At 61.3% G+C, this 46,634-nt stretch carries 48 protein-coding genes and 2 tRNA genes; 29 read left to right on the forward strand and 21 right to left on the reverse strand.

All coding sequences use genetic code 11. From position 1 onward, the window contains the following. Positions 1 to 114: 114 nt before the first annotated feature. Together QP915_RS10215 and betT are read right to left on the reverse strand one after the other, a co-directional pair. Complete coding sequence (locus QP915_RS10215) at positions 115 to 1,692, reverse strand: aldehyde dehydrogenase family protein (RefSeq protein WP_284769259.1); 1,578 nt, start codon at positions 1,690 to 1,692, stop codon at positions 115 to 117. Between the two features lie 45 nt (positions 1,693 to 1,737). Beyond that, entirely contained in the window at positions 1,738 to 3,987 is a 2,250-nt protein-coding gene (gene betT / locus QP915_RS10220) for a choline BCCT transporter BetT (protein ID WP_284769260.1), read from the reverse strand. A gap of 333 nt (positions 3,988 to 4,320) precedes the next feature. Between betT and betA the strand changes: the two genes are divergently transcribed. The 7 genes from betA (at position 4,321) to QP915_RS10255 (ending at position 11,469) form a co-directional block, all read left to right on the forward strand. Continuing rightward, complete coding sequence (gene betA, locus QP915_RS10225; protein WP_225746137.1) at positions 4,321 to 6,096, forward strand: choline dehydrogenase; 1,776 nt, start codon at positions 4,321 to 4,323, stop codon at positions 6,094 to 6,096. A gap of 178 nt (positions 6,097 to 6,274) precedes the next feature. After that, positions 6,275 to 6,403, forward strand: a complete 129-nt coding sequence (locus QP915_RS10230; RefSeq protein WP_284769261.1) for a chemotaxis protein — start codon at positions 6,275 to 6,277, stop codon at positions 6,401 to 6,403. Positions 6,404 to 6,656: 253 nt separating this feature from the next. Continuing rightward, positions 6,657 to 6,866: a hypothetical protein gene (locus QP915_RS11775; RefSeq protein WP_023028085.1), complete on the forward strand. Its 210-nt coding sequence runs from the start codon at positions 6,657 to 6,659 to the stop codon at positions 6,864 to 6,866. A 113-nt stretch (positions 6,867 to 6,979) separates the two neighbouring features. Further along, positions 6,980 to 7,339 carry a Cd(II)/Pb(II)-sensing metalloregulatory transcriptional regulator CmtR gene (cmtR, locus tag QP915_RS10240; protein ID WP_023016478.1) on the forward strand — a complete coding sequence of 120 codons (360 nt, stop codon included), beginning with the start codon at positions 6,980 to 6,982 and terminating at the stop codon, positions 7,337 to 7,339. After that, positions 7,336 to 9,228, forward strand: a complete 1,893-nt coding sequence (locus QP915_RS10245; RefSeq protein ID WP_284769262.1) for a heavy metal translocating P-type ATPase — start codon at positions 7,336 to 7,338, stop codon at positions 9,226 to 9,228. The genes cmtR and QP915_RS10245 overlap by 4 nt, the downstream gene beginning before the upstream one ends. Positions 9,229 to 10,142: 914 nt before the next feature. Then, the gene (locus tag QP915_RS10250) at positions 10,143 to 10,730 is read left to right on the forward strand and encodes a Pycsar system effector family protein (protein ID WP_474898658.1); all 588 of its coding nucleotides are present in this window, start codon (positions 10,143 to 10,145) and stop codon (positions 10,728 to 10,730) included. A 151-nt stretch (positions 10,731 to 10,881) separates the two neighbouring features. Next, entirely contained in the window at positions 10,882 to 11,469 is a 588-nt protein-coding gene (locus QP915_RS10255) for an adenylate/guanylate cyclase domain-containing protein (RefSeq protein WP_237792314.1), read from the forward strand. Between the two features lie 9 nt (positions 11,470 to 11,478). Here the strand turns inward: QP915_RS10255 and QP915_RS10260 are convergent, their stop codons facing one another. Next, positions 11,479 to 12,174, reverse strand: a complete 696-nt coding sequence (locus QP915_RS10260) for an adenylate/guanylate cyclase domain-containing protein (protein ID WP_035108229.1) — start codon at positions 12,172 to 12,174, stop codon at positions 11,479 to 11,481. A 293-nt stretch (positions 12,175 to 12,467) separates the two neighbouring features. Beyond that, positions 12,468 to 13,442, reverse strand: coding sequence for an NAD-dependent epimerase/dehydratase family protein (locus QP915_RS10265; protein WP_250409641.1), 975 nt, complete (start codon positions 13,440 to 13,442; stop codon positions 12,468 to 12,470). A 247-nt stretch (positions 13,443 to 13,689) separates the two neighbouring features. On the opposite strand from QP915_RS10265, the gene QP915_RS10270 reads away from it, so the two are divergent. The 9 genes from QP915_RS10270 (at position 13,690) to QP915_RS10310 (ending at position 18,407) form a co-directional block, all read left to right on the forward strand. Next, on the forward strand, positions 13,690 to 14,193 hold the full coding sequence (locus QP915_RS10270; protein ID WP_284769263.1) for a LysE family translocator: 504 nt from the start codon (positions 13,690 to 13,692) through the stop codon (positions 14,191 to 14,193). Positions 14,194 to 14,330: 137 nt separating this feature from the next. After that, positions 14,331 to 15,005: a LysE family translocator gene (locus QP915_RS10275; protein WP_284769264.1), complete on the forward strand. Its 675-nt coding sequence runs from the start codon at positions 14,331 to 14,333 to the stop codon at positions 15,003 to 15,005. A gap of 9 nt (positions 15,006 to 15,014) precedes the next feature. Then, a complete protein-coding gene (locus tag QP915_RS10280; RefSeq protein WP_005323228.1) occupies positions 15,015 to 15,344 on the forward strand; it encodes a YbjQ family protein in 330 nt (109 codons plus the stop codon). Continuing rightward, positions 15,337 to 16,272, forward strand: a complete 936-nt coding sequence (locus QP915_RS10285) for a CE1 family esterase (RefSeq protein WP_284769265.1) — start codon at positions 15,337 to 15,339, stop codon at positions 16,270 to 16,272. The genes QP915_RS10280 and QP915_RS10285 overlap by 8 nt, the downstream gene beginning before the upstream one ends. Positions 16,273 to 16,307: 35 nt before the next feature. Beyond that, positions 16,308 to 16,592 (forward strand): RNA-binding S4 domain-containing protein, encoded by a 285-nt coding sequence (locus tag QP915_RS10290; protein WP_005323225.1) that lies wholly within the window; start codon positions 16,308 to 16,310, stop codon positions 16,590 to 16,592. After that, on the forward strand, positions 16,593 to 17,420 hold the full coding sequence (locus QP915_RS10295; RefSeq protein ID WP_284769266.1) for a VOC family protein: 828 nt from the start codon (positions 16,593 to 16,595) through the stop codon (positions 17,418 to 17,420). A gap of 5 nt (positions 17,421 to 17,425) precedes the next feature. Continuing rightward, a complete protein-coding gene (locus tag QP915_RS10300; RefSeq protein WP_049377080.1) occupies positions 17,426 to 17,737 on the forward strand; it encodes an MGMT family protein in 312 nt (103 codons plus the stop codon). After that, a complete protein-coding gene (locus tag QP915_RS10305) occupies positions 17,734 to 18,093 on the forward strand; it encodes a DMT family transporter (RefSeq protein WP_049377079.1) in 360 nt (119 codons plus the stop codon). Before QP915_RS10300 ends, QP915_RS10305 begins: the two co-directional genes overlap by 4 nt. Beyond that, positions 18,090 to 18,407: a DMT family transporter gene (locus QP915_RS10310; RefSeq protein WP_005323220.1), complete on the forward strand. Its 318-nt coding sequence runs from the start codon at positions 18,090 to 18,092 to the stop codon at positions 18,405 to 18,407. Before QP915_RS10305 ends, QP915_RS10310 begins: the two co-directional genes overlap by 4 nt. Before the next feature lie 82 nt (positions 18,408 to 18,489). On the opposite strand, the gene QP915_RS10315 is transcribed toward QP915_RS10310, so the two are convergent. Beyond that, positions 18,490 to 19,341 (reverse strand): PrsW family intramembrane metalloprotease, encoded by an 852-nt coding sequence (locus QP915_RS10315; protein WP_284769267.1) that lies wholly within the window; start codon positions 19,339 to 19,341, stop codon positions 18,490 to 18,492. Beyond that, positions 19,342 to 19,923 (reverse strand): hypothetical protein, encoded by a 582-nt coding sequence (locus QP915_RS10320; RefSeq protein WP_284769268.1) that lies wholly within the window; start codon positions 19,921 to 19,923, stop codon positions 19,342 to 19,344. 42 nt (positions 19,924 to 19,965) lie between these two features. Between QP915_RS10320 and QP915_RS10325 the strand changes: the two genes are divergently transcribed. From QP915_RS10325 to QP915_RS10335, 3 genes are all read left to right on the forward strand, one after another. Beyond that, complete coding sequence (locus tag QP915_RS10325; protein WP_284769269.1) at positions 19,966 to 21,900, forward strand: M13 family metallopeptidase; 1,935 nt, start codon at positions 19,966 to 19,968, stop codon at positions 21,898 to 21,900. Positions 21,901 to 21,939: 39 nt separating this feature from the next. After that, the gene (locus tag QP915_RS10330; protein ID WP_284769270.1) at positions 21,940 to 22,833 is read left to right on the forward strand and encodes an alpha/beta hydrolase; all 894 of its coding nucleotides are present in this window, start codon (positions 21,940 to 21,942) and stop codon (positions 22,831 to 22,833) included. Positions 22,834 to 22,896: 63 nt separating this feature from the next. Continuing rightward, on the forward strand, positions 22,897 to 24,282 hold the full coding sequence (locus QP915_RS10335) for a PepSY-associated TM helix domain-containing protein (protein WP_284769271.1): 1,386 nt from the start codon (positions 22,897 to 22,899) through the stop codon (positions 24,280 to 24,282). Here QP915_RS10335 and QP915_RS10340 read toward each other — a convergent pair. The 5 genes from QP915_RS10340 to QP915_RS10360 all read right to left on the reverse strand — a co-directional run bounded on the left by QP915_RS10340 (position 24,221) and on the right by QP915_RS10360 (position 32,537). Continuing rightward, positions 24,221 to 27,679: an arabinosyltransferase domain-containing protein gene (locus tag QP915_RS10340; RefSeq protein WP_284769272.1), complete on the reverse strand. Its 3,459-nt coding sequence runs from the start codon at positions 27,677 to 27,679 to the stop codon at positions 24,221 to 24,223. The two genes, QP915_RS10335 and QP915_RS10340, sit on opposite strands and share 62 nt — an antisense overlap. A 74-nt stretch (positions 27,680 to 27,753) precedes the next feature. Further along, positions 27,754 to 29,730 carry a galactan 5-O-arabinofuranosyltransferase gene (locus tag QP915_RS10345; protein WP_284769273.1) on the reverse strand — a complete coding sequence of 659 codons (1,977 nt, stop codon included), beginning with the start codon at positions 29,728 to 29,730 and terminating at the stop codon, positions 27,754 to 27,756. A 193-nt stretch (positions 29,731 to 29,923) separates the two neighbouring features. Next, entirely contained in the window at positions 29,924 to 30,682 is a 759-nt protein-coding gene (gene dprE2, locus QP915_RS10350; protein WP_239273708.1) for a decaprenylphospho-beta-D-erythro-pentofuranosid-2-ulose 2-reductase, read from the reverse strand. A gap of 37 nt (positions 30,683 to 30,719) precedes the next feature. Continuing rightward, on the reverse strand, positions 30,720 to 32,135 hold the full coding sequence (gene dprE1, locus QP915_RS10355; RefSeq protein WP_005329755.1) for a decaprenylphosphoryl-beta-D-ribose oxidase: 1,416 nt from the start codon (positions 32,133 to 32,135) through the stop codon (positions 30,720 to 30,722). A 126-nt stretch (positions 32,136 to 32,261) separates the two neighbouring features. After that, on the reverse strand, positions 32,262 to 32,537 hold the full coding sequence (locus tag QP915_RS10360; RefSeq protein ID WP_198492349.1) for a hypothetical protein: 276 nt from the start codon (positions 32,535 to 32,537) through the stop codon (positions 32,262 to 32,264). Between the two features lie 34 nt (positions 32,538 to 32,571). Between QP915_RS10360 and QP915_RS10365 the strand changes: the two genes are divergently transcribed. Genes QP915_RS10365 through QP915_RS10380 form a run of 4 tightly spaced genes read left to right on the forward strand, consistent with a single transcriptional unit; the run spans position 32,572 to position 34,901 of the window. Next, complete coding sequence (locus tag QP915_RS10365) at positions 32,572 to 33,036, forward strand: hypothetical protein (RefSeq protein ID WP_284766417.1); 465 nt, start codon at positions 32,572 to 32,574, stop codon at positions 33,034 to 33,036. Between the two features lie 9 nt (positions 33,037 to 33,045). After that, positions 33,046 to 33,954: a plasmid pRiA4b ORF-3 family protein gene (locus QP915_RS10370; RefSeq protein ID WP_284769283.1), complete on the forward strand. Its 909-nt coding sequence runs from the start codon at positions 33,046 to 33,048 to the stop codon at positions 33,952 to 33,954. Positions 33,955 to 33,965: 11 nt separating this feature from the next. Beyond that, positions 33,966 to 34,406, forward strand: coding sequence for a GtrA family protein (locus QP915_RS10375; RefSeq protein ID WP_284769274.1), 441 nt, complete (start codon positions 33,966 to 33,968; stop codon positions 34,404 to 34,406). Continuing rightward, the gene (locus QP915_RS10380; RefSeq protein WP_284769275.1) at positions 34,407 to 34,901 is read left to right on the forward strand and encodes a GtrA family protein; all 495 of its coding nucleotides are present in this window, start codon (positions 34,407 to 34,409) and stop codon (positions 34,899 to 34,901) included. On the opposite strand, the gene glfT1 is transcribed toward QP915_RS10380, so the two are convergent. Further along, positions 34,898 to 35,821 carry a galactofuranosyltransferase GlfT1 gene (glfT1, locus tag QP915_RS10385; protein WP_284766415.1) on the reverse strand — a complete coding sequence of 308 codons (924 nt, stop codon included), beginning with the start codon at positions 35,819 to 35,821 and terminating at the stop codon, positions 34,898 to 34,900. The genes QP915_RS10380 and glfT1 overlap by 4 nt on opposite strands. A 94-nt stretch (positions 35,822 to 35,915) precedes the next feature. Between glfT1 and QP915_RS10390 the strand changes: the two genes are divergently transcribed. Further along, complete coding sequence (locus tag QP915_RS10390; RefSeq protein ID WP_284769276.1) at positions 35,916 to 36,584, forward strand: GNAT family N-acetyltransferase; 669 nt, start codon at positions 35,916 to 35,918, stop codon at positions 36,582 to 36,584. Here QP915_RS10390 and wzt read toward each other — a convergent pair. Together wzt and wzm are read right to left on the reverse strand one after the other, a co-directional pair. After that, on the reverse strand, positions 36,581 to 37,384 hold the full coding sequence (wzt, locus tag QP915_RS10395; RefSeq protein ID WP_005323203.1) for a galactan export ABC transporter ATP-binding subunit Wzt/RfbE: 804 nt from the start codon (positions 37,382 to 37,384) through the stop codon (positions 36,581 to 36,583). The genes QP915_RS10390 and wzt overlap by 4 nt on opposite strands. A gap of 46 nt (positions 37,385 to 37,430) precedes the next feature. Beyond that, the gene (gene wzm / locus QP915_RS10400) at positions 37,431 to 38,282 is read right to left on the reverse strand and encodes a galactan export ABC transporter permease subunit Wzm/RfbD (RefSeq protein ID WP_269953837.1); all 852 of its coding nucleotides are present in this window, start codon (positions 38,280 to 38,282) and stop codon (positions 37,431 to 37,433) included. A 213-nt stretch (positions 38,283 to 38,495) separates the two neighbouring features. Between wzm and QP915_RS10405 the strand changes: the two genes are divergently transcribed. Continuing rightward, complete coding sequence (locus QP915_RS10405; protein WP_284769277.1) at positions 38,496 to 39,752, forward strand: aminotransferase class V-fold PLP-dependent enzyme; 1,257 nt, start codon at positions 38,496 to 38,498, stop codon at positions 39,750 to 39,752. Here QP915_RS10405 and QP915_RS10410 read toward each other — a convergent pair. Then, positions 39,749 to 40,705 (reverse strand): NAD(P)H-quinone oxidoreductase, encoded by a 957-nt coding sequence (locus QP915_RS10410; RefSeq protein ID WP_269953836.1) that lies wholly within the window; start codon positions 40,703 to 40,705, stop codon positions 39,749 to 39,751. The two genes, QP915_RS10405 and QP915_RS10410, sit on opposite strands and share 4 nt — an antisense overlap. Positions 40,706 to 40,882: 177 nt before the next feature. Here QP915_RS10410 and QP915_RS10415 point away from each other — a divergent pair. Then, positions 40,883 to 40,966 (forward strand) — tRNA-Ser (locus QP915_RS10415). A gap of 228 nt (positions 40,967 to 41,194) precedes the next feature. Next, positions 41,195 to 41,455 carry a hypothetical protein gene (locus tag QP915_RS10420; RefSeq protein ID WP_284766412.1) on the forward strand — a complete coding sequence of 87 codons (261 nt, stop codon included), beginning with the start codon at positions 41,195 to 41,197 and terminating at the stop codon, positions 41,453 to 41,455. Positions 41,456 to 41,482: 27 nt separating this feature from the next. Here the strand turns inward: QP915_RS10420 and QP915_RS10425 are convergent, their stop codons facing one another. Genes QP915_RS10425 through QP915_RS10440 form a run of 4 tightly spaced genes read right to left on the reverse strand, consistent with a single transcriptional unit; the run spans position 41,483 to position 44,541 of the window. Next, the gene (locus QP915_RS10425; protein WP_284769278.1) at positions 41,483 to 42,481 is read right to left on the reverse strand and encodes a ThiF family adenylyltransferase; all 999 of its coding nucleotides are present in this window, start codon (positions 42,479 to 42,481) and stop codon (positions 41,483 to 41,485) included. Continuing rightward, positions 42,478 to 42,939, reverse strand: coding sequence for a molybdenum cofactor biosynthesis protein MoaE (locus tag QP915_RS10430; protein WP_284769279.1), 462 nt, complete (start codon positions 42,937 to 42,939; stop codon positions 42,478 to 42,480). The genes QP915_RS10425 and QP915_RS10430 overlap by 4 nt, the downstream gene beginning before the upstream one ends. Then, a complete protein-coding gene (locus tag QP915_RS10435; protein ID WP_284769280.1) occupies positions 42,929 to 43,408 on the reverse strand; it encodes a MogA/MoaB family molybdenum cofactor biosynthesis protein in 480 nt (159 codons plus the stop codon). The genes QP915_RS10430 and QP915_RS10435 overlap by 11 nt, the downstream gene beginning before the upstream one ends. Next, positions 43,405 to 44,541 (reverse strand): molybdopterin molybdotransferase MoeA, encoded by a 1,137-nt coding sequence (locus tag QP915_RS10440; protein ID WP_284769281.1) that lies wholly within the window; start codon positions 44,539 to 44,541, stop codon positions 43,405 to 43,407. Before QP915_RS10440 ends, QP915_RS10435 begins: the two co-directional genes overlap by 4 nt. A 59-nt stretch (positions 44,542 to 44,600) precedes the next feature. Between QP915_RS10440 and QP915_RS10445 the strand changes: the two genes are divergently transcribed. Then, positions 44,601 to 44,861 carry a MoaD/ThiS family protein gene (locus QP915_RS10445; RefSeq protein WP_239194003.1) on the forward strand — a complete coding sequence of 87 codons (261 nt, stop codon included), beginning with the start codon at positions 44,601 to 44,603 and terminating at the stop codon, positions 44,859 to 44,861. On the opposite strand, the gene QP915_RS10450 is transcribed toward QP915_RS10445, so the two are convergent. Continuing rightward, positions 44,858 to 45,250: a phage holin family protein gene (locus tag QP915_RS10450; protein WP_204610500.1), complete on the reverse strand. Its 393-nt coding sequence runs from the start codon at positions 45,248 to 45,250 to the stop codon at positions 44,858 to 44,860. The genes QP915_RS10445 and QP915_RS10450 overlap by 4 nt on opposite strands. Then, positions 45,251 to 46,303 (reverse strand): histidinol-phosphate transaminase, encoded by a 1,053-nt coding sequence (hisC, locus tag QP915_RS10455; protein WP_284769282.1) that lies wholly within the window; start codon positions 46,301 to 46,303, stop codon positions 45,251 to 45,253. It lies immediately after the preceding gene. A 108-nt stretch (positions 46,304 to 46,411) separates the two neighbouring features. Between hisC and QP915_RS10460 the strand changes: the two genes are divergently transcribed. Then, positions 46,412 to 46,500: transfer RNA gene (locus QP915_RS10460), tRNA-Ser, on the forward strand. The last annotated feature ends 134 nt before the right edge of the window (positions 46,501 to 46,634 follow it).

A 46,634-nucleotide genomic window follows, 5' to 3' on the forward strand; every position in this document is an offset into this window, starting at 1 on the left:
CTTCGAGCTCTCAATGAAAACTACTCCCCACTAATCGGAAACTGATTTCTCAGTCCAACTAATGGGGAGCAGTTCAGATGAGCGCGGGGGCTGAATGCTAGGTGGCCGGTTTAGTTACTGCAGGCCGAACTGATCCCAAGCGGCAGGGGAGAGGTTCTGGTACACGTGCTTGTGCTCCTGGTACTCGGCCAAGCCGGTGGGGCCAAGCTCGCGACCGTTGCCGGACTGCTTGTAGCCGCCCCACTCTGCCTGCGGCAGGTACGGGTGGAAGTCGTTGATCCAGATAGTGCCGTGGCGCAGGGCGCGGGCAACGCGCTCGGCGCGGCCGGCGTCGGAAGTGTAAACGGCGCCAGCCAGGCCGTACTCGGTGTCGTTGGCGATGGCGATGGCCTCCTCCTCGGTGGTGAAGGTCTCGATGGTCACGGTCGGGCCGAAGGCCTCGTCGTGCACGCAATCCATCTCGCGGGTAGCGCCATCAATGATGGTCGGCAGGTAGTAGACGCCGGTGCCCAGGTCGGTGGTGCCGGTGCCGTGCTGGCCGTTGGTGTCCTCGCTGGTGGCGGCGCGGCCACCGGTAAGGATCTTGGCGCCTTGCTCGCGTGCCTTGTCTACGTAAGCGGCGACCTTTTCGCGGTGCTCGGCGGAGATGAGCGGGCCGGTCTCGGCCTTCTCGTCGGTCGGGCCGCCGATCTTGATCTTATTGGCGCGCTCTACCAAGGCGTCGACGAACTTATCGTGCAGGGACTCTTCCACGACGATGCGGGAGCCTGCGGAGCAGACCTGGCCGGAGTGGAAGAAGGCGCCATTGAGGGCGTTGTCCACGGCGACGTCGAAGTCGGCATCGGCGAAGATGACGTTCGGGTTCTTGCCACCGAGCTCAAGCGCGGTGCGCTTGACGGTCTCGGCTGCATTCTTAGCGATGATCTTGCCGGTGACCAAGCCGCCGGTGAAGGAGACCATGTCCACGTCCGGGTGCTGGGACAGCGGGTTGCCGCAGTTAGCGCCAGCGCCGGTGATGAGGTTGCCCACGCCGTCCGGCAGACCGCATTCCTTGAGGGCGGCCATGAGCAGCATGGCGGTGTGCGGGGTGAGCTCCGCCTGCTTGAGGACGAAGGTATTGCCGGCGGCTAGGGCCGGGCCGACCTTCCAGGAGACCTGCAGCAGCGGGTAGTTCCACGGGGTAATCAGTCCGCAGACGCCGACAGGCTCGGCGTCGATGCGCGAGCGCAGGTTGGGATCCTGCGGGTCGACTACACGGCCGGCCTGGTGCTGGGCCAGGGTGCCGAAGAACTCGAAGGCGTTGGCGATGTCATCCATATCGCCCAGGGATTCCTCGTAGCGCTTGCCGGTATCGGCGGACTCGGCCTGAGCGAAAAGCTCCTTGTGCTCGCAGATGAAATCGGCCACGCGGATGACCAGCTTGCCGCGCTCGGCGGCCGGGGTATTGGCCCACTCGCCGTTATCAAAGGTTTCACGGGCAACCTTGATGGCGCGCTCGGTGTCCTCGTCGGAGGCCTCGGAAACGAGGCCGACGGTGGAGCCATCGGCCGGGCAGATGATGGTACGGGTTTCGCCGCTCTGGGCGGCTTCCCACTTACCGTTGATGAACAGGGACTTCGGGGCGCCGTCGGCATGCACGCCCTTCAGCAGCTCGGTCTGGGTGGGGTCGAACAAAGTGTTCTGGGTGCTCAAGTGAAAAGCAACCTTTCTCTCATAGAGGTAGTTGTACTGGCCAGCTTAGCTATCTTCGCGCCAGGTGCGCTCGGGCTCGGCGCCATCGGAGACATCGGAGTCGCCCGGCTGGGTCTGCTGCATGTAAAGGAAGGCCAGGTGACGCTCGTAAAGGTCCAGCACGTTATTGATGATCTGGTTCTCGGAATAGCCGTAGACGTCATAGCCCAGCGAACCGGTCATATCGTAGACCTCGAGGCGGTAGTACTCATCGCCCTCGCCTGTGCTGAAGTCGGGGCGCTCGGCCGCGACTGGGAAGAGCTGGTAGCGGAACATGCGCTCATTGTGCAGCTTAACTTCGAGGTCGAGCTGGGGAAGTTCGACGTCGGGAAGCTCGCTGGTGAGCAAGAGGGCATCGTAGCCGCGAGTGCGCATGTGCGTTGCCACCTGCTCGAGGGCGTAGGTAGCGGTTTCGCGCAGGTAGGTATCCATCTCCTGCTTGGAGGGGTAGGTATTGGCTCGGTCGAGGCGATTCTTCCATAGGTTGGAATCCGAAGGCTCGCGCTCGGTGCGGGAGGAAATCACGCCGTGCATGGCGGTGGTGCGGGCCTCGCGCTGGACGTTTTCCAGGCGCAGGGACTTCCACAGGGAGAACATGATGAGGTAGACCACGAACGCGAAGGGCAGGCCCATCACGACGGTCGCGGACTGCACGGTGGCGATGCCGTCGATCTGCAGCAGCGCCAGGGTCAGCGCGCCCACGGTGACGGACCAGAAGATGCGCAGCCAGCGCGCGCCATCCTGGCGGTTATCGGTGATGCGGGAGGTGAAGTTGGACATCACCAGCGCGCCGGAGTCGGCCGAGGTGATGTAGAGCAGCAGGCCGATGAAGGTGGTCAAGAAGATGACGATGCCGGAGCCTGGGAACTCGTGCAGCATGTCGTAGAAGCCCTGTTCCGGCACGTTGATCGCGTTTTCGGCGAACTCGGGGTAGTCACCGGAGCGGACCATGTCCAAGGCGGTGTTACCGAAGAAGGACATCCACATCAGGATAAACAGGAACGGGAAGGTCAGGGTGCCGAAGATGAACTGGCGCAGGGTGCGGCCGCGGGAGATACGGGCCAGGAAGAGGCCGACGAAGGTTGCCCAGGCAATCCACCATGCCCAGAAGAAGAGGGTCCAGGACTGCATCCAGGTATCAACGTTGGCCTGGTCATCAGCAAACGCGAAGGTCTCCATGGTCCAGGACGGGAACTTCGATACATAGTCACCGATATTGGTCACGATGGCATCGAAGAGGTAGGCGGTCTTGCCAAAGACCACGACGTAGACCATCAGCGCGATTGCCAGATAGACGTTGAGCTCGGAGAGGAAGCGAATGCCCTTATCGACGCCGGATACGGCCGACAGCGTGGCAATGGCCACCGCAATGATGATGAGGGCGGACTGCAGACCAAGACCCTGTTCGATGCCGAAGATGAGGTGGAAGCCATAGGACAGCTGCACCACGCCGATGCCCAGGGAGGCGGTCACGCCGAAGACGGTGCCCAGCATGGCGGCGATGTCCACCGCGGAGCCGATAGGGCCGTGCACGCGCTTGCCAATGAGCGGGTAGAGCGCGGAGCGAATAGCCAGCGGCATATTGAGGCGGTAGGCAAAGTAACCGAAGGCCATGCCCATGAGGGCATAGAGCGCCCAGCCGGTCAGGCCATAGTGGAACATCGCGTAAACCACGGCTTCCTTGGCGGCTTCCATGGTCTCGCCGTCACCCACCGGTGGCTGCATGTACATGGTCACCGGCTCGGCCACGGCGAAGAACATGAGGTCCACGCCGATGCCAGCGGCAAAGAGCATGGACGCCCAAGAGAAGGTATTGAATTTCGGCCGTGAGTGGTCTGGGCCTAAGCGGATATTGCCGGCATTGGAAAAGGCAATATAGAGCACGAAGACCACGGCGATGGTGGCGGTAAGGACATAGAACCAGCCGAGGTTGTGGCCGATCCAGCCGGTGACGCTAGCCAGGGTTTCCGCCGCGGAATCGCGGCCGAGCCCGGCATAGAGCGCCATGGCGATAATGAGGACGCCGGAGATGATAAATACCGGCCAGTTGGTCTTGGGGGCGGGGACCTGATCCGCGCCTACGGCATCGCCGGTTTCAGCCTTGTAGCTGCCGACGAGGGCGCGGACTTGGTAGCGCGGGCTGCGCTTTTTGGTATCCCCAGAGGGGGTTGCGAGAGAGGTGTTTTTACCCCCTTGTTGGGGGTCTTTACTTGAAGTGTGAGACTCCTCAGGATCGTGAGGGTCAAAGTTAGCCATCTACTTCTCCTATTGTTGGTTGGTTTGGGCCGAATCTTTCGCACGGGTGCCCCAAAATGCTCACAAGATCGCAGGGAGAGATAGGTGAGTGAAATGAATCATATTCGGGCGAACTATGCGCAAAGACTTCGGATTTCATCTCCAGAGACATCCATCCGGACAAGGTAAATATACATTAAGATGGGCAAACTTCTAGAGGGATGTGTACTCTGGAGATAGTGCCCGCACATAAGGCGATGTGAATAAATACAGACTTTTGTATAAATTACAATATTTTCACTTCCGGTGGGGCAATCTTGACGTGTGAAATATTTCACAGAAAGAAGGGGATTTATGGGTTTTATGGACAAGCTGACCAAGAAGCGTTCCGCTAAAAAGGTCACCGATGAAGTAAGCGACGTAGTCGTCGTTGGCGGCGGCTCCGCAGGCTCCGTCATCGCCGCACGCCTGACCGAAGACAAGAACACCCGCGTGCTGGTCCTTGAGGCCGGCCGCCCAGATTCCCTGTGGGATCTGTTCATCCACATGCCATCCGGCTTCTCTTTCCCGATTGGCGCAAAGAACTACGACTGGATGTACGAGTCCGATCCGGAGCCGGAGATGAACGGCCGCCGCGTCTACCACGCCCGCGGCAAGGTCCTCGGTGGTTCTTCCTCCATCAACGGCATGATCTACCAGCGCGGCAACCCGATGGACTACGAGAAGTGGGGCCAGAACCCAGGCATGGAAAACTGGGACTTTGCCCACTGCCTGCCGTACTTCAACCGCATGGAGACTGCCGCTGCGGCCGAGCCGAACGATCCGCGCCGTGGTCACGATGGCCCGCTGTACCTCTCCCGTGGCCCGGCTACCTCCGAGCTCTTCCAAGCCCTGTTCAAGTCCGTGCAGGAGGCTGGCTACAACCTGACCAATGACGTCAACGGTTACCGCCAGGAGGGCTTCGCACCGTTTGACCGCAATATTAAGAACGGCAAGCGTTGGTCCGCTGCCCGCGCTTACCTGTACCCCAACATGGATCGCGAGAACCTCGAGATCCGTACCCGCGCGTTCACCACCAAGATCCTCTTCGAAGGCCAGAAGGCCGTCGGCGTTGAGTATGAGTGGCAGGGTGGCGTTCACCGCGTTTACGCCGAGAAGATCGTCCTGTCCGCCGGCGCCATCAATACCCCGCAGCTGCTGGAGATCTCCGGCATTGGTGACCGTGAGATTCTGGAGAAGCACGGAATTGACGTCGTCAAGCACCTGCCGGGTGTAGGCGAGAACCTGCAGGACCACCTCGAGGTCTACATCCAGTATGAGACCACCAAGTCCACCGCTTCCTCCCAGCCTTACCTGGATAAGTGGCGCTGGCCGTTCATGGGCCTGCAGTGGCTGCTGACCCACAAGGGCCCGGTTGCTACCTCCCACTTCGAGGGCGGCGGCTTCGTGCGCTCCAATGAAAATGAGGATTACCCGAACCTCATGTTCCACTTCCTGCCGATGGCCGTGCGTTACGACGGCCAGAAGGCGGACGTCAAGCACGGCTTCCAGTGGCACGTGGGTCCGATGTTCTCCGATACTAAGGGCCACGTTCACATCAAGAGCGCCGATATCCACGACAAGCCGTCTATCCTCTTCAACTACCTGAAGACCGACCAGGACCGCCGCGAGTGGGTTGAGGCCGTGCGCGTTGCCCGCTCCCTGCTGGATACCAAGGCCATGGAAGAGGTCGGCGCCCGCGAGTTCAGCCCGGGCCCGGATGTCCAGACCGATGAAGAGATCTTGGAATGGGTCCGCAACGATGGCGAGACCGCACTGCACCCATCCTGCACCGCCAAGATGGGCGCGGAGTCCGATCCGATGGCCGTGGTTAACCCGGACACCATGGGCGTGTGGGGCGTTGAGGGCCTCTACATTGCGGATGCCTCCGTCTTCCCGTCCGTGACCAACGGCAATATCTACTCCCCAACCATGATGGTGGGCGAGAAGGCTGCCGACCTCATCGCCGGCCGCACCCCGCTCGAGCCGAACCACGCCGAGTGGTACAAGGCTAAGCAGGATATGCCGCTCTACGCTGAGGGCGAAGCAGTCCGCGATCACAAGCACTCCATCCAGGGCGCTGACCACTAAGCACCCTCCCGCTGGATTGCTCTAGCGCCGCGTTCCCAGTCTTGGGGCGCGGCGCTTTTGCTTGCCGACGTCCCCCTTCCCCACCGCGCACCCCTCCGCCTAGCCAGAACCATGGTTTAATTGCCTGGCAAGGAACCAGGCCCAATGGAATGGGACACCAGAGTAAAGGAAGGCATTGATGCTCAGCATTATCGCCGTAGTCATTAGTATCGTTTTCGCCGTTGCGGTTGTTAAAAAGCTCGATGACATCGATACGCACCTGAAGGAGCTGCTCGCCTCGCGCGAAGATGGCGAAACAGCGCGTTAATCGTGCGGGTGGCTAAGGAGACGGTGAACAAATTTCGAATTAACCAACTGCAAAAGGCCCATACCGACCGTGAAATGGAATTTTCCTGCGATGTAGCTTGAAGGCTATGGCTTCGTAGACCAAAGTGGTTTCCAAGCAGCAGTTCCAGTACTTCGTACGTGGGGTAGCCAACACCGCCGACTTCAAGGAAGTATCATTCCCGGATACCAGCGAAAAGAGTTAGTCATTTGGCTATTAGAAAGCTTCGCTACGTGTGGTTCGACCCGTACGCAATGTCCGTGAGTGTCTAGCCCTTGAGGGAGAACCTGGTGTCAGTGTCGCTGGCCGCACCTACGCCGCCGTCATGTCCGCCGACACCCTGTTCATCACCATCCCCACAGGGGTGGGTGTGGACATCCACGTGAAGATTCTGGAGAATTTCGCCGCCCACGTCGCCCCCTCGTTGTTGGCAGCCGAACCGTGAAGGACCAGTCATCGCCTATCCCATCGACTAATTCTTGCAGGTCGCAGGACTTTCGCGTGACTGTTAGTTCAGCCCATTTTAAATAGTTCACCGCACACTGTATAGTTCAGCATATGCTGACTATTGCTTCGCGCCTCGACGTCATGAACCGGCTCGGCCGGGCCATGGCTGATCCGACGCGCTCCCGAATCCTGATAACCCTACTAGACGGTCCGAGCTACCCAGCTGTGCTCTCGCAAAGCTTGGATCTGACCCGCTCGAACGTTTCGAACCACCTGTCTTGCCTGCGCGATTGTGGCATTGTCGTCGCTGAGCCGGAGGGCCGTAAGACCCGCTACGAAATCGCCGATCCGCACCTCGCGGCAGCGCTCGAAGCGCTAGTCAACGCGACACTGGCCGTCGACGAGAATGCCCCCTGCATCGACACTGAGTGCTCGGTGCCCGGCTGCGGCGAGAAAGGAGCGGACGTATGAGTTCAGCATGTGGATGCGAACACGAACCCGCCACGGAGATCGACGAGCTCGATCGGCCATGGTGGAAGGACCCTGAGCTACTGCTGCCGATCTTCTCCGGCGTAGCCCTCATAACAGGACTGGCGCTGGACTGGTCCGACTTGGAGACGCCCGCGACGGTACTGTATTGGGTTGGGCTGCTGTTGGGCGCTTACACGTTCGCGCCTGGAGCGATCCGGAACCTTGTCACGAAGCGCAAGCTCGGCATTGGCTTGCTAATGACGATCAGCGCGGTCGGTGCGGTGATCCTCGGATTCGTCGGAGAGGCCGCGGCGCTAGCGTTCCTGTATTCGATCGCCGAGGCACTGGAAGACAAGGCGATGGACCGGGCCCAAGGCGGACTGCGGGCGCTGTTGAAGCTGGTACCGCAGACCGCGACGGTGCTGCGCGACGGCACAGCGGCCGAGGTCGAAGCGAAGGACCTCGAGGTTGGCGAGCTAATGCTCGTGCGCCCCGGGGAGCGGATCGCCACGGACGGCATCATTCGGTCCGGGCGCTCCAGCCTTGACACCTCAGCGATCACCGGAGAATCCATTCCGGAGGAGGTTGCGCCCGGCGACGAAGTGCCTGCGGGAGCGATCAACTCCGCCGGGGTGCTGGAGGTCGAGACGACCGCAGCTGGAACGGACAACTCGCTGACCACACTCGTGGACCTAGTCGAGCAAGCGCAGGCGGAAAAGGGCGACCGCGCCCGGATCGCCGACCGGATTGCCCAACCCCTAGTGCCCGGGGTGATGATCCTGGCGGTGCTGGTCGGCGTTATCGGCTCACTGCTGGGCGACCCTGAGACGTGGATCACCCGTGCGCTGGTAGTCCTGGTCGCAGCGTCGCCGTGCGCGCTGGCAATCTCCGTGCCGCTGACGGTCGTGGCCGCGATCGGCGCGGCCAGCCAGTTCGGAGTGGTCATCAAGTCCGGCGCGGCGTTCGAGCGGCTCGGCGGCATCCGTCACCTGGCAGTGGACAAAACCGGAACCCTTACCCGCAACCAGCCTGAGGTTACCGGAGTGGTCCCGGCAGACGGATTCGATCGGCCGCAGGTGCTTTCCTTCGCGGCAGCAGTTGAGCAGCAATCGACACACCCCCTCGCCGCAGCGATCGCGGCAGCGGGGCCCGAAGCGCCCACCGCCTCGGACATCAGCGAGGAAGCTGGGCATGGCATCGGCGGCACCGTCGAAGGCCGACGGGTGCTGGTGGGCAGCCCCCGATGGATCGACGCCGGGCCACTGAAAGCAGACGTTGAGCGCATGGAGTCCGAGGGCCAGACCTGCGTCCTGGTCACCGTCGATGACGCTCTCGCCGGGGCGATCGGGGTCCGTGATGAGTTGCGGCCCGAGGTGCCCGAAGCCGTGCAGGCCCTGCACGCCAACGATGTGGAAGTAAGCATGCTCACCGGCGACAACACTCGCACCGCCCGGGCGCTGGCTGGAATCGCCGGAATCGACGACGTGCGCGCCGAGCTGCGCCCTGAGGACAAGGCAAGCATCGTCGCTGAATTCTCCTCCAAGACGCCGACGGCGATGATCGGCGACGGCATCAATGACGCGCCGGCACTGGCGGGTGCGACGGTGGGCATAGCGATGGGAGCGACCGGCTCTGACGCCGCGATCGAGTCTGCTGACGTCGCCTTCACCGGCCACGACCTCCGGCTAATCCCGAAGGCGCTGCAGCACGCCCGCCGAGGAAGCCGGATCATCAACCAGAACATCGTGCTGTCTCTGGCCATCATCATCGTGTTGATGCCACTGGCGATCAGCGGCGTGCTGGGTCTGGCCGCCGTCGTGTTGGTTCACGAGGTCGCCGAAGTGATCGTGATCTTGAACGGCCTGCGGGCTGCGCAAGCGAAGCGCTGAGGCTGTGACCGGCAAGTCTCATAGGGGTTAAACCACACGCCGAGCGGACACACCTTGGGCCAGGCACGTCATTCGAGTTCACGGTCCGTCTCCGTGGAATTGGGATCGTACCCGGTGGCCTGTCCGTTCTCGGTGCGTGTGGGCACGGGGGCTGTGGGCGAGCCACCACCCGGCACGTGCCCCAGCCGGTCAAGGGCCCCGAGCGCTTGGCGTCTCCAGTGCAGATCGTGGAAGGATCGAACTTGCTCAGGGACCAAGCGTCACTGCGAGACTCTTTTCGTCCCGCAACTTGAATAGTTCAGCGGCCTTGATACCACGGACATCCATTCGGAGTGCTGCCGAGTCTCATCGACACAGCCCGCGACTACCTGGGCAGTGTGTTTGACAAAGGACCCCACCCTCATCAGCGTTGCCGAGCCCTCGTCGTTCCAGTTGCCGTAACCGACTAGATGCAGATTCTTCACCGCGGTTTCGCGGCCGCGCATGAGGTGGCGGAATAGACCGAGAGCCGAACGAAAACCAGCGCACCAGATCAGATGGTCGTGCTCACTCAAGCTATCGAAGATGGGGGATGTCCCCGAGGTTCGGGCCGGAATCGCCGCCGAGAATCCGGCGGCGGCCGCGTCGGCGAACGAACAGACCGCGCTTCAACCTACCCCCAATAACGCGAAGCGTCATCAACGCCCCGCGTTACACGTTTAATTTGAACTCGACCACGTTTCAGTACAGGGTAACCTCCTAATCGATAGGTAGCGCTTCCGCCGCAGTCGCCCCGGCAGCTGCGGGGGCAGGAGCGTAAACCGTCTTCAAGCTCTACCCGTGACTGCCAGCTCGTGGGCCCATTTGAGACTCGCGTGTAATGGACGTTCCTGAAGTATCTATGTAAACCTTTGTACTCTAGAGCTATGTTTCGAATGCCGTTTCGGCGCGGTGGACGACGGACCACCGAGGGCCATCCGCACGACGCGACCACGCTCGCCAGCTCACCCGAACCTAACCCAGATCACGCATGGAAGACACTCGCATTGGTGAACGAGTGGATTCGCCACTCAGATGCGAAGGCCAGCGTGACACTTGCCTTCACCGGGGTGATGGCAACAATGACATACAACCTCGCAAAGGACGTTACTTCCCGGACTGTATTGTTCGACACTCTCGTTGGGTTGACCTGCTTGTTGCTTTTTATTACCGGCGCTTGGTGCGGATGGACACTGACACCGAGAGTCAAGGACAAGGATGCAGATCGAGACGCGATCAACAGACTGTTTTTTGGAAGCATCGATCGAAATTTCAGGGGCAAGAGGCATGAGTACAGCGAGGTGCTCCATGTACTGACCTCTAACCCTGTTGAGCTGACGAAAGATCTCGCTGACCAGATACATGTCAATGCTCGGATTGCCACGGTAAAAGCATCCGCCGCAAAGTGGGCCATCCGGTACGCTCTCGCTGCAGGAGCCGCTATCGCAGTCCTGTCCCTCGTTGTCGGTATCACGAACAGTTAGGACGCAAATGGACGGCAACTATAGACCGTATGACTGGAAGGCCAGCTCGGCACGGATCCAAGCGATCCTGGACCAGCCGGCAGGAGCGTATGAGGAGGTAGACGGACTCCCTGACCGAGACAAGCTCACGTTCTCTAACGGCTTCTACGGCATGTGCTCGGCGATCTTCATTGACATCCGAGATTCGTCCGGCCTGACATCGAAGCACAAGAGACCCGTTCTTGCGAAGATCTACCGGTCGTTTATCTCGGAAATGGTCGCAGTCCTAAACTCCAACTCTAATGTGCGCGAGGTCAATATCGTCGGCGACTGCGTGTGGGCCTCCTACAAGACGACGCAGGTCAACCACATCGACGATGTGTTCGCTACAGCAGCGCAGGCCAATACCCTCCTAGACCTCCTCAACCACCACTACGAGAAAGCAGGGATCACCCAGCTCAGCATCGGCATAGGCGTTGAGTACGGGCGGGTCCTCATGATCAAGGCGGGTTATAGCGGCAGCACGATCAACGACGTCGTATACATGGGCGACGTCGTCAACAGGGCAGCCCATCTAGCGCACCTAGCGGGGCGCGGTTGGGGATCGAGCCCGGTTGTCGTCGGAGGCGTCTTCTACTCGAACCTGAACGATCACAACCAAGGCCTACTCCGGCCGCAGGGGATGCCCGGCATCGGAACCGTGTACCAGGGAAATCCCATCATCCCGCAGATGGACGAGTGGATCAGCTCCCTCAGTTGACATCTCTCGTCAGACAGACCACCAGAACGTCGACCCATAGATCCGATAGCCCATGTCGGAGGTCCCCAGGTCAGTCCACATGTTCTGCTTCGGGTTACCCCCTAGCTTCGAGGTCTCATTCAGCCTGTTGTAGACGTCGGCGGTGATGTAGGTCGGGTAGCGAGGATCGAGCGCAGCCAGCTTCGCCGCATTGTTTGCTGCGTTCCCAACCCACACCAAGTCATTGCTGCCTCGGATGCCTGTTCGGGCGACGAAAAGCTTCGAGGTATCGATGCCGACCCGCTGCTTGAGCACGAAGGTGCTCTTCGGGTACTTCTCAGCGATTTTCGCTGCCACGATATTCTTCGACGCCCAGTTGATCTGGAGCCCACACTTCGCGGCAGCGGTGTTCTTCGAGTCCCCGATGAACACACCCATGACACGGTCCCCATCGTAGGCCGTGATGATACCACCCCGCGCTCGAATGATCTTAGCTGCACAATAGAGATAGCTCTTGTAGACCTCCGCAGCGAACCAGTCCTTGTACCCCTTGACCATCTTCGTCGACGACGCAAGATCCGCGTAGAGGACAGTTGCGTCGAGCTCGACAGCAAGGTTCTTCAGCGGAAGGTCATCGGCGTCGGGCACCTTCTGGCCTGCGCGACGTTCCCACTGTTCGTCGACGGTCTTCTGGACGTACTCCTCCAGGTCATCTTTCAGACTCATGCCGAGGCTCCTCCCCACGATCGCTCTAACCGTTTGCTCATTCAGCTTACCCATTGCGCGGTGTCAAGGGGTTGCTGCAATAGGTCTGCTCGCGACCTTTCACATACACCAGAGGTTATATGACGAAACAGAACTCCACGGAGGGGCGAAAGAAGACAAGATCGCTCCCCGTCACGAAGAGCTAGCACCGCCGAAGTTGCCCTCAGGCAGATTCGGACTCATTCTCACAGTCAGTCGCGGAACAAGAACAACTCAGCACGGTCCCGACTGCAACTAAAACTGTTCCTCCGAAGCTAAATACCATCTTCTAACCGCTGGCGAAGCACGACTTCCTCTTCATCGCTGAGTCCAGCGAGTCTTTCACCCTGCTGTTCTTCTTCGAATCGCAGCGCATCCGCCAATGTTTCTTTCAACGGGCGAATCCGCAGGCCAGCTTCGTAGGCTGCGGCGCAATCGAGTAGCGCGATGTTGCGAAACTGTACACCTGGCACCCACAACGGCAACGAATTTGAGCCCATCCACGGGGTTACATCACAAGCGAGAAGCAGTTCATCGGAAAAAGGTCGCGCTGCAGCCTTCGATGCGGTTAACTCACGTGAAATCTTGAACACATCGGACAAGGAAGTAGCAAAACCCGTGGCGTTAAAGGTTCCGAAAGTCCCAACTTCTGCAGACTCAACTATCCAGTTTGCAAGGTCTTTCACATCAATCATAGCGACGGGAAACGCTGGGTCTGGAACGATAACGTTCTCACCCGTGGGATGCGCGAAGCGCCACGGATAGTAACCACTGCGCCCTGTTTCGTCACCGTAACCGGCGATCAGACCGGGGCGAACTACCATTACCGACCGATTTGTGCTGCGATATATCGTTTCGCAAGCAGACTTTGCGCCTGGGTACTGCCCCATGTTTTCCATGAGGTCAATTTCAAGCGGAGTGACTACGGAATCAGACTCGGAAGAAATACTTCCCTGGTCTTCATATACGCTGCTCGAAGACACATATATACGATGCTTGGCCTGAAGTTTCGCCGCCGCATCTCGCGCATGCTTGGGCTGACTCGTCAGATCCACAACGGTGTCCCAAGTTTTCCCCGCAATCTCGTCGTACGCACCGTCACGGTCACGGTCCGAACTCACAAACTCAGCTCCATCGGGAACCTTCCCGTTACCCCGTGCAAGGCAAGTAACTTGATGCCCCCGCTCGACTGCCGCAGATGCAATGTGTCCTCCAAGGAAACCGGTACCACCGAGCAATAAAAAGTTCATATCACTAGTTGTACACGAAACCTTCTCACACGTGACCGGTCTTAATCCCAGCGCATCCAAGCTAGATTCAGAAGTCAGAGCAGGGTTACCCCACCATCTGCCAGGGATTCTTATTCGGCTAACCTACACATTGAACTTAAATTCCACTTGGTTCAAGTCATCCGCGTGGCCCCGCGGTCGACCCGCGCCGGGTTGATGTGTGCGTTGGGGGGTGTGCAGCGGCACGGTCTTTTGGGGGACTGCGTCCTTGGCTGGTCTCTCCGCGGTGATCGCCGCGCGGCCGAGCGTGCTGGATGCGCTGCAACTTATTGGTGGGCTCTTTCTTATCTATATGGGTGTGGCCTCGATTCGTTCCGGTTTTGCATCCCGCCGCGGATCCACCGTGGTGGTGGGCACTGAGAATTACACGGAACAGGCTATTGCGGCTGGCAGCATTAATGACATGACCGGGTGGCGCGCTTATAAGCTTGACGTGGTCACGAACCTGTCCAATCCGAAGGCGCTCGTCTTTTTCGGCGCGGTTTTCGCGCAGTTTATTCGCCCCGATATGTCGACCACCTGGACCGTTGCGGTGGCGGTCATCCTCGTGGCGATGTCGGTGACCTGGTTTTCTACCTTTGCACTCATTGTGCGCGCCGCATCGCGTTGGATTGCGCACCACTCGGCGGCCATTGACATTGTTTCGGGACTCATCTTTGCGCTACTGGGCCTCGTGATGGCCGTCGAGGGTGCACTCGAGCTCCTGGGCTAGCGCGGCCAGGGGGGCTGCTTTATAGAGATAGATTGAGAAGCTGCCTAAATCACATAACTTACCTGTTTCGCTGCAGGTGAGAAGCTCCTTATAGTGGCATGCGTTAATCTAATCGCATGCGAGTATGGAGGTGTTAGGTGGCTATTAGCGCCCTAGTGACCTTAATGGGCGTGTGGTTCGCGGCGATGGCTTCGCCGGGTCCAGACGTGGTGCAGATTATTCGCTTGGGCGCGCGCTCCACGCGCGCGGCGGTATGGGCGGCACTAGGTAGCACCACCGGCCTTACCATCTGGACCGTGGCCTCCTTGGCGGGGCTTTCCGCATTGATTTCCGCGCATCCTGGGATCCTCGTGGCGCTGCAGGTTCTCGGTGGCTGTTACCTGCTGTGGATGGCCTATACCGCCATTACCGGTGGCATCAAGGAGCGGCGCGCGCCCGCAACCGTCGTGGGCACCGAAACCCGTGCCCCGCAGCCGCGCGGTTTTACACCGGACGGCATCATCAAGGCCGGCACCGCTTATCGCATGGGGTTCATCTGCGATCTCTCGAACCCTAAGGTGGTCATCTTCTTTGGCGCCATCTTTGCCAATTTCATCGACCCCGGCATGGGCATCGTCGCCAACCTGCTGGTGGGTGCCGTCCTGATCCTGGAAAGCCTCGTGCTCTTCGTGGGCGTGGCCTTGAGTACTCGCGCGGTATCGAAGTGGATGGCCAAGAACTCCGCATGGGTGGATATTGTCAGCGGCGTAGTCTTCCTATTGCTGGGCGTGGTCATCCTCTTTGAGGGAGTGCGTGGGCTTATAGCCATGTAATCTGGGTCCATGATTTTTACCACTACTAATACCGTTGATGGCTACGAGATTACGGATTATATCCGCATCATCGCCGGGGAAACCGTCATCGGTATTAATATGCTGAAGGATTTCGGGGCATCCCTCCGCAATATCACCGGTGGACGCTCCGCCGGGTATGAGAGCGAGGCCATCAAGGCGCGCGAGGCAGCACTCGATGAGCTGTGGCGACGCGGGCAGGAGCTCGGGGCCGATGGCGTGGTGGGCATCGCCTTTGATTATTCGCCCATGGGCACCTCGAATGACATGTTGATGGTCACAGCGACCGGCACTGCGGTGAAGCTGCGCGCCCGTGATTAAGGTAGGCAAGAAAGCACTGGCCCTATGCGCTGGGTTATGCGCGGCCGCCGGGCTCATGGCAGGGTGCGAGGAAGAACTGCCGCAGCCGGGCAGCGTGCCGAATGAATCGCAAGGCGCGGCCGATGGCTATATCACCACGCTGCCGGATCAAGGCACAACGGCCAATGGTCAGTACCAGATCATTAACCTGCAAAATCATCGCAGTTTTGTGGTGCACGTGCCGTTTAATGCGGATAAGCACCACCGCCTGCCCGTGGTCGTGGCGATGCACGGCTATGAGATGGATGCTGGCAATATGTTCAAAGGCACCGATCTCTCCCAGGGCGATGCCATCACGGTGTTCGTCCAAGGCGCGGGCAAGGCGTGGGCGCCGGCACCGTATGCGGTAACCAGCTTGGAGGATGACCTCAAATACGTGGATGACACGATTGATTTCGTTCGCCGCCACTATCCCGCCTCTGATACCACCTATGGCGTGGGCTTTTCCAATGGTGGTGGATTCGCCCGCGCGGTGACCTGCAAGCGGCCGGGACTATTTAATGCGGTGGCGACGGTCTCGGCGGCCAAGTATGACCGCGTGGAAAAGGACTGTGCCAGCGAGCCCACCGATTACCTCGATATTCACGGCACGGACGACGTGCTCATGAAATACGGTGGCGGGCACCAGCACGGCGCGCACTACCGCTCGGTGAAGCAATCGCTACGCGGAATCGCGAGGGAGAATGGGTGCAATCCGTTTCCAAAGCGGCGTCGGAAAGAAGCGGTGGAGCACTTCACCTGGCGGGTATGTGATGCGCGCACCGAGCAGTACACCATCCACGGTGGCACGCACACGTGGAATGGCGGGGCCACGGACCATTCCGGTTTGGTGAAAGCGGAGTGGACCACCGATACGGTCCTGGATTTCTTCCATATCGCCCACCCGTAGCGATAGCCGCGCGCGGGCTGGGTAAGCTGGGCGGCATGCTAGACATTCCTATCAACGGCGACTCCATCAAATTGGGCCAGTTCATCAAGCTGGCCAGCTTGGTGGCTACCGGTGGCGAAGCTAAAGAGCTCATCGCAGAAGGCGTAGTTACGGTCAATGGCGAGCCCGAGACGCGCCGGGGCGCCATGCTCCACCCAGGCGATGAAGTGTGCATCGAGGACGCCTGCGCGCGCGTGGGCGAGCCGGACGATGACGATGATTACTTCGATGAGGCCACGGCCGACGATGACTTTGATCCAGAAAAGTGGAGGAATATGTAGATGCCAGCATTCGAAGCTGAAGTGGGCATGCCCTACTGGATCGACCTGACCACCTCGGACCCGCGCAAGTCCGCGCACTTTTATGAGCAGGTGCTGGGCTGGGAGGTTTCCGCCGAGTCCGCGGAGGAAAAGCCGTATCAGATGGCGCGCCTGCAGGGCCTGCCCATCGCCGGGCTTATCCCGCAACCGGAAGAGGCCCCCATGCCGGATACGTGGGTGACCTACTTCCTTTCCAAGGACATCGCGGGCGATTGCCAGCGCGCCGAGAGCCTGGGTGGGCGCATCCTAGTGGAGCCGCAGCAGGTGCAGCTAGGACACATGGCTTTGCTTGCCGACGCCGCCGGCGGCATGTTCGGCCTCATCCAACCCGCCGGCCCAGAACACTTTGTCGCTGCCGGCGAGCCCGGCACCCCGGTATGGCACGAGCTCACCGCAACCTCGGGCTTCCAGAGCGCGATGGATTTTTATGGCGAGCTATTCAACTGGGAAATCCGCGCCATGCAGTCCGAGGATGAGAACTTTATCTACGCTACCGCGGAAGAAGACGGTGCGCCGTTTGCCGGCCTGTGGAACGCCGAGGGGCAGTTCCCGGCGCAGGTCCCGAGCTTCTGGCAGACCTACCTGGGCGTGCGCGATATCGACGCCGCTGCGAAGAAGGCCGTGGAACTAGGCGGCGAGGTCATCCGCGAACCGTGGGATTCGCCCTTCGGCCGCATGTGCCTTTTGGCCGATTCCACCGGTGCAACCATCACCCTCACCGAGGTCGAAGACGCCCCCGAAGAAGAGCCCACCGAGTCGGATGATGTGCTGGGCCTCGACCCGCAATAATTGCGATGAGTGAATCGCCACTGGTCAAACGTGTATTGGCGGTCGTTGCCGTGATTCCGCCCGGCAACGTCACCTCCTATGGTGAGGTGGCCAAGGTGGCCGACTGCGGTGCGCGCAACGTCGGTACCGTGTTAAAACGCCACGGCGGCGGTGCCAATACCGCTTGGTGGCGCGTTGTCCGCGCCGATGGCGCCTCCCACGATCCCGCCCGCGCCGCGGAGTTCTGGGATCGCGAGGCCATCGCGCACGCCAACGGCCGCGTTAAAATGCACGAGCACGGAATCGACGCCCGCGAATTACAGGAGTTGATGGAGTGAGGGCCTGGGTCATTCTCTTTCTCGCGATTGCCAGCGAAGTCGTGGGCACCGTCGCGCTGAAGTACGCCGTAGAGCATGTCTGGATCTACGGTGTGGCCGCCTTCTGCTTCATCCTTGCTTTTGTGCTGCTCCACCGCGTCATGCAAGAAGGCGTCAACGTGGGCGTGGCCTATGGACTCTGGGCATCCGGCGGGGTCATTTCCACCGCGTTGCTGTCCGCCGCGCTATTTGGCGAGCCGCTTGGCGCAGTAAAACTCACCGGCATTGCGCTCATCATGGGCGGCGTTTTCTGCGTAGAAATGGGCGCTAAGTCGGACAAGGACCACGACCGCACCGTGGAGGTGGCGCCGCAATGATCTGGTTCCTCCTTTTCCTCGCCACCGCCATTGAGGTCACAGGCACGCTGTGCCTGCGCATGTCCGCGGTAACCGGCCGCCGCTTCTGGGTGGCGCTCGTTGCCCTGTGCTATGTCTCTGCCTATGGATTCTTGGCGCTCGTGCTCAAGGCCGGCATGGATCTGGGTGTGGCCTACGGCATTTGGGCGGCCACCGGTGTTGCTTTGACCGCTATCGCCTCCTACCTCCTATTCAAGGAGCCATTTACCTGGCTGAAATCCCTCGGCGTGGTGCTCATTGTCGGGGGAGTTCTGCTCGTAGAAGCCGGGGCGTAGCACTGACAGAACAAGCACGTTTCGTCTCTCACGGAGCATGAAAAGGGCGAAACGTGCTTGTTGTGCAGAGTGGTCGGCGGCTTTAGCGGATGTAGGCGAGGGCGTCGTCGGCAGTGCTGTGGCTATAGCTCTCATCGGACCTGGCGAACTTATTGCCGCGCAGCACCAGCCATATGCTCAGCGGGTAGAGGATAAGCGCTACCGTGACGGCCTGGATAATGGCGGCCACCTCGGAATCGTGCAGGTAGTTCCAGCAAAAGTGCAGGAGGAAAGCGGCGGCGAGGCAGCCGAGAAAGACACCGATGCGCCACCACAGCGGTTTGGCGGCGGCATAGAGCGCCCAGCCGATGCCCCAGCCGGCCAGCGCGGTGAGCAAGACGTGTAGGCCAGGGCCGGCGATAAGCCGCAGGCCCCACATCTCACATAGGCCTTGGATATCGCTATCGGGGTGCATGGTGGCGCCCATGGCGCCGTAGAGGATGTTTTCGCAGGCCTCGAAGCCTAGGCCCACCACTGCGCCCACCATCCAGCCATGCCACGGGCGGTTGAGCTGGCGGAAGGACATGAGCACGAAGATGACCCCGGTGGCCTTGGAGATTTCCTCTGGGTAGGCGCCGCTCCAGGACATCATGGCATCGACCCAGCCGGTGCCAATGGCGAGCTGCATGACAGGGCCGGAGCTGATAAGCGCTAGGGCTACGGCCACACCGCCGCCCCAAAGGAAAGCCAGTAGGGCCCACAGGCGCGCCGGGCGTGCCCACATGGGGCTGCGTTGCAGCAGGTAGATGACCAGCGCTACGAGCACGGCGGCGATAAGCAAGCTGAGCAGGCCCATCAGGGGAGAGATCAAAAATGTGCTCAGCGTCTGGACTAAGAACGCGATGAGTCCAATACCGGAGAGGATCCACAGCGTGGTGCGAAAGAGCTTGGACATCTAATACATCAACTCCCCGGAGAACTCAGCGAATTCTGCCTCGGCATCGGCGGGCAGTTCCTCTTGGCCGAAGGCATGCCAGATGCGCGAGGCGGTGGCCCGGGCTTGATCGCCCTTGCCGGTCACGGTGACCACCCAATCCTTGTTTTCATCCTCGCCGGTGCCATCTAGGGAGAGGGCGGCGGTGGAGGAGGGGGCGTCGGCAAGCAGGAGCGCTCCATTCGTGCCGTCAAAGGTGGGGGCGTCGGCCGGCAGGGAAGCCATGGCGAGGGCGCGGACCATGCGGCGCAAGGTGGTGGCATCGTCCTTGGCATCCTCGGTGAGGGTGGCCTGCACGCTGACATCGCCGCAAGTCCAGCCGATGCTGGCGAGGGACTCATAATCGCGCTCGCAGTAGAGATCGGGAACGTCAATCTCCCAATCCTGGCTGGGCTCGGTCAGGGTGACCTGCTCGACGTCCGCGGAGGAATCCGCCAGCGCCGCCTGCACAATTGTGGGCAGAGCGAGAACCACCGCCACGAACGCAATAACGGCGAGGAAAAGGCGCCGCGGATGCGCTGGAGGAAAGCGATAAAATTCCATAGCCCACACCTTATCTTGCTGCTTTGACCTAGAGTGGCAAGCATGAAAGATCTTTATCAACTAGTCAATGGACCCTGGCTGGAAAGCCACGTCATTCCCGATGATCGCGGCGTGGATGGCACCTTCCACGCGCTGCGCGATGAGGCGGAGGAACTCGTGCACGAGATCGTGGACAAGGACACCGGCCGCCCGGGCAAGCTCTATGCCTCCTTTATGGATACCGAGGGGGTCAACGCGGCCGGCATGGCTCCATTGGACGCGGATCTGGACCGCCTGAGCGCGGCTGACCCAGAGGAACTGGCGCAGCGCCTGGGTGAACTTGAGCGCACCGGCGTTGGCTCCCCGGTGACCTTCTGGGTATCCAAGGACTCCGGTTCCGAGGACGCCATTGCTTATGTCATCCAATCCGGCCTGGGCCTGCCGGATGAGGCTTATTACCGCGAGGAAGCCCACGCGGAAACGCTGAGCGCTTATGAAAAGCACGTGGCCGAGATGCTGGAATTCCTCGACCCAGCCCGCCTCTTTGGCCTGGGCGCCGAGGTAGCCGCCCATCGCATCGTCGCCTTGGAAAAGGAGCTGGCCGCTGGCCATTGGGACGTGGTCTCCACCCGCGATGCGGTTAAGACCTATAACCCCTGCGAATTTAGCGAGTTGCCCACCATGACCCGCGCTTTGCTCTCCGGCGGCAACCTGCCAGAGCACCGCGTGGTCAATATGATGCCCTCCTACCTCGAGCACTTCGAGAGCCTCTTTACCTCCGAGCGCATGGCGGATTGGCAGCTATGGGCCACCTGGCACATCCTGCGCTCCCGTGCGGCTATGTTGCCGGAGGAAGTAGGCGCGAAGAACTTCGAGTTCTATGGCACCAAGCTCTCCGGCGCTACCCAGCAGCGCGACCGCTGGAAGCGCGCCGTGGGCTTAGCCGAGTCCCTCGTGGGCGAAGAGATTGGCCAGGTATTTGTGGATAAGCACTTCCCGGCCTCTTCCAAGCGCGAGATGGATGAGTTGGTGGACTACCTCATCGCCGCCTACCGTGAGCGCATCTCCCAGCTGGAGTGGATGACCCCAGCCACCCGGGAGCGTGCGCTGGAAAAGCTTTCCCAGTTCAAGGCCAAGATTGGCTTCCCGGATTCCTGGCGCGATTACTCCGGGCTCGAGGTCTCTGGCAAGGGCGCGGACCTGCTGGCTAATGCCCGCGCCGGCTCCGCGTTCTCCCATGACTTTGAGCTGGCCAAGATTGGCAAGCCGGCCGACCGCGATGAATGGGTGACCACCCCGCAGACGGTCAACGCCTTCTATAACCCGGTGGTCAATGACATCACCTTCCCGGCCGCCATCCTGCGCCCGCCGTTTTATAACCCGGAGGCCGATGCCGCAGAAAACTTCGGCGCCATCGGTGCCGTCATCGGCCACGAGATCGGACATGGCTTTGATGACCAGGGCTCGCAATTTGATGGCCAGGGCAACCTGAATTCCTGGTGGTCCGAGGAGGACCGCGCGGCCTTTGAAAAGCTCACCGCCAAGCTGGTGGAGCAGTTCAATGGCCAGGTACCGACGGTGCTCAAGGAGGCCGGCATCGACTCCACCGGTGTCAACGGCAGCTTTACCCTGGGTGAGAATATCGGTGACTTGGGCGGTTTGGGTATCGCTGTGGTGGCTTTTAAGAACTACTGCGCCGATAAGGGCATTGACCTGCAGGGCAAGGAGGAGAAGTTCGAGGTAGACGGCGCCGAGCCGGAGTTGGCCGAGCACACCTACACCGGCCTACAACGCTTCTTCCTGGCTTGGGCCCGCGTGTGGCGCACCGCCATCCGCCCGGAGATGGCCACCCAGTACCTGGCCATTGACCCGCACTCGCCGGCGGAGTTTCGCTGCAACCTCATTGCTGCCAATATCGCGGAGTTCTACGAGGCCTTTGACGTAGCGGAGGATTCCGCCATGTACATTGCACCGGAGGACCGCGTCACCATCTGGTAGCCCTTTTGGCCGGTAGGCGGTGCGCGTAGGCTCGGTGGCATGACTAACGCAGATGCTAACCAGGACCCGCACCGCCCGCTGGAGCCCGGCCAGGAATGGCACATCGGCGGCCAAGACCGCCAGATGGAGGAGAAGGAACAGCTCGAGCAGCTTGTTGCCTATATCGATGCCCACTATGACACCCCGGATTTCCGTCCGCCGTGGGCTGGGGGCGGCTCCCCTGAGGTGGACCAATATTGCGCGCTCTTGCCGGATCGCATTACCCATGCGGCAATGATGGTGCTCGGTACTGCGGTGGATCATGCGCTGCCAGGTACTGCGTACACGGAGGGAATTAGCGTAGAAGAGTCCGAGGTGGGCGCCATTTTCCGGCCCAGCACACCCACCGGCCGGTGGGCGGTCTCGCTGCATTCGGGCGGCTGGTGGCGCGGCGATGGCCAAGCGCTGGAGATGCAGTGGCGCCCCGAGGTAGCCGCCGCCGCGCAGCTATCCGGCACCACCATTATCGACGTGGATTATCCGCTTGCCCCCGAGCACACCGTGGCGGAGATGGTCACTGCCGTGCAGCAAGCCATCGACTATGCCCGCGCGCAGGGTGCTTCTAGCGTTACTAACTGGGGTTATTCCTCCGGCGGGGCGCTGGCGGCGCTGGCGCCTGCCGACGCCCTCCTGCTCACCTTCCCAGACTTCGGCGCCCTGGCAAATCTGCCGGAGGACCTGCGCGCCGGATACGGCATCCCCGCGGACCTATCTGAGCTTGGTCCGCACACTTTCGTGCAGACCGCCACCGAGGATGAGATTGCCGCGCGTGTTTCCGTGCCAGGTGCCGCCGCGCGCGATTATGTTTCCACCCACCGCGTGTCCACCCCGGCGGTGGCGCGGCAGCGCGTGCGGGATGCGGCCGCGTTCCTGGCAAGAGAGCTAGAAAAATAACAATTGCCTGGAGGTTCCATGCTAAAAGGGAACTAGTTTCAATAGGATTGCGACTAGTTCCGCATGACCATATCCACTCATGGCGCGCTATCGCGCCTGCATAAATTCGCCGGCGTAATCATTGCGCCCTTTCTCATTGTCGCAGCGTTAAGCGGGTTTCTCTATGCCTTGGCGCCCACCTTTGAACCGTGGATTTACCACGATGAGGTGACAGCCACCGCGCCAGGCAACCCACGCAGCCTAGACGAGCAGATTGCCGCCGCCCAGCGCGAGCACCCAGATGGGCACGTGGTTCAGGTCGAGCCTTCCGAGGATCCGCAAGAAACCACCCGCGTGCTATTCGCAGACCCCAGCGCACCCAACGCCAGTTACACCCACGCCGTCTTTGTGGATCCGGTGGATCTGCATATCACCGGCGAACTACAACAATATGGCGGATCCCGCGCGCTGCCCTTCCGTACGTGGGCCTCCGATGGCCACCGCACCCTGTGGCTGGGCGAGCCTGGCCGCCTCTATGCCGAACTCGCGGCCTCGTGGCTCGGTGCGCTGAGCATCCTTGGCCTTTACCTGTGGCTTAAGCGTAAGCGGAAGAATAGAAAGCGGCTTTCCAAGCCGCTGACGTTGCATGCCCGCGTGGGCACTTGGTTGCTGCCAGGCTTTCTCTTCCTGACCGTCACCGGCCTGACGTGGTCGCTGGTGGCGGGTACCGCGATTGGTAAGGTGCGCGAGGAACTGAATTGGAAGGAACCGTCCGTGGCAACCTCCGTTACGGAAGTGGGCGCTAGCACTGAGACGGGGGAGCATTCCGGCCACGCTGGTCACAAGGGCCATGGGGGTCATGCGGGTCATGCGGGACACGAGGGCGGTGCGAAACTTGTCGGGGCCCAAACCGCATTGTCGGCAGCACGCAGCCAAGGATTGACCGGGGTTCTGGAGATGACCCCACCGGAAAAGCCAGGCGATGCGTGGGGCGTGCGCGAGGCTCGTGCGGCCTTTAAGCTGCGCAGCGATGCCGTAGCAGTGACCCCGAACGGGGAGGTCATCGACCGCATTAATTCCGCCGACTGGCCGCTTGCCGCACAGCTAACCTCGTGGCTCATCCAGCTGCACATGGGGACGCTTTTTGGCATCTATAGTCAGATCGCCTTGGCGGCGCTGGCCTTGGGACTGCTCGTGGTGAGTGGCGCTGGCTTGTGGATGTGGTGGACAAAGCCGCGCCGCGGCCTGCCCGAGCTAAAAATTACCCCCGCCGTGCTGGCGGGGGTGGTGGCCTACTCGATCATCGCGCCGCTCTTTGGCGCCTCGCTTGTGATCTTTTTCCTAGGCGATTGGATTGTGCGGCGGTTGCGCGCCCCGAAGCGGGGCCGGGGCGCGGCCGCAGGTGAGACTATTCCTCGCCCTCGGGGCGAATCTTCATCTCGGAGTCTTGCCACAGACCGGAGCGGGTAAAGTCCTCATAATCGATCTCGGCGGGGACTGGGGCATTGCCCTGTGAATCGGTACGCAGCTCGTACTTTTCAATGGCGCCCCAATCGCGGGCCCAGTCATTATTGAGGTAGCTCGGGATCTCGTAGGAGTAGTTGACCGCCTCCGCGGTGGACATGGCGCCACCGCCGGAGAAGGACTGGAAGTCCGTCAGCGAGGTCTGTGCCGAGGAATCCGGCAGGATGCGGTACTCCGGGATTTCCGTGACACCGGCAAAGTGGTCGAAGGTGCGCTGGCACGGGAACTGCAGGGCTACGGCCCAGTCCAGCAGCGCCGGGGTGTCCTTGGAGAACTGGTTATTGATGGTATCCAGCTCCGGTACGCGCGGCGGGGTAAAGGCCAGCCAATCATCCTCATCGGTGGAATCATCCGTGGCTACCAGGCGCACCACGTTGGCGTCTTGCGGCAGCTTATCCAGCGGCAGGCGCAGGTTGCGCCACTTGGGCGTGGCACCGACGGCGGAGAGTTCCTCCTCGCCGGTATTGGTGACCTTGCCGGAGTCATCGATGGTGCCGTACTCGAGGCTAAGCTTCATGCCTTCTTGCTCTACCCCGTTGACATCGTGGTGGTAGATATTGCCGGCTGCGGACACGGCGAGGACCGGGGTATTGTCCTTGGCCTCTGGTAGGTTGTACCACTTGGTGGTTACTTCAGAGGTGGAGTCTTGGCCCTCGTTATAGGAACCGAGCACCGGCACCTTGGTGTAGTCCAGGTTGAATGGCAGGTGCATGGTGGAGCCATTGACGCCCTGGGTGCCGCGCACGCCGCCCTCAGAGGTATTGGTGGTTTCCTTGGACTTCTTGTCCTTCTTATCCTTCGACTCCTGGGAATCGGCAGAATCGCTCGCGCCGCCGGATTCAGCATCCGCGCCCGAGGTGGCAGTATCTGCGCTATCGGAGGAGGAATCGCTGGAGCCATCCGCGATGGCACCCACGGAGGCGGAGTTTTGGTTTTCCGGCTCGATGGATTCCGGGATGAAGTTCGGGTCGAAACCGGTGTGGGTTTCGTCCTCATCCACCAGGGAATCGCCCAAGTCGCCGTCCACCGGGGTCAGGAAGGAGTCATTGGTATTGGTCTCCACCATGGTCTGATCCGCCAGCGCGCAGGTATTGCCGCGCAGGGAAGCCAGGTTTCCCTTGCCCACGGAGTAGGAATCCGCCTGGGAGACGGTGGCCTTAGCAAAGGAAGCACAAGAAAGCGCTACCACGATGGCGCAGGCCAGAGCGATGGGTGCGGACATGATGCCGGCCGAACGTGAGACCTTGGCGGCGGCATTCTTTTCAAACTCAGCGAGTGCGCCAGCCTCTTCTGCCTGGGACTTGCGGTAGCTATGGCGCAGGGACTGCACCACGCCGATGGCGAAAATGATGAGGGCGATGGCGAGCAGCACCTTATTGGCCTCGATGGCCTTGAGCTGCACCGTGCGATCCCACCACGGAATGCCAAAGGAGGATACGTACCACCAGGCGTTCCAGCCGGCGAAGGAGATGGCGAGCAAGAAGACCACCGCGGCGATGGAGAAGGTGCGAGCGCGCGGCGAACGCAGCGCAAACTGAGAGAGCACCACGGCACCGAGGGCGGCGATGACACCGGCCACGCCGGCGTAGATGCCAAAGTGGTGGGTCCACTTGGTGGGGGTGAACATGAGGAAGAACATGGACAGCGCCACGATGATGAGCAGGCGCTGGGTCGGGCCGACGGCAGCACCAACGACGCGGCGGTCCTTGATAAAGGCCGCCACGATGAGCACTAGGCAGAAGAGCATGGTGAAGACCGCGAAGCGGCGGGTCAGCGAGCCATCCACGGATTCCTGGAAAAGGGTGGAGTAGCGCGCGTACTCGGCGTACCACGGCAGGGAGGGGCCGACCTCGGAGCGCACGCGAGTGGATTCCAGCACGGTAGACAGCGTCTGGTCACCAAAGGCGGCGACCATGATGGCGGTGCCAGCGCTCAGGAATGGCGCAATGAGCGAAAGCCAGCCGAGGGCGCCACCGCCCATGGACGGTACGCGCTCGGCCATGGCGCGGAAGAGGTGCGGCAGACTGACGAGGAATACACCCACGGCAAAAAGGCCGGTGGGGCCGGCGGCCAAGGTGATGGTTGCGGCGATGGTGCCCACGGCCGCCGGAAGCAGGCGGCGGGTGGCAATGGCGCGCTCGAAGGAAGCCCAGGTAAACATCACACCGAGCGCCACGATGGGTTCTGGGCGAGTGCCGTTGTTATACGGCAGCCAGAAGGCCAAGAACATCAGCGCTGCGGTCCAGTGGGCGACCCGGCGGCCGTCGACAAGCTGGCCAAAGCGCGGCAGCATCTCGCGGGAAAGGATAAACCAGATGATGAGCCCGGAAATCAGGCCCGGCAGGCGCACGAAGACCGAGGCGGTAGAAATCTGGGAGAGTACGGCAACCAGGTCATAGTAAGGGGAGCCGAAGGGCGCCTCCGGCACGCCGTACCAGCGGTAGTAATTGGCCATGTAGGTCGCGTGATCGAAGACGCGGCTCATGGAGAAGATGAAGCCATCATCGGAGGTATTGGCGCCGAGGATGTACCAGAATCCCAAAATGGCGGCCACCACGCCATCGAGCGGGCGCACCTTCTTCCACGTCTCGGGCATGAAGCCGAAGCGGCGGCCATCGAGGCGGTCGATGCGCCACAGGCAGAACAGGGACACGACCACCATGGCGATGCCCAGCCACATGGCAATGGTCTTGAGCAACGTCGGGGACGAGGTAAAGCGGGAGTTGATATCGACGTGGACATTGAGGCCATCGTCAAGCAGGGCTTGCACGTCAGCCTTATCGTCGATTTCGGTATAGACACCGGTGACCTGCGGGCGCAGATCCTCCTCGGTGGTCTTTTCATGCTCGCCCACGCTCACGGAGGTGCCATCGCCCGAAGCGGAAATTTCAATCTTGGCGTCCTGGGGGAGCTTGGCTACCTCTTTGGCATTGAGGGTAAGCAACACCTCATCCAAGGACACAACGGACAGGCCCTCGTCATTCGCGCGGACGAAAAGGCCGCGATTGGAGGCTTTCTTGGACTCCGGCGGGACGGTGCCGTAGACCATGGACTGGCCCTCGCGCAGTTCATCGACTGCGGAGATGGGGATGGTGGCCTTCAGGTCCTCCGGGGCGACGGAAATGAGCGGCGCGTTGATGGACTGCACGGAATCATGCTGTGGCCAATCATAAGAGGACTGGGTTTGGGTCACCGGCAGTAGCGGGGTCGCTACAAAACACAGGAAACCAATCAGCCCGGCAATGATTGCGGTCCACCGCAGGCCCGCGGGGGCGGCGGTGAAGCGGGAGCCGGCAGCGGCAGGTCGCGCTTGGGTGGTATTCGTAGTGAGGCTATCTGACACGGCGATTAGTTTACGTCAGATAACCCCTTCGGCCCGCGGGCACACCCTGCCGCGGGCGGGAAGTGTGGGTGAACTTACTTGGTGCGAACGGCTGTTACAAAGGGGCCGGTTTGCTGCAACTTCCAGCCTTCATCAAAAACGTCGGCATTGAAGAAGACCGCGCGGTAGCGAATATTCGGCTGGTTGGGATAGATATCCTCTGCCAGGTGGAACTTGAAGCCATCGTCCTTATTTTCCAGGTCGCCGCGGAACATCATGACATCCGGGCCGCGCCAGGCGGCAGAATCCAAGGCCTTGCGGAACTCCTCCGGCTGCATATCCCAGGAGTCATTGGCCCAAGTTTCAATCTGCTCGTTGCGGGTGCTGAACTCGCCCAAGGGATTGGCGTAGTGGCTGGTAAAGGCGTTAAAGCCCCAGTAGGGGTAATAAGACATGAAGGTCTTCTCATCCGTGAGCACCACCGTTTCATCCGGCGTATAGCCCTGGTCTTGAATGAAGTTGTGGATATCTAGGTAGTAGTGGGCGGAATCGCTGGTGAAGCGGTCAGCGCGTTCGCCATAGCCATCAGTATCGCTATAGGCGTGATCGATGGCGTCCTCGTTGGCCTCTGGGATCTGCTGCGCATAGAAGACGCCGGCCAGGGCCAAGATGATGCCAAAGACCGCGGTGATCTGCTTATTGGTGGTGTGGGAGAAACGCGCCGGGTAGAGGCGGTGCACGCCGAGTAGACGAATCTCTGCCAGGGCCAGGATGCCGGCGGTGGCAAAGAGGAGCACCACGATGACCTCGAGGCGGAAGCTGAGCAGCGTGGTACCGGCCAGGGTTGCCACCATAGACACCACGGTCCACAGGTAGGTGCCAAGGAGGGAGATGCCCAGCGCGCGTACCTCCACGTCATTGAGGCGGATGACGATGTAGATAAGCCCCATGAGGCAGAGGAAGCCCACAATGCTGAAAGACAAGAAAGGCACTGGAATCTGCGTGCCTTCCTCCGGCAGGTAGTGCTGCGCGGTGGTCTGCAGCGGCACCGGTGAGTGCATGACCGACCATAGGTAGGGCCCCCAGGCGATAAGCGCGATGGCAATGGAGCCTACCGCCATAATCGCCAGGCGCAGGATGGGGCGCCACGTATGCTCATAGAGCGCGGTAAACAGCGCGATGAGGCTGACTACTGTAAGTGCGGCCGCACCGGTGAAAAGGGTATAGAACGTAGCGGAAATGCCCAGGTAGAGCGTTACTCCCAGGGTGGCCAGCCAGGAGCCGCGGAAGGCGCGGGCGCTAAGTACCGCAATGGCGGGCAGCCCCATGGCAATGACCGCGGAATAGGGCTCCTCGGCCGCGATGGTGAGCGTAATCGCGGTGGTCACCAGGGCGATGGCGGTGGCGACCGGCAGGGAACTGGTCAGGCGCTGCCAGATGGGCACCAAAATACAGCCGGCCACGGCAATGGAGATGAGCGCCCAGGGCTGGTAGACCTCCCAGCCCGGAATTCCCATGAGCGCACCCAAGCGGCCGCCCAACCAGAACCAGCCAATGGGGTAAAAGGACGGCATGTCCTGGTAGTTCATGTCCGCATAGCCCATCTCATCCACCGAACGGGTGAGGAACTGGGTGCGGAAGGCCTGGTCCACCTGCACGCCATCGAGCCACAAGCGGGAGGCGGACAGCGGCAGGCCCACGGCGGCCAGGGTCAGCAAAGCGGGAGACAGGTAGGTGACCGCGTAGGTCAGCCAGGCCCGCCAGCGTGGCCGGGCAAAGGACTCCTTGTAGTGGTCATAGAGCCACCACACGCACAGCCCGCCGGCCAGGGCCAGCGTGAGCACCACACCCACCGTGGTCAACGCGCGGGTGACCATGGAGGTATTAAAGGACGGTAGCGAGACCGTCTTGAAGGCAAACCAGCCCAGCAGCGTTACCACGCCACCGGCCAGGGCGGCCAGCACAAGACCCAGCAAGGTCGCGCGAGGGGTCAGCGCATCGGCGCGGTAGGCCTCGGTGCGGTTATCCTCGCTCACGGGCGTTGACTGGGCGGGTACAGCGGTGCTTGTCATGCCCATTAGTTTCGCATACCCAAGCCCCACAACCCAGATTTGGCGCGGGCAGGACAGTACTTGCTTGCCGACGTCCCCCTGATACACCACCGCCCCCGTCACTTCCCTCGCCGCGGGGTGCGGCGAGGGGGAAGGGTGGGGGCGGGGTGGAGGCGAGCGGGCCGGCTAGCGCCAGCGCGGAAAGCCGCGGCGTTTAGAACGGCAGCTTGCGGAAGACGGCCTGCGGGATGAACTTGAATGCCAAAGACACGTACTCAAACAGTGGGTGTACGAAGATGGACTGCTTGCCCTCGAGTACGGCCTTGACGGTGGCCTCGGCAACGTCGGAGACGTTGACGGTTAGTGGGGCGTCGCCAGCCTCGGCGGACATCTTGGTGCGCACCTGGCCCGGGCGGACAACCAGCACGTTGGCTCCGGTGCCACGCAGGGCCTCGCCCAGGTTGATGTAGAAGCCGTCCACGCCGGCCTTGGAGGCGCCGTAGACAAAGTTGGACCGGCGCACGCGCATGCCTGCCACGGAGGACATAGCGATGATGGTGCCGTGGCCCTGGTGCTTGAACTTCTCGCCCAAGAGCACGCCTACGGACACCGGTGCGGTGTAGTTGGTCTGTGCGGAGGCGACGGCCTTGTCGTGGTTTTGCCACAGCTCTTCCTGGTCACCCAGGGTGCCGAAGGCGACGATGGCCACGTCGACGTCGCCGCGGGCCCAGGCTTTATTAATAACGTCTGGGTGGGAGTCGAAGTCGGTGGCATCGAAGTCCAAGACCTCTACGTCAGCGCCACGGGATTCTAGGTCAGCCTTGGCCTGGGCGATGCGCGGGGACTCCGGGCGGGCGGCCAGGGTGACCTTGGCCGGGCCGCGCTGCAGGAACTCGGAGACGACGCCGAGGCCGATCTCAGAGGTGCCGCCCAGAAGCAGGATGTGTTGCGCTTGGCCTACTGCATTAAGCATGGTTAGTAAATCTCCTTAAAGGTGTTATTTCCAGTGATTAGTGCAGCTCGAGGCGGCGGGACATATCGGAGGCAAAGACGCCGGTCGGGTCGATCTCGTTGCGGGTCTTCAGCCAGCCTTCCATGCCCGGGTACATCTTGTGGAAGTTCTCCGCGGAGGTGCGGGATTCCTTGGCTAGGTAGAGGCGGCCGCCGAATTCCATCACGCGGCGGTCCAGGTCATCCAGGAACTTGCCCAGGCCCGGACGGATGGGGAAGTCCACGCAGACATTCCAGCCCGGCATCGGGTAGGACAGCGGCGCGCGGTTGCCTTCACCGAAGAGTTTGAACACGTTGAGGGCGGAGTAGTGGCCGGAGCGCTGCATATCGCGGATGATCTCCTTGAACGGCTCCACGGCCTCGGTCGGTACCACGAACTGGTACTGCAGGAAGCCCTTGGAGCCGTAGCCGCGGTTCCACTCGCCGATGAGATCCAGCGGCTGGTAGAACTGCGTCAGGTTCTTGACCTGGTTCTTCGCCGGTGCGCCCATGGTGTAGTACGCCAGACCCACAGCGGAGAGGGAGAGCTTATTCATGGTCCAGGACGGGAAGATATCCGGCACCGTCATCAGCTGCGGCGCATTGAACTTCAGTGGGTCCTTGGCCAGCTTCGGGGCGAGCTCTTCCAGTTGTGCCAGGGTGGCCAGTGAGCCGCGGGAAATGGTGGAGCGGCCCAGCTTTGGTTCTGGCGAAATGACATCGAACCAGGCGGAAGAATAGGTGTAGTTGTGCTCGGAGCCATCGGAGTGGAACGCGATGGTTTCATCCAAGTTATCGGTGCGGTCCGTATCCGCGATGAAGTAGGCGGTTTCCGTCTTGGTCATGCGGATGGTGGCGCGCAGGATGATGCCGGTCAGGCCCATGCCGCCGACGGTGGCCCAGAAGAGGTCGCCGCTCGGGTCGTCCTCGGAGCCCTCCGGGGTCAGGTGCAGCACGCGGCCATCGGCCACGAGCAGCTCCATGGAGACGACGTGGTCACCAAAGGAACCGGCGGAGTGGTGGTTCTTGCCGTGAATATCCGGGCCGATAGCACCACCGATGGTGACCTGGCGGGTACCCGGTAGAACCGGAACCCACAGGCCATATGGCAGGGCGGCCTTCATCAGCTGATCCAAGGTGACGCCGCCATCGACGTCCACCAGAGCGGACTCCGGGTCGATGGAGTGGATCTTATTGAGTTTTTGCATGTCGATGACCAGGCCACCGCCATTTTGGGCGGGGTCACCGTAGGAGCGGCCCATACCGCGGGCGATGACGCCACGGCGCAGGTGGGCGGGCTTATCCGAGTTATCTTCTGCAACCTGGGCCACGGCCTTCTTAATGACGTCCACGTCTTCGGTGGCGAGAACGTGGGCGGTCGTCGGGGCGGTGCGGCCCCAGCCGTGCAGGGACTTTTCAGTGGTATGTAATTCCATCTCTTACTCTTTGCTCGACGGATTTATGTCGCTTCTCTAGCCTACCTAGCTCACACGAGGGTGGTTGGAGTGACCCGAGTGATATTCGGTACAAAACGGACGTTTGTACTGCCCGAATGTGCCCGTTTACAGATCCATGAGTGTGCGGATCTCCTCCGGCAGCTCCTCCTGGGATTCAATAATGGGGCCATCGTACTCCCGCAAAAGTTCATAGACGCGAGCCCGTGAGGAGGAATCCAGCATGGGCAATTCCTCTGCCATCAGGCGAGTCATGAAAGGGCTCAACGGCACATCGGTATGCTCCGTGGCCTCGAAGTGGCCGTTGCGCTTATCGTCCTCCGCGCGCACATCCTGTGCCGCCTGTTGCGCCGGCGTCATATGCTCTGTCTTTTCCGAGTACATGCGCATTAGCTTACCGCCGCTTAAAGTAGTCGCTATGACCAACAACCGTGAGATGCACGATCAGCGCCAAGACAATTACGCCCTCGATGACACCCTGGCTGGCCGCATCACCCAGGCTGCCGCCGTGGGCATTGCGACCTCCTATCCGGATTGGATCACGTCCAAGGGCGGTTTGATCACCGCGTATACCTTGTCTTTCTTTGGCTTTGGCGCCCTGGTGGCCTATACCAACGCGCACGCTGAGCAGGATGGTGATGAGCCGCGCTCGCCGCAGGATAGTGCCGATCAAGGCCTCAAGCTGTGGGCTATTTTTGCCGCAGTGGTGCTGCTGCTCATCCTGGGCGGCTGGATGAACGTTGCCCTTTCCCGCCGCATGGTGAAGTTCCTGCGCAAGCGCGGTGCCAAGCGGCCGTGGACCCTCTTGGGTGCCATTGGTGCGGCGCTGACGTTCCTCATTAGTGAGCTAGAAGCACGGGATATTGCAAAACTAGCTTCCTAAAACTTGCGTATGGTGGGGCTCATGAACGCAGGGGTCACCGATATCGCACAGGCGCGGGCCAAACGCGCCGATGGCGTGGTACCCCTCAAGCGCGAGCCCCTCACTATCATCTGCCAAGCCGCGAATATTCGCGCCGATGGCGAGGTGCACCGCCAGATAGGTTTTAGCGATGCCCTGACCTTCACCGAGCTGCACCGCGTGCTGCGCATCTGCTTTGGCCTGCCGGAGGAGGAATCCCCCTGGCACTTTTATGAACACACCGAGGCCCGTGGCCCGCGCATCGATCCGGAGCGCCAGGCCTCCGAATTCCTGTGGCGCGAGGGCGATCAAATCGACTTCGCCTGGGGACTGTGGGACTTCGAGCTAGTAGTAGCCGAGATTTATCCCCGCGATAATGGCACCCCAGAGGCGTTGTGCGTGGGTGGCTCCGGATCGCTCTTTCAGCCTTTTGAGCTGACCAGCGTCAACCGCGAATTGACTGGCCAAGAGGTTACCGATGAAGTCTTTTCCGCGGTATCGTCCCCCGTGCGCAATTTGATTGAGCGCACCAAACTCTATGATTTTGTCCCGCTACTGCAAGCGATGGACCTAGGCAGGGAAACCGACCTCACACCGCATACCGCCCGCGTGCTCGCCAGCCTGCCGCGCGAGGTGACCCATGAAGGCAAAGACGCCTTTTGGTCCATGGCGCTGGCCCTATCCTGCATGGGTGGCGCGGAGCTGACCGATTCCGTCGTGGAGACCACCATGGATGCGCTCGGCTGGGTCAATGACGATGGCACGGCGCTCTCCGGCGCCGACGTGCGGGAGCTGTGTGCGGCGTCTCTACAGCAATTAGCCGGGGTAGGCGCTTATGGCGCCGGATCCGCCGCGCCGGTGGATCGGTTGGACATGTACCGAGCGCTCTTGCGCGGGTAGGCTACTCACTCGTGACTAATTCCGCTGACGACGCCGTAGAAGTAAAGCCCTCGTCCACCTCGCTGCACACCCAGCTGGTGCGTTTTATTTCCGTGGGCGTATTTACCGCCGCCATTGACTATGGTCTCACGCTGCTATTGACCTATTTGGGGCTGCACCGTTCCGCCGCCAAGGCCATCGGTTGGGTTTTTGGCACCATCGCCGCCTACCTAGCCAATGCGCGGTGGACCTTTGGGGCCAAGGTGTCTGGCCGCACGGCCGCGACCGTGGGCATCTTGTACGCCTCTACCTTTGCGGTCCAAAACTTCCTGTATTGGGTGCTCAATGAGCCGCTTATGGCCCTCGGCTTTGAGGGGGCGGTGAAAGACACCATCGCCTTCGTCATCGCCCAAGGCGTGGCCACGGTGACCAACTTTGCCATTCAAAGGGTCTTTATCTTTAAGGAAAAGTAGATGGCAGCAGCCTCCCCACGGACGTGGCGCGGCGCGGCCCAGCGGGCTTCGCGCTCGACCAGCCTGCGCGTGCAAAGCGCCAAGTTCGCGGTGACGGGGGCACTTGCCGCGCTTATCGACGTCTCCTTAACCTGGCTCCTGCAGATCGGCTTCGGCCTGCTGAGCGCCGATCCGGCGCGGGCGGTGGGCTTTATCGTCGGTACCTGGGCGGCCTATCTGCTCAATCGCCGCTGGACCTTTAAAGCCAAAGCCACCGCGGTGCGCTTCGCCGGGGTACTTGCCACCTACGGCGTGACCTTCGTGGTCAATATGGTGGCCTATAAGTTCCTCTTTGAGCTTTTCGACGTCCACTGGGAGTGGAACTCCACCCTCTCCCTCGTGGTGGCCTTTGCCATCTCGCAGGGCACCGCCACCGTGGTGAACTTTGCGGTGCAGCGCTGGATTATTTTTAGGAAGGCGGGAGTCAGGGTCGTCGCCAAGCAGGATCCGTCCTAGCCCTGGTGCGGCCGGCGGAAATCTTCTTGGCGCCCGCGGTTGTGGAGCTTGAGCCATTCGATAAAGCCGGCCGGATCGTGGCGCTGGACCAAGAAGAACCAGCCAAAGCGGGCAAATTCCTGGGGTAGTAGCTTGCGCATGCCGCGCTGCCACAGCAGGTAGCCGCGATTGCGGTAGGTGAAAAAGCGCTTGAACTCACCTTCTGGGTACTGGGTATGCATCTTGCCGCCCAGGATGGGCTTGAACTCATCCGATCCGTCCGGGTGCAGGTAGCTGGTGGTCAGCGCCGTGCCGAAGGAGAGACCGGAATTAACCAGCCGGCGGTGGTATTCCACCTCATCGCCGCGGATAAACAGCCGGTAGTCCGGCACGCCAATGATCTCCATGGCCGCGGCGGAAATCAGCGCGCCGTTAAAAAGTGAGGCGATGCCGGGCAGGAAATCGCCCTCCAGTTCGTCCATCCGGCGGCGCCATACCAGCCCCTGGCGCAGGGGGAAGGCGAGGCGGCCGGGATCGTCAATATTGCATACCGCCGGGGAGACCTCATGTAGGCGGTTGGCTTCCGCCACCCGATACAGCTCTGCTAGTACCGCGTGATCGGCAGGGCGGCCGTCATCATCGGCGCACCACACGGCATCGGCGCCCAAAGAAAGAGCGGTAAGAAAGCCCAGTGCAAAGCCCCCGGCGCCGCCCAGGTTGGTTTCCGAAGGCACGTAGACGCCCCGGTCACCCGCCATGGATTCGACGAGTTCGCGCACCGCATCTTCCGCGCCATTATCCACCACGACTACCCACTGCACGGGGTGGGTTTGGTGGACTACCTGTTCAAGCGAGGCCCGCAGTAGCTCGGCGCGCTGATGGGTAACAATGACGGCGGCGGTGGAACCGGTGGAAGTCAGGGTGGCAGTCATGGGTTCCATCTTGCCACCGGGGTAGGGGACCAGCGTAGAAACACTCCGCGTGGGTGAAGCGAAAAGTAGATATGACCGCAGCTCTGTGGATACTGTGAAGTGTATGGAAAGTATCTGGCCGCCTTTTGCGGTGACCATACGGGCCAGCGATGATACTGGCCGTGGAGTCGACCTGCGCGTCATGCGCGATGAAGACATCGCGTGCGTGGCCCAAGTCGGTGCGGCAGATATCTATGGCGCGAATATCCCAGAGCACGCCTTTCCTTGGCTCTTTGATAAGAAGATGAATACCCCCGCCGCCATGGCGCAGCACCGGTGGGAGCATCGTGCAAAGCTATGTACCCAAAAGTGGACCCTGGATTTCATCGCCCGCGACGTAGAAACCCAAGAAATGGTGGGTGTGGTGGACTTGGTGGCAGAAAACTTTGCGGCTGCGCGGGAGGTGGAAACCGCATCATGGGTATTACACCGCTTCCAAAGCCAAGGCTATGGCACGCTTATCCGCCAAGCGGTGGCCGAGTTTTCCTTCTCCCACCTCGATGCGCATTCGCTGCGCACCAGTTGGATAGGGACCAATCTTGCCTCAGCCCGGGTGAGTGAAAAGATGGGCTACCGCATAAGTACCGAGAAAAAGGAAGAGCCTGCCGGCCCAGAAAAAATTAACCGGCCGGTGGTTAGCGCGCGACTTAGCGCCACGGACTATCACCGGCCGGAAGGGCTGCGGGTGGACGTGAAAGGTGTGGGGGACCAGTTGCTGCGTATGCTCAGCTAGTTGCCGCTGGTGTCCTCATTTTCAAAACGCTCGCGCAGGTCGCGCACGTACTCACCCACCTCAGGGCCTTCGTATTCCCCGACGACCTCGGAAACCTCGCCCACCGAGCGGATCTCGCCGTGGTCGATCCACAGCGCGGTATTACACAGCTGCGCCAAGAAGTCATTGGAGTGGGAGGCAAAGACCAGGATGCCGGAGCGCTTCACCAGCTCTTGTAGGCGTACACGGGCCTTGGCCATGAAAGCAGCGTCGACGGCGCCGATGCCCTCATCCAACAGCAGGATTTCCGGCTCAATGGACGTCACCACGCCGAGCGCCAAGCGCACGCGCATACCGGTGGAATAGGTGCGCAGCGGCATGGAGAGATAATCGCCGAGTTCAGAAAACTCCGCAATCTCATCCATCTTTTTCTTCATTTGCTTGATGGACTGGCCCAAAAAGAGGCCACGGATAATGATGTTGTCGTAGCCAGAGACCTCTGGGTCCATGCCCACGCCCAAATCAAAGACGGGGGCCACGCGGCCGCGTACATCGGCAGAACCGCGGGTGGGCTCGTAAATGCCAGACAAAAGGCGCAGCAGGGTGGACTTGCCGGCGCCGTTATGGCCCACCAAACCCACACGGTCGCCCTCGCGCAGGTGCAGGTTAATATCCTTTAGTGCCTCCACCACGACGGTATTCTGGGCGTTTTTGCCAATGGCGCCGCCAGCGGAAGAAAGCATGGCCTTCTTTAGCGAGCGGGATTTGGCATCAAAGATGGGAAAGTCCACGCACGCGTTATACGTATCAATCGAGACCATCAGTCTGTATCCTTTCCAGGAATCTCAGGAAGTGCAGGGCGTGGGCTTAAACCCAGTAGCTGACGCGGAAGCGCCACTTGCGCATGACCAAGCCGGCGATGAGCAGGCCGAGTACGGTGCAACCGATGACGATCCACCAGTGGTAGGCGGCCACCGGTTCACCGATCATGGGCGCACGGACGATTTCCAGGTAGTGGTAGAGCGGGTTGATTTCCGCGATGCGGGCGCGGCTGGCCACCGCACCGCCCTGGTCCTTCAAGGTATTGGTCATCCACACAATCGGGGTGACGTAGAACAGCAGCTGGGTCAGTGCTTCTAGCAGCGGAGCGACGTCACGGAAGCGGGTAGCGATGATGCCAAAGAACATCGTGACCCACACGCCGTTGACCAGCAACAAGGCCAAGCCGGGGAGGAAGAGGAAGAACTCCCAGCCTAGGCTGCGCGGGAAGATAAGGATAAGCAGTAACCAGATGATGAGGTTATGGCCCAAAAACAACGTCTGGCGCCACACCAAGCGGTAAACGTGCACCGACAGCGGGGCGGGGAGCTGTTTAATCAAGCCCTCGTTGTCAATGAAGACGGTGGAACCTTCCTTGATGCAACCCGAAATGAAGGTCCACATAATAAGGCCCACGGTGACGTGGGGGAGGAACTCCGCGACAGGAATCTGGAAGAGCATGGAATACAACAGGCCCAAGGCAAGGGCCATCACGCCGGTGGCGATGGTGATCCAAAACGGGCCCAGGACAGAGCGGCGGTAGCGCTGCTTAATATCTTGAATGCCCAGTTTGAACCACAGCTCGCGCTGCTGTGCACCCTGCACCAGGTCCGCGAAGGCGGCCTTGAGGGTCTCGGACTGGGACGCTGGGGTGGCCTCGCCGTCTGGCTGGGAGGTCATGCGGGCGATATCAGCGCGCAGTTGATTGTTATCTTGCACGCTCAACACCCTAGCGCGCGGGCTGGGCAAACGGGAACTACACGCCGCCAGCCTGCGAAAACAGCGGTATCCAGCGAAAATTCAGATTTGGGAAACTTGGGACAAACGCGTATACAGTAGGAAACCGACCGCCACTGTGTGGCGATGCCTAGTGCGATAAAGAAGGGGACCGTAATGCCAGCAGGAGCTTCGGCACACTACGACGTATTCAGTGTGCGCGGTTTATACACCGGGCTATCTGATGGTTGGACCTACCTCAACGCGCACGCGGTGCCCCAAATCTCTGAGCGCGTCGCCTCCGGCGTGGCGCGCTCCTTCCGGATGTCTACTGCAGTGGCCCCCCAGGAGGGGCCAGGCGGCGCCCACTCTGCTACGCCCGCGCCGGGCCGTTTGGAAGGCGATGGTAATTACACCGCCGCACGCATGGCTGTAGCGGATCTGACCGGATCCAAGGCAGACCGCGTGGTGCTTGGCCCGTCCTTGCCCGTGTTGTACCAGTCCTTGGCGCACGCGGCCCGCCCGCTGTTGGGCAGCAATTCCTCGGTGGTGCTCTCCAAACTGGATCCGCCGTCTTTGTACTCGGCGTTTTCTGAGGTCAAGGCAGAAACCCGGTGGGCCCAGCCAGATTTGGGCACGGGTGAGCTGCCAGGTTTCCAATTTGCCGAGCTTGTCGATGGCTCCACGCGACTCGTTGCCTTCTCCGCCGCGCACGAGCTTTTGGGCACGGTATCCCCGGCCGCCGAGATCATTGACACCGTCCATGAGCGCTCCCGCGCCTGGACGCTTCTCGACGTCTCTGCGATCGCCCCCTACCGCCCCATCAACTTTGATGATCTCGGCGCCGATATCTTGGGCCTTGACCTGGGACTGCTGGGCGGACCGCAGCTAGCAGCTTTGGTCTTCCGCGATACCCGCATGTTCCGCCGCCTCGACTCCCTCGATCCGGTGCATACCGGCAAGGGCGCCCGCAAGCTGGAAACGCCCATTTCCTCTGGTCTGGCCGGCGGTGTCGGACCGCTTGTAGACCATCTTGCCGCCCTCGCCGGTGGGGAGAGCGGCTCGCGCCGCAAGCGCCTGCGCACTTCTATGGATGCGCTCAGCATCTACTTGGAGGATCTGCGCGCTGACCTCTATTCCTTCTTGAGCACCCTGCCCGCCGTGCATATTCTTGGCGTGACCGGGGAAGCGGCCGCGGGCGCCTCCGACGATCGCCTGCCGCGCCTCACCTTCGCAGTAAAGGGTGTTCCGGCCGAGACCGTGTACAAGCGCCTCTTCGATAACGGCCTTGTTACCACGCTTGCCCCGCAGACCCCGTTGCTCACGGAGATGGGCGTGGAAGAAATTGGCGGTGCCGTTACCGTTGCGCTCGGCCCCTTCAACACCCATCACGACGTCGAGCATCTCATCCGCGTCGTAGCCTCGCTGGCCTAAACGTTAAGCACCAAGGTGCCGGTGACCTCGCCGCTGTCTAGGGCGGTGTGGGCTTGGGCGGCGTCGGCAAGCGGGTAAGTAGCATGCAGCGCGTGCTTTACTCGGCCGTCTTCCAGCATGGGCCATACATTTTCTACCGTGCCCGCAACAATCTGTGCCTTGTCTTCTAAGTCGCGGGCGCGCAACGTCGTGCCCTGGACGGTCAGGCGCTTGGGCAGCATGGCACCCAAGTTGATTTCCGCCTTGGTGCCGCCCTGCATGCCAATGATAATGAGCTTGCCGTCCTTAGCCAGGCACTTCATATTCTTTTCCAGATATTTCGCGCCGATGATGTCCAAAATGACATCGCAGCTTCCCTTCAACTCTTCTACGAAGTCGTGCTCCTTATAGTTGATGAGAATATCGGCGCCCAGCTCGCGGCAACGATCCAGCTTCTCCTGTGAACCGGCCGTCACCGCCACCTCTGCGCCGAGCGCCTTGGCTACCTGAATGGCAAAAGTGCCAATGCCGCCGCCCCCGCCATGGATGAGGACGCGCTGGCCCTCGTGAAGGCCCGCCTCAATGCCCAGGTTGGACCACACGGTGCATCCGACCTCAACTACCGCTGCAGTTTCCTCAACGCTCAACCCCTTGGGCACGGGAAGCAGCTGGCCCTGCGGAACCGCAACGTATTCGGCGTAGCCACCACCCGCGAGCAGACAGCCCACCTCGGTGCCTACCTCCCAGTTCGTATCCCCGGCATCGGCGATGGTGCCTGCTGCTTCTAAGCCCAAGATTTCCGATGCCCCCGGTGGCGGCGGATAGGCACCCATCGTCTGCAGGATATCGCCCCGGTTAACGCCGGCTGCCTGCACCTTGACGAGCACTTCGCCGGGGCGCAGCTGCGGGACATCGACTTCGCGGAGCTCTAAGGACCGACGATCCTGCGGGTCGGTCTGAACGATAGCCTTCATGTGTGTTGTAGTCATGGGCCCAATCTAACGAACCTTGTGTGTCCTGTGCCACGAAATTCGGAGTATCCTACGGTGACATTCAGTGCTGCAGGTGGCTTTTTGGGAAACCGGGCTATCAATTTAGTACACTGACTAAGTTGCTTCGTAGGCGCGAAGAGCGTTTACGAAATACAACGTGGAGACGTGGCAGAGCGGCCGAATGCACCGGTCTTGAAAACCGGCGAGGTAATACCTCCGCGGGTTCAAATCCCGCCGTCTCCGCAGCTGCCTAAGCTTCCTTTCTAAGTTAAAGGAGCATAGAAGCTTATAGCTTCTGAGTGAGGGAGTGCAGTATTTAAGGCACCCTACCGATTCGGTAGGGTGCCTACTCACGTTGTGGGACGGTTTCGCTGGGTGACAGTGAAAATTAAGTCCACGGCCAGACAGCGTTTACATTGAGCTTCTACCTTGAGGTACGGGCTTTTAAACACCGTTAACGTTGAGGCGACTATGACAAATTACATTTCCTACTTGGCCGAGGAGCAGATACCGGCATCGTATGACTGGCTATGGAGCGGGCTAGGAGCCGTCATCGTCATTGGTCTGTTGGTCTTTTGGGTGGCCTCTCTCATTTCCATCATCCGTTCGGGATATAGCGGAGGCGTCAAGGTATTGCTGGTGATGGCGGCATTTGCCTACCCGTTTCTAGGGCCACTTGTCTGGTTCCTTTTTGCGCGAAATAAGGAGCATAAGACCAAAATCGACCGTTAGGCTGCGGTCTTGCCAAGGGGCATTCGGTTACTGCTGCTCGAGCCAGGAATTGATGCCGCCGCGCAAGGAGACGACGTGGGGGAAGCCGCGCTTGCGGAGGGCATCGACGGCTTGGGCGGAGCGGATGCCACTGGCGCAGTAGATAACCGCCGCAGCATCTGGTTCGATGTCGGGATCTTCGCCGGCGAGGATGCGGTCGAGGTCAAAGTGCGTGGAATTGGGGATGGCGGATTGGGTGCGCTCGGGGGAGGTGCGGACGTCGATAAGCGGAGCGTGCGGGGGAACCTCGCGGACCTCGGGGGCGTCGGCAGGCTGAGTAGGTTGTGCGCCGGTGGACTGAAGCGGGATATATTCCCAGGTACCGGAAAGGGCGTCGAAGTAGCCGAGCGTGCCGATGAGTGGGGTGCCTACGCCGGTGATGAGTTTGAGCGCTTCGAGCGCCATGGCTGAGCCGACAATGCCGACCACTGGTCCCAGAACTCCGGCCTGGGAGCAGGAAGGAACCTCGCCGGGTGCGGGAGCGGTGGGGAAGACATCCTCGTAGACGGGGCCGTGGCCGGACCAGAACACGCTGAGCTGTGCGTCGAAGCCGAGGATGGAGGCCCATACGTGCGGTATGCCGAGCTCGTGGGCAGCCCAGGAGCTGAGGTAGCGGGCGTCGAAGTTATCGGTGCCGTCGAGGATGAGATCGCAGCCGTGTAGCTGCTCGAGCGCTGTCGCTGATTCGAGGCGGCCGTGGCAGGTGATGTCCACCTCTGGATTGAGCGCGCGCACAGCAGTCGCGGCGGAATCCTTCTTCGGTGTGCCGATGGCTGCGGTGGTGTGGATGACTTGGCGGTGCAGGTTGGAGGGGGAGACCACGTCGTCGTCGAAAAGCGAAATGCGGCCCACACCCGCGCCGGCGAGGTAGAGCAGGGCCGGGGAGCCCAGGCCACCGGCGCCAATGACCGCTACGTGGGCGTCGCTGAGCTTGCGCTGACCCTCCTCGCCCCAGAGCGCTTCCTGGCGGGCATAGCGGATGCTCATTCCAGACCCACCCAATTGGTGGAACCATCGCCGTGGCTTTGCTCCTTCCAGATGGGGACTTCCGCCTTGACGCGATCGGCGCATTCCTCGGCGGCACGGAAGGCATCGCCGCGGTGCGCGGCGGCCGCTACTACTGCAAAGGCGAGGTCGCCAACCTTGAGATCCCCCGTGCGGTGGGCGGCCCACAGGCGCACTGGGTGGTTGGCTGCGACGGAATCGGTGACGTCTTGCAGCTTCTCTGGCGCAGATGGGTGGGCGCTATAGGAAAGTAGGGTGACATTTGGCCGTCCGCCATCGTGATCGCGGACGATGCCCTCAAAGGTGACGACAGCACCCATGGCGGCCGTGGCGGCCTCTTCCTTGGCAGCGGCAAGGAGGGATTCAAGGGGTTGATCGCTCAGCAGCGTGCCAATGGTGCGGCCGGTTTGCTCGGCCACATAGGAGGGATCAGTGCTCATGTTTTCCTTCTAACATATCGACGATCGGAACGATTAATTCTTCCAAAATCGCGCAGCCATCTTTTACCCCGCCGGTAGAACCGGGAAGCGTCATGGCAAAGGTGGAGTCATTGACGCCGGCAATGGCGCGGGAGGCCACCGCGGTGGGCACGGTTTCCAATCCCTTCTGCCAGAAGGCCACCGCGATGCCAGGCAGCTCGCGGGTGATGTGTGGGGCGACGGCCTCGACAGTGCGGTCATCGTGTGTCAGCCCAGTGCCGCCAGAAGTTAGGATGACCGCGGGCTTTTCGGCAAAGGCGGCGGCAACGGCGGCGGCGATCTCGGCATCGGGGACGATGCGCGCGTCGGGGCAGTCAAAGCCCTTGCGGCGCAAGAACTCCACCGCGATGGGGCCGGAGCGGTCCTCGTAGATGCCCGCTGCGGCGCGAGTAGAGGCGACGATGACGATGGCGGTGCGCTGTGGGCTCATAGTGGGTAGACCTCCACTTCCTGGCCTTCTTCCAGGCGTTGACCGGCAGGGATGCGGATGAGATGGGTGGCGTCTGCCGCTTGGGCGAGCAGGTGGGAGCTGGCACCACCAAGGATATGGGCGCGGGAATCGACGCGCCCGCGGCGAAATTGGTCCTTGTGCGGGAGGCCCTCGATGCCCGCGGCGAGGGGGACGCGGAAAGGCTCCGGCGCCCAACCGAGCGCAGGGGCGACAAAGAGGCGGAAACTCACCAACGTGGAAATGGGGTTTCCAGGCAAGCAGATCACTGGGGTGTCGTGAAAAGTGGCGATGCCCTGCGGGCCGCCGGGCTGCTGGTCCACATGGCCGAACCAGCCTTCGAGTACCTGGCGGACTACTTCAAATTTCCCCGCGGAGATTCCGCCTGAGGTAATGATGGCATCCGGGCGGTGCTGCGCGATGGATTCCGTGAAAGCGCACTCAAGGGCCTGTGGGTCATCGTCGGTAGTGATATAGCCGGCGACGTCGATGCCGGCGCGGTGGGCCATTGCCGTTAAGAGTGGCGCATTGGCATCCGGAATGGCGGCGCTGCCGTGACCGATTTCCGCGCCGCCGGTGCAGATGAGGATGCGGGCGGGGCGGTAGACCTCTACCTCGGCGATTCCTTGAGACGCGAGGGCGGCCAAGCGCACTGGCGTGAGCTTATCGCCGCGGGCGGCGAGGAGGGCGCCTTCTTCCAGGTCGGAGCCGGTGCGGCGGATGAATTGGCCTGGCGAGGCCTCTGGCGCGGTAATGCGGTCACCCGGGGAGAGGAATTCTTGTGGTTCGCAGCGCTCGATGGGCACGATGGCTGCAGTTCCTTCCGGGACCTTGGCGCCGGTCATGATGGGGCAGGCGCCGGCAAGCGGGCCGTCGAGTACCTGGGCGGGCTCAGCGCCGGCCGCGATGGTGGGGCCCACCGGGTAGGTCCCGGCCGCACACTGCGGAAGGGCGTAGCCGTCCATCTGGGAGTTATCAAAGCGAGGGGAGGGGAACCCGGCGTGGATATCCGCAGCCAGCACCATATCCTGTGCCTGGGTGAGGGGCACGGTGGTGGTTTGGCGTGCGGGCAGGGCCGCGGCGACCTCGCGCGCGTGAGTCTCGGGTGTGCGCATGGCGGCTAGTTTACCCGCGGTCTCGACAGGGCATGGGCGTGCGGGGCATAGTGGAGGGCATGTTGACCGTTCACTATTTCGCCGCCGCCCGCGCCGCTGCGGGCGTGGCTTCTGAGCAGGTAGAAGCCCCCGCCACATTAGGTGATCTGGTGGCGCAGCTGGGCAGGGAACATACCGGTACCACCGAGGCCGGCATGAGCCTGAAAGAGGTCTTGGGGCGCTGTAGCTTTCTTATCGACGGCGCCGGGAACACCGCCATGGATTCCCCGCTGGCTGGTGTTACCCGGGTGGACGTCCTGCCGCCGTTTGCGGGAGGCTAATCCCGCTGCCGCAGCGGGCTAGTAAAGAAGTTGATGACGCTGCTGACGATGGACAGCACGATGGCGCCGATGATTGCGGCACCCCAGGAGTCGATGACGAGGTGGCCGATTCCCAGGTCCAGGGAATTGAGCGCCCACTCCACGATGATGAGCGCGGCGCCGTTGATGACGAGGGAGAAAAGTCCGAGCGTAAGGCAGGTCAGCGGCGCGCCGAGGACGCGCAGTACCGGCATGACCACGGCATTAATAATGATGAAGACGATGGCGATGGCGATGAAATTGCCAGTCTCAGCCGGGGTGATGGTGATGCCGGGAATGACGGCGACCACTGCCCACAGCGCCACCGCGATGGCAAAGACGTTCAGGGCGAAGTTGATGAGCGAGCGCATTTAGCCTCCTATGGTTGCGTTCCACGCCTGCAACAGGGTGTCGGTTTCTTCCTCGGTGGTCACGGTAATGCGTATGCCTTCGCTAAACGCGCGCACGAGCACGCCGTGTTCGGCCAGGCGAGCGGCCACCTCCTGCGGGGTACCAAGGCGGGCCAGATTCGCGGCCGGCAGCCAGACATGGTTTGCCTCGGAATGCGGCACTCCCCAGTCCTGCAAGGCTTCTTCTAGGCGCTCGCGCTGGGCGACGGCCTCATCGGTGCGCTCACGCAATGAATCCTGCGCCGCCAGTGCCGCGCGCGCACCAACCTGGGCTACGGTGCTGGCGGAGAAGGGGATGGCCACCTTATTGAGGGCCTCAATAATATTTTCTGGCCCGAAGGCATAACCGATGCGTACCCCGGCCAGGCCATAAGCTTTGGAAAAGGTGCGTAGGCACACCAGGTTGGGATAGGTGCCCACCAGCTCCGTACCCAACGGAATGTTGGTGGCACGGTTGTATTCGATATAGGCCTCGTCGAGGGCAACGAGGACGTCGGCAGGCACGGCATCCATGAAGGCGGCGAACTCGTCCTTGGTCACCGTGGTGCCGGACGGGTTATTGGGATTGCACACGAAGATAAGCCGGGTCTTGTCCGTAATCTTGTCCGCCATGGCCGGCAGATCCACGCGCTGGTCTGCACCTAGCGGAACCGGGATGGGGTGGGCGCCGACTACCTGGGCGAAGATGGGGTAGGCCTCGAAGGAGCGCCACGGGAAGAGGACCTCTTCACCAGGGGTAGCGGCAATTTCCACCAACTGTTGGCATAGCGCGGACGATCCGGTGCCCACCGCAACCTGTCCATATTCCACACCCAGGTGCGCGGCGAGGTCCTCGCGCAGCGCGGTGGCCGCAATATCCGGGTAACGGTTGGCCTTCGTCACGGCCTCCGCCATGGCCGCGGCCGCCTCCGGCAGCGGCGGGTGCGCGGCCTCATTAGAGGAGAGCTTGAGCGCGTCATCGTTGCGCGCACCGGCGACGTAGGCGGGGATGGCTTTCAGGTCTGGGCGAATCATGCCTCCCACTTTAGGGCCTGCGTCTTTGCTGCGGGCGTGAAAGCAGGGGGCTAGTTTGGCAGCGGCGGGGCAGGCAGGTATCCTCAAACGAGGTTCCTTGCGAACCGTGGAGATGTGCCAGAGCGGCCGAATGGGGCTCCCTGCTAAGGAGTTGACCCTTCTGGGGTCCGGAGGTTCGAATCCTCTCATCTCCGCCATCTAATCCCGAGCGTGCGAGCTCGGGATTTTCTTAATTTAGGTGGTGCCGCAAAGCTGGGTTAAGGGTCAAAATGTGTGTCTGGCTCGGCGTGTCGCGGGGGTTAGATTTGGCCTTTTTGAATGCCGATTGAGT

It is taken from the genome of Corynebacterium sp. MSK158 (assembly GCF_030229085.1).
GTDB lineage: Bacteria > Actinomycetota > Actinomycetes > Mycobacteriales > Mycobacteriaceae > Corynebacterium.

Bases quoted from the DNA above. Each gene is read 5' to 3' on its own strand.
- betT (WP_284769260.1), bottom strand. From the start codon at position 3,987: ATGGCTAACTTTGACCCTCACGATCCTGAGGAGTCTCACACTTCAAGT.
- betA (WP_225746137.1), top strand. From the start codon at position 4,321: ATGGGTTTTATGGACAAGCTGACCAAGAAGCGTTCCGCTAAAAAGGTC.
- QP915_RS10230 (WP_284769261.1), top strand. From the start codon at position 6,275: ATGCTCAGCATTATCGCCGTAGTCATTAGTATCGTTTTCGCCGTTGCG.
- cmtR (WP_023016478.1), top strand. From the start codon at position 6,980: ATGCTGACTATTGCTTCGCGCCTCGACGTCATGAACCGGCTCGGCCGG.
- QP915_RS10245 (WP_284769262.1), top strand. From the start codon at position 7,336: ATGAGTTCAGCATGTGGATGCGAACACGAACCCGCCACGGAGATCGAC.
- QP915_RS10250 (WP_474898658.1), top strand. From the start codon at position 10,143: ATGCCGTTTCGGCGCGGTGGACGACGGACCACCGAGGGCCATCCGCAC.
- QP915_RS10255 (WP_237792314.1), top strand. From the start codon at position 10,882: ATGTGCTCGGCGATCTTCATTGACATCCGAGATTCGTCCGGCCTGACA.
- QP915_RS10260 (WP_035108229.1), bottom strand. From the start codon at position 12,174: ATGAGTCTGAAAGATGACCTGGAGGAGTACGTCCAGAAGACCGTCGAC.
- QP915_RS10265 (WP_250409641.1), bottom strand. From the start codon at position 13,442: ATGAACTTTTTATTGCTCGGTGGTACCGGTTTCCTTGGAGGACACATT.
- QP915_RS10280 (WP_005323228.1), top strand. From the start codon at position 15,015: ATGATTTTTACCACTACTAATACCGTTGATGGCTACGAGATTACGGAT.
- QP915_RS10290 (WP_005323225.1), top strand. From the start codon at position 16,308: ATGCTAGACATTCCTATCAACGGCGACTCCATCAAATTGGGCCAGTTC.
- QP915_RS10295 (WP_284769266.1), top strand. From the start codon at position 16,593: ATGCCAGCATTCGAAGCTGAAGTGGGCATGCCCTACTGGATCGACCTG.
- QP915_RS10300 (WP_049377080.1), top strand. From the start codon at position 17,426: ATGAGTGAATCGCCACTGGTCAAACGTGTATTGGCGGTCGTTGCCGTG.
- QP915_RS10310 (WP_005323220.1), top strand. From the start codon at position 18,090: ATGATCTGGTTCCTCCTTTTCCTCGCCACCGCCATTGAGGTCACAGGC.
- QP915_RS10315 (WP_284769267.1), bottom strand. From the start codon at position 19,341: ATGTCCAAGCTCTTTCGCACCACGCTGTGGATCCTCTCCGGTATTGGA.
- QP915_RS10320 (WP_284769268.1), bottom strand. From the start codon at position 19,923: ATGGAATTTTATCGCTTTCCTCCAGCGCATCCGCGGCGCCTTTTCCTC.
- QP915_RS10325 (WP_284769269.1), top strand. From the start codon at position 19,966: ATGAAAGATCTTTATCAACTAGTCAATGGACCCTGGCTGGAAAGCCAC.
- QP915_RS10330 (WP_284769270.1), top strand. From the start codon at position 21,940: ATGACTAACGCAGATGCTAACCAGGACCCGCACCGCCCGCTGGAGCCC.
- QP915_RS10335 (WP_284769271.1), top strand. From the start codon at position 22,897: ATGACCATATCCACTCATGGCGCGCTATCGCGCCTGCATAAATTCGCC.
- QP915_RS10345 (WP_284769273.1), bottom strand. From the start codon at position 29,730: ATGACAAGCACCGCTGTACCCGCCCAGTCAACGCCCGTGAGCGAGGAT.
- dprE2 (WP_239273708.1), bottom strand. From the start codon at position 30,682: ATGCTTAATGCAGTAGGCCAAGCGCAACACATCCTGCTTCTGGGCGGC.
- dprE1 (WP_005329755.1), bottom strand. From the start codon at position 32,135: ATGGAATTACATACCACTGAAAAGTCCCTGCACGGCTGGGGCCGCACC.
- QP915_RS10360 (WP_198492349.1), bottom strand. From the start codon at position 32,537: ATGTACTCGGAAAAGACAGAGCATATGACGCCGGCGCAACAGGCGGCA.
- QP915_RS10365 (WP_284766417.1), top strand. From the start codon at position 32,572: ATGACCAACAACCGTGAGATGCACGATCAGCGCCAAGACAATTACGCC.
- QP915_RS10370 (WP_284769283.1), top strand. From the start codon at position 33,046: ATGGTGGGGCTCATGAACGCAGGGGTCACCGATATCGCACAGGCGCGG.
- QP915_RS10380 (WP_284769275.1), top strand. From the start codon at position 34,407: ATGGCAGCAGCCTCCCCACGGACGTGGCGCGGCGCGGCCCAGCGGGCT.
- glfT1 (WP_284766415.1), bottom strand. From the start codon at position 35,821: ATGGAACCCATGACTGCCACCCTGACTTCCACCGGTTCCACCGCCGCC.
- QP915_RS10390 (WP_284769276.1), top strand. From the start codon at position 35,916: ATGGAAAGTATCTGGCCGCCTTTTGCGGTGACCATACGGGCCAGCGAT.
- wzt (WP_005323203.1), bottom strand. From the start codon at position 37,384: ATGGTCTCGATTGATACGTATAACGCGTGCGTGGACTTTCCCATCTTT.
- wzm (WP_269953837.1), bottom strand. From the start codon at position 38,282: ATGACCTCCCAGCCAGACGGCGAGGCCACCCCAGCGTCCCAGTCCGAG.
- QP915_RS10405 (WP_284769277.1), top strand. From the start codon at position 38,496: ATGCCAGCAGGAGCTTCGGCACACTACGACGTATTCAGTGTGCGCGGT.
- QP915_RS10410 (WP_269953836.1), bottom strand. From the start codon at position 40,705: ATGAAGGCTATCGTTCAGACCGACCCGCAGGATCGTCGGTCCTTAGAG.
- QP915_RS10420 (WP_284766412.1), top strand. From the start codon at position 41,195: ATGACAAATTACATTTCCTACTTGGCCGAGGAGCAGATACCGGCATCG.
- QP915_RS10425 (WP_284769278.1), bottom strand. From the start codon at position 42,481: ATGAGCATCCGCTATGCCCGCCAGGAAGCGCTCTGGGGCGAGGAGGGT.
- QP915_RS10430 (WP_284769279.1), bottom strand. From the start codon at position 42,939: ATGAGCACTGATCCCTCCTATGTGGCCGAGCAAACCGGCCGCACCATT.
- QP915_RS10435 (WP_284769280.1), bottom strand. From the start codon at position 43,408: ATGAGCCCACAGCGCACCGCCATCGTCATCGTCGCCTCTACTCGCGCC.
- QP915_RS10440 (WP_284769281.1), bottom strand. From the start codon at position 44,541: ATGCGCACACCCGAGACTCACGCGCGCGAGGTCGCCGCGGCCCTGCCC.
- QP915_RS10445 (WP_239194003.1), top strand. From the start codon at position 44,601: ATGTTGACCGTTCACTATTTCGCCGCCGCCCGCGCCGCTGCGGGCGTG.
- QP915_RS10450 (WP_204610500.1), bottom strand. From the start codon at position 45,250: ATGCGCTCGCTCATCAACTTCGCCCTGAACGTCTTTGCCATCGCGGTG.
- hisC (WP_284769282.1), bottom strand. From the start codon at position 46,303: ATGATTCGCCCAGACCTGAAAGCCATCCCCGCCTACGTCGCCGGTGCG.